25 protein-coding genes and 1 pseudogene are annotated in these 48,206 nt (G+C 64.4%); 7 read left to right on the top strand and 19 right to left on the bottom strand.

The genetic code is table 11. The features are described 5' to 3' along the window. Positions 1–139: 139 nt before the first annotated feature. Complete coding sequence (locus C1J01_RS51205) at positions 140–541, top strand: DDE-type integrase/transposase/recombinase (RefSeq protein WP_220039850.1); 402 nt, start codon at positions 140–142, stop codon at positions 539–541. A 6-nt stretch (positions 542–547) separates the two neighbouring features. After that, complete coding sequence (locus C1J01_RS51200; RefSeq protein ID WP_220039851.1) at positions 548–802, top strand: integrase core domain-containing protein; 255 nt, start codon at positions 548–550, stop codon at positions 800–802. A gap of 1,393 nt (positions 803–2,195) precedes the next feature. Here the strand turns inward: C1J01_RS51200 and C1J01_RS11090 are convergent. The 4 genes from C1J01_RS11090 to C1J01_RS11075 are packed head-to-tail and all read right to left on the bottom strand — an operon-like array spanning position 2,196 to position 8,525. Next, entirely contained in the window at positions 2,196–2,507 is a 312-nt protein-coding gene (locus C1J01_RS11090) for a M48 metallopeptidase family protein (RefSeq protein WP_220039849.1), read from the bottom strand. Next, on the bottom strand, positions 2,507–5,449 hold the full coding sequence (locus tag C1J01_RS11085) for a type I restriction endonuclease subunit R (protein ID WP_111178850.1): 2,943 nt from the start codon (positions 5,447–5,449) through the stop codon (positions 2,507–2,509). Before C1J01_RS11085 ends, C1J01_RS11090 begins: the two co-directional genes overlap by 1 nt. Further along, positions 5,446–6,717 (bottom strand): restriction endonuclease subunit S, encoded by a 1,272-nt coding sequence (locus C1J01_RS11080; protein WP_220039848.1) that lies wholly within the window; start codon positions 6,715–6,717, stop codon positions 5,446–5,448. The genes C1J01_RS11085 and C1J01_RS11080 overlap by 4 nt, the downstream gene beginning before the upstream one ends. Further along, entirely contained in the window at positions 6,714–8,525 is a 1,812-nt protein-coding gene (locus tag C1J01_RS11075) for an N-6 DNA methylase (protein WP_111178849.1), read from the bottom strand. The genes C1J01_RS11080 and C1J01_RS11075 overlap by 4 nt, the downstream gene beginning before the upstream one ends. A 1,146-nt stretch (positions 8,526–9,671) precedes the next feature. Between C1J01_RS11075 and C1J01_RS11070 the strand changes: the two genes are divergently transcribed. Continuing rightward, the gene (locus C1J01_RS11070; protein ID WP_146615552.1) at positions 9,672–11,885 is read left to right on the top strand and encodes a hypothetical protein; all 2,214 of its coding nucleotides are present in this window, start codon (positions 9,672–9,674) and stop codon (positions 11,883–11,885) included. Between the two features lie 553 nt (positions 11,886–12,438). Here the strand turns inward: C1J01_RS11070 and C1J01_RS49060 are convergent. The 8 genes from C1J01_RS49060 to C1J01_RS11035 form a co-directional block, all read right to left on the bottom strand. Further along, positions 12,439–13,191, bottom strand: coding sequence for a hypothetical protein (locus C1J01_RS49060; RefSeq protein ID WP_146615551.1), 753 nt, complete (start codon positions 13,189–13,191; stop codon positions 12,439–12,441). 114 nt (positions 13,192–13,305) lie between these two features. After that, positions 13,306–15,354, bottom strand: coding sequence for a hypothetical protein (locus C1J01_RS49055; protein WP_146615550.1), 2,049 nt, complete (start codon positions 15,352–15,354; stop codon positions 13,306–13,308). Positions 15,355–16,066: 712 nt separating this feature from the next. Beyond that, positions 16,067–16,483 (bottom strand): hypothetical protein, encoded by a 417-nt coding sequence (locus C1J01_RS11060; protein WP_111178846.1) that lies wholly within the window; start codon positions 16,481–16,483, stop codon positions 16,067–16,069. Positions 16,484–17,254: 771 nt separating this feature from the next. Next, on the bottom strand, positions 17,255–18,976 hold the full coding sequence (locus C1J01_RS49050) for a hypothetical protein (RefSeq protein ID WP_146615549.1): 1,722 nt from the start codon (positions 18,974–18,976) through the stop codon (positions 17,255–17,257). 235 nt (positions 18,977–19,211) lie between these two features. Continuing rightward, positions 19,212–24,062: a helicase HerA domain-containing protein gene (locus tag C1J01_RS11050; protein ID WP_111178844.1), complete on the bottom strand. Its 4,851-nt coding sequence runs from the start codon at positions 24,060–24,062 to the stop codon at positions 19,212–19,214. Then, positions 24,059–25,699 (bottom strand): methylation-associated defense system protein MAD7, encoded by a 1,641-nt coding sequence (gene mads7 / locus C1J01_RS11045; protein WP_111178843.1) that lies wholly within the window; start codon positions 25,697–25,699, stop codon positions 24,059–24,061. The genes C1J01_RS11050 and mads7 overlap by 4 nt, the downstream gene beginning before the upstream one ends. Beyond that, positions 25,696–29,499, bottom strand: coding sequence for a protein kinase domain-containing protein (locus C1J01_RS11040; RefSeq protein ID WP_146615548.1), 3,804 nt, complete (start codon positions 29,497–29,499; stop codon positions 25,696–25,698). The genes mads7 and C1J01_RS11040 overlap by 4 nt, the downstream gene beginning before the upstream one ends. 2 nt (positions 29,500–29,501) lie before the next feature. Then, on the bottom strand, positions 29,502–31,118 hold the full coding sequence (locus C1J01_RS11035; protein WP_181448693.1) for a 3'-5' exonuclease: 1,617 nt from the start codon (positions 31,116–31,118) through the stop codon (positions 29,502–29,504). A gap of 467 nt (positions 31,119–31,585) precedes the next feature. Here C1J01_RS11035 and C1J01_RS11030 point away from each other — a divergent pair. Together C1J01_RS11030 and C1J01_RS11025 are read left to right on the top strand one after the other, a co-directional pair. Further along, positions 31,586–32,823 (top strand): annotated as a pseudogene (locus tag C1J01_RS11030) (IS701 family transposase). A 476-nt stretch (positions 32,824–33,299) separates the two neighbouring features. Continuing rightward, positions 33,300–38,690 (top strand): sacsin N-terminal ATP-binding-like domain-containing protein, encoded by a 5,391-nt coding sequence (locus C1J01_RS11025; RefSeq protein ID WP_111178840.1) that lies wholly within the window; start codon positions 33,300–33,302, stop codon positions 38,688–38,690. A 413-nt stretch (positions 38,691–39,103) separates the two neighbouring features. Here the strand turns inward: C1J01_RS11025 and C1J01_RS49045 are convergent, their stop codons facing one another. Both C1J01_RS49045 and C1J01_RS11020 read right to left on the bottom strand, forming a co-directional pair. After that, positions 39,104–39,418, bottom strand: a complete 315-nt coding sequence (locus tag C1J01_RS49045; protein WP_146615547.1) for a hypothetical protein — start codon at positions 39,416–39,418, stop codon at positions 39,104–39,106. Further along, on the bottom strand, positions 39,415–40,296 hold the full coding sequence (locus C1J01_RS11020; RefSeq protein WP_181448692.1) for a sigma-70 family RNA polymerase sigma factor: 882 nt from the start codon (positions 40,294–40,296) through the stop codon (positions 39,415–39,417). Before C1J01_RS11020 ends, C1J01_RS49045 begins: the two co-directional genes overlap by 4 nt. Positions 40,297–40,819: 523 nt before the next feature. Between C1J01_RS11020 and C1J01_RS11015 the strand changes: the two genes are divergently transcribed. Next, on the top strand, positions 40,820–41,092 hold the full coding sequence (locus tag C1J01_RS11015; protein WP_111178838.1) for a tyrosine-type recombinase/integrase: 273 nt from the start codon (positions 40,820–40,822) through the stop codon (positions 41,090–41,092). 1,166 nt (positions 41,093–42,258) lie between these two features. On the opposite strand, the gene C1J01_RS11010 is transcribed toward C1J01_RS11015, so the two are convergent. The 5 genes from C1J01_RS11010 to C1J01_RS10990 form a co-directional block, all read right to left on the bottom strand. After that, positions 42,259–43,419: an alpha/beta fold hydrolase gene (locus C1J01_RS11010; RefSeq protein WP_220039847.1), complete on the bottom strand. Its 1,161-nt coding sequence runs from the start codon at positions 43,417–43,419 to the stop codon at positions 42,259–42,261. Positions 43,420–43,895: 476 nt separating this feature from the next. After that, complete coding sequence (locus C1J01_RS11005) at positions 43,896–44,171, bottom strand: protein kinase family protein (RefSeq protein WP_111178837.1); 276 nt, start codon at positions 44,169–44,171, stop codon at positions 43,896–43,898. Between the two features lie 82 nt (positions 44,172–44,253). Then, the gene (locus tag C1J01_RS11000; protein ID WP_111178836.1) at positions 44,254–44,556 is read right to left on the bottom strand and encodes a hypothetical protein; all 303 of its coding nucleotides are present in this window, start codon (positions 44,554–44,556) and stop codon (positions 44,254–44,256) included. Positions 44,557–44,558: 2 nt separating this feature from the next. Beyond that, a complete protein-coding gene (locus C1J01_RS10995; protein WP_146615546.1) occupies positions 44,559–44,984 on the bottom strand; it encodes a hypothetical protein in 426 nt (141 codons plus the stop codon). Between the two features lie 134 nt (positions 44,985–45,118). Continuing rightward, positions 45,119–46,921, bottom strand: coding sequence for a hypothetical protein (locus C1J01_RS10990; RefSeq protein ID WP_111178834.1), 1,803 nt, complete (start codon positions 46,919–46,921; stop codon positions 45,119–45,121). A 472-nt stretch (positions 46,922–47,393) separates the two neighbouring features. Here C1J01_RS10990 and C1J01_RS10985 point away from each other — a divergent pair, with 472 nt between their 5' ends. Next, on the top strand, positions 47,394–48,083 hold the full coding sequence (locus tag C1J01_RS10985; RefSeq protein ID WP_111178833.1) for a DUF899 domain-containing protein: 690 nt from the start codon (positions 47,394–47,396) through the stop codon (positions 48,081–48,083). Positions 48,084–48,206 lie beyond the last annotated feature (123 nt).

Here is a 48,206-nt window from a genome sequence, read left to right as displayed (position 1 = left end):
CTTCACCCACCCACTCAGCTTCGTCCGACGGGTGATCCGGCCTTGGCACCCGCTATCGAGGCCGCCTAAGATCCACTCACGGCACCTACCTCGTCGAGCCTTTTACACCGCTCCGAGGACGCGACCGGAGAAGATCTCGATGTACCTGAAGCGGTATCACGACGTCACGATCAGCCGCTCAGGCGTCTGGCGGATCCTCAAGCGCCTGGACATGGGCCGGTTGCCGGCCTCCCAGCGCTACAAGCGCCACGACCGCCGCTGGAAACGCTACGAGAAGCAGCTGCCCGGCCACCGCGTCCAGATCGACGTCAAGTTCATCGAGCCCATCGCCGGCGTCACCGGCCGCAAGGGCGGCCGCAACAAGTACTACCAGTTCACCGCGATCGACGACTGCACCCGACTGCGCGTGCTACGCATCTACCCCCAGCTCAACCAGAAGACCGCCATCCAGTTCCTCGACTACGTCCTGCAGCGCCTGCCGTTCCAGGTGGAGGTCATCCAGACCGACAACGGCGCCGAGTTCCAGTCGGCCTTCCACTGACACGTCCTGGACAAGGGCATCAACCACGTCTACATCAAGCCCCGCACACCGCGGCTGAACGGCAAGGTCGAACGCTCACACCGCATCGACGCCGAAGAGTTCTACCGAATGCTCGAGGGCGTCGTCATCGACGACGCCGAGGTGTTCAACGACAAGCTTCGCGAATGGGAGGACTACTACAACTACCATCGACCCCATGGCGGCCTCGGCGGCCAAACCCCCTACGAACGCCTCAAGCAGAAGACCACGGCCCAGGCGTAAACGATCAACGTCGGTTGCACACCACGATCAGCAGCAGGCCGGATGAGAACTTTCTCTACGGTTTCAAGCCGCCGCCCGCTGGGCGGCGGGCGGCCGGGCGGTCCGGGCGGGCGTGCGGCCTCTCCGGGCCGGTCCCGCCCGGCCACCCCGCCGCACCAACGGACGCAGGCAGAAGCGCGTACAGAACGTTCACCGGCACCACGAGGGACGTCGACTTCCGGACTGAGCCGAGAGGTCAAAGCATGCCTCCGGCGGGAGCACTCCGGCACCGAGGTGATCGCCACACGGCCCTGGACGTTGATGGACAGCTCGGGTGATCACCTCGCACACCATCGACTCAGGCAAGCCCAGCAGACCGGCTCCTCCGTATCAAGCCCGGCTCTGACCGCAGGACCACGCATGATCGAGGAACGGCGACCGGCGAACGTACACGTGAAGCCGAGCTTGACACTCCGTCCCCGGTCCGCTATCGCTACGCGGTGAGTCGACGGCGTACGAGGTGATCAGGGGTGAAGCCTTCGGGCCGTAGACGCGAGGACAAATGCATCGCCGTTGCAGAACTGTTATGTTCTATGATTTGCAAGTTGGTTTATGTCTGGCGAGTGCGATGCGCAATTGAGGCTAACGCTCTCTCACCTGCAATTTGAAGTATCGAGGGCCGCGATCTGTTGCCCTACCTGCTAATACTACAGGTCATTTACTCGCCCCGGTTATTTAGATAACCGCATCTGGCTTATCGCGGTACCTGCTTCTCGCGCAGTCTCCCGGCTGTAGCATCGTGCCCGGAAATGGTCCCGCCACAGGTGCCTCCAAGCTTTCCTGTGGCGGGTATGAGCATCCGTCAAGGAGTACTCGATGCAAACACTACAGCTCGGAAGCGGGCCGCTCGTCATAGCTGCCGTAGTTGCAGCGCTCGTAACGGTGCTCATAGTGACTGGTCATGGCGGAGAGGCACCGCTCGTCGTTGGTGCCGTGTCCATGGTGCTCGGACCGTACGCGAACAGGACCAAGCCTGGCGAGAAGAAGGGAGTGACGACGTCGAGTGAGTGACCGAGTGGGTGACAATCGCGGCGGACGCTCTCGGACGTCCGGAGACGGTTGAGGACTCCCTCGCTGGTCAGACGGCGCTTGTCCGGTGTAGCACAACGTAGATCATTCTGTTAGGCGCTCTTTGCTGCAGGATCGTGTCGTCTCCTTGCTGGGAGGGGTCTGCCACCGAAAGCTACTGGGCCTCCCCGTGGTTAGGACCTTCGCCGCAGCTATACATTCGCAGGGCCGTGACGCGAGCCCGGGATCCCCGGGCTCGCGCAGCTGCAGTAGGCGCTCGCCGCCGCCTTGTGAGGACGTCGGCGACAGCTGCCCTCCATACCCTGGCCCGCTGGCGAAAGCGGAGTCACTCAGTCGAGTGGCGGCTCATGTACTCCAGCTTGCGCCAGTTTGGTACGAGCGCCGACATCATGGCATGGAAACGCTTGCCGTGCGTGCGGTAGCGCAAATGCAGCAGCTCATGCACGATGACGTAGTCCTGGAAGGCCTCGTCGGTCTCGGCGAGCTCGTCGGCGAAGGTCACCACTCCGTCACTAGAGCACGAACCCCATTTCTTGGGCATCTCGATGATATCCACCCGTTTCGGGTTGACCTTGATGCGAAGCGCCCATGCCATCACGCGACGCCTGAGCTGCTGGTCCGGATAGAGCGAGGACATCAGTCTCCTGCCGTCTGTTCGAGCACCTGCATGATCTGTTCCACCGCCGTACGACGCTGCTCATCGGGCAGCTTGATCACCGGCTTATAGAGGTTCAGACGGAGGCGGCGCTGCTCGTCAGAGTTCTCTACCCAGTTGGGGAACTTGTCTAGCAGGGTCTCCACTTCCCGAGCCACGGCCAACGTGTCGAGGCGAGTCTCGGTGAGTGCCTCATCACGACTGAGCTGCCAGTGGACGGCGAAGCCGACATCGCTCAGGCCGCTGTCCTGGGCCTCCTTTCGGGCTTCTTCCTTCTCGACGACCAGCGCCGCGATCTCATCCATCGCGGCCATACCAGTCACCTTGCGCTCCTCCAGGTTCTTGATCACCTGGTCGGCGCGCTCCTTGAGGGCACGCAGCACCACGGCCTTAGCAGGGTCCTCGTCCATCTCCTTACGCAGTCCTCGGAGCAGGTTGTAGATCTTCCCCTCCTCGGGCCCGTCCTCATCCTTGAGCGACTCCAGCGTGGCAACGTCGAAGGCGATAACCTTGGCGATGCGGCCCAAGCCCTCTTGCTCGGCGCTGCGCTCAATGAGCCGGCGAGTCTTGTACTCCAGGTCGCCAAGAAAACTGCCGGTCTCGGAGTATGCGTTGCGCACCGCAGCGTAGAGCTGACTGAGACGTTTGTAGGTCGCGATGTGGTCACGCAGCTCGGCCGAGGGCGACAGGATCTCCCAGAGCGCCTCGACATCCTTGTAGTCCTCGAAGAACGTCTTGCGGGCATCGGGATCGATGAACCGGCCGTAGACCACCTTTTCCAGCTGCTGGTCCGGGCTGTCCTTAACGTCGACCTCAAGGTAGTCCTCTGCAGCCCGGGTGATCCGCTGATGGAGGTCCTCCATCATGGTCTCCAGGTCCTCGATCGCCCCACCGATGTCTGCGGAGTCGAAGCGCAGGGCCTTCTGGAGCTCGCGCAGCACACCGACAAAGTCGACGACCAGGCCGACGCGCTTCCGAACACCCTCAGAGTCGACGTAAGGCCGATTGACCCGAGCAATGGCCTGGAGCAGCACGTGGTCGCGCATCGGCTTATCAAGGTACATCGAGTAGAGCACCGGGGCGTCATAGCCGGTGAGCAGCTTGTCAGTAACAATCAGGATCTTGGGCTGCTCGGCGTGCTTCTTGAAGGCCTTGCGCACCTCCTGCTCTCGGGTCTCCGAGAGCTGGAGCTCGGCCACCCTCGGCCTATCGACGGCGTCCGAGGGGTTGCTGCTGTAGACGACCTCCGACCACTCCGGCGGCAGATGCCGGTCAAGCGCCAGTTTGTATTTGGCGCACGTCTCGCGGTCGACTGCGACCAGAAGGGCCTTGTAGTGCAGCGGGTCGACATTTTCCCGGAAATGGTTTGCGACGAACTCGGCCACCTGCTCGACACGGTTGTCAGCGCTGAGGAAGGCACGGATACCGACCGCGCGGTCGAGCACCCGGTTCAGCTCCTCGACGTCGGTGACGTCCTCACTCTCAGCTAGAGCGAAGAACTCCTCATCGAGCTGCTCTGTCGGGATAGTCATATTGGACGGCGCCATCATGTAGCGGATGGGCAGCGTCGTGCCATCCTCGATCGACTCCTTGATGGAGTACTTGTCGAGATAGCCGTCCTCGTCCTGCGTGCCAAAGATCTGGAAGGAACCAGAGCTACCCCTGGCGTTGCCGACCGGCGTTCCGGTGAACCCGATGATCGTCGCCGCAGGGAGCGCCGCCATGAGGTAACTGCCCAGATCCTTGGCGACCGAGCGGTGTGCCTCGTCGATGAAGACGTAAATGTTGTCGCGGGGAGAGCTGTCCTTCTTGATCTCTTCAAACTTGTGGATCATCGAGATGACGAGGCCGCGGAAGTCAGCGTCGAGCAGGTTCTGAAGCTCAGTTTTGGAGTTGGCCCGGCGTACAGCAATGTCGTTGGCCTGCATCTCCCCCAGAAGGCGGTCGACCCACTCGCGCAGCTGACCCTCCAGCTCGGTGCGGTCGACCACCAGGATGACGGTGCCGTTGTTGTAGCGGTCCTTGTTCTCAAGAATCAAACGGGCTGCGGTAAGCAGCGTAAACGTCTTACCAGATCCCTGGGTGTGCCAGATAAGGCCACGAGTCTTCTCGTGATCAGCGCAGCGGGCCACGATCTTGTCGATCGCACGGCGCTGGTGCTCACGCAGCACCGACTTCCGCGTCTCGCCGTCCTCGACGTAGAAGAGGATCCAATGCTGCAAGGTGCGTAGGAAGTCGGTCGGCTCGAAGAAAGCCTGGACAGCGAAGCGGTACTCCTCGTCGGGGGTCTGCTTCCACTTGGAGATGAAGCGCCGGTTGGCGTTCCAGGTAACTCCATACCAGTAGTCGAGCAGATGCGTCACATTGAACAGCTGAGGCGCGGCCAACAGCTCGGGCGTCTCCAGCTCGTAGCGGCGTAGCTGCTTCACCGCCCGATCGAGCGCTCCCCCATCTTTGGGGTTCTTGTGCTCGACAACCGCCACCGGCAGCCCGTTGATCACAAACATGACGTCGGCACGGTTACCCTTGCGCGCCAGCGGCTCGATCTTCCACTCCCACGTCACGACGAAGGAGTTGCTGCCAGGGTTATTGAAGTCCACGACCTGGATGGGACGGTGGCGCTTTTCGACCTCGTCGTACCACTGCCGCTCGCCGCGGATCCAGGCAAGCACATCTCGATTGCCCTCAATGGTAGACGGTAGCGCCTCGATGGTGTCGACGATGGCCCGGGACTGGTCGTCACTCAGCCACGGGTTGAACTCCAGGAGCTTGGCCTCGAGATCATCGCGGAACAACATGTTCGCGCGGCCGTGGCGCTTGGCCTCTGCCTCCTGCTGCGTCAGGGGCGTCCAGCCGATCTCGACGACATGCTTCACCATCGGGAACTGGACGGTGTAGCCCTCAGCGATCTTGAGCGTGGTCATGCCGCGCTCCCTTCCGAGGTCCGAGCCGGAGGCACCAGGTCATCGGCTGAAACCTCACCGGTCATGATGTCCAGCAGCACGCGCTGATAGAGCTCCCGCAGCCGGTCAAGCCGAGCCTGGTGCAGCTCGATCTTCTGATCAATCGACCGGAACAGGGTGGCGATCTCCTGCTGCTGACTGAGGTCACGGGGGTACGCGATCGGAATCTTGCGGACGATGTCGAGGCTCAGATTCTGCTGCTGGCCACCGTGCGCCCGGGCGCGGATGTTCTCGTACTGCCACTCGAGGAAGTAGTAAAGATAGTCAGGGTCAACGATCCCGCCAGGGCACTGGATGGCAGCACAGGCCTGGTTGCAGGTGGCCTTGATCCCAAGCTTGCCGACCTTCCCGCGCGTGACGCCTTGGCCGTACATAGCAAGCAGCAGCGTGCCAGCCGGAAAGAGCTTGACATTCGTTTCTTCCAGGGCGGTAGCCGTGATGTGTTCGGAGGTCTCCGTGATCGTCGAGTACGACACCTCGGCTGTCTTCACCCAGGGAATCGTGCCGCCCTCCCAATACCGCGAGTTCCTGCGGGACGGGGTCCCACCGGTCTGCACTGTGTGCGAGTCGCCGAGTTCCTCTACGACCCAGCCTTCGGGAATGAGGCCGAGCAGCGAGTCGACCTGGTCCTCGCTCAGGAGGCCACGTCGGAAGACCTGCTCCATAGCTGCGCGCTTCAACTCAATGGCGCCCGCCCGCAGCTCACCGTGCAAAACCTCGGCCTCGCGGATCTTGCCGAGGACCCCGACGATCGCCTGCTGCTCAGGGAGCGACGGGTGTGGTACCTCCAGCGCGGCCAGGCGGCTTGAGGAAAGGTTCGGGATAGTGGTCTTGTTGCCGGCTCCCTCGAAGATACCGAGCTGGGTGAATGCCGAGTGCAGGAAGAAGACGTAGAAACGAGGGTCGACATCGTCGGACTTCGGACGCAGACGATGTAGGTGGTTCTGGAAGGCCATCGGTGTGACGCTTCCGTCCCAGATCGCTGCCCGGCCAATCTCGCCGCCCTCACAGACGAGCAGGTCGCCAAGCTCAACGAGCTTCTCCGGAAGCTCGCGTGCTGGGATGGACATCTCGTCGAGACTGCTCAGATCCAGCCGGTCCCACAGCACATTTGAGGTCCTGAGAAACGGTACCTTGTCGTTGCCAGCGCGCGCCGCCGCCGACATGGTCTTCCCCGCGCCGATCTCGAATAGCTCGCCGAGCCGACGCCAGGTCCAGGTGTCACTCACAGCTTCACCAACATCTCTGCGAGGGCGCTATCGATCTCCCGCGCACGACTATCCAGTTCGAGGAGATCCCCCATGATTTCCTTGATGGACCGGTGCTCCTTGTCGTCCGGCTGGGTCACCCACAGCGCCGGGCTGAGGTTGTAGTCAGCGCCCACTGCGTCAGCGGTCTTGATGATCCGTACGATGCCGTCGACGTCGGCCCAGTCATGGTAGTGCTTAGCAAGATCAGAAATATCCGCCGGGGTGAGGTGGTTCTTCGGCTTGCCCTTGGTAAAGCGCCGGCTGGCGTTGAGCAGAAGGATCTTGTTCTTCCTGGTGGCGGGCTTGCGCTTGTTAAGGATCAGGATGACGCCGGCCGCGGTGGTGTTGTAGAAGAGGTTCTCGGGCAGCAGGATGACACCCTCGATAAGATCCTTTTCAACGAACCACTTCCGGATGTTGCGCTCCTTGTCGTCGTTCTTGGAGCCCGACCCACGGGTGACTGCCCCCATGTCGAGGACGACGGCGGCGCGCCCGCCGTCGCTCATCGTGGCGATGGTGTGCTGCAGCCAGGCCCAGTCACCCCTGCCTGAAGTGGCGCCGCCCGACTTCATAAAGCGGTCGAATGGGTCATCGGTGAAGAGGTCGGCGTCAAAGGGCTGATTCCACATCGGGTTTGCGACCACGATGTCGAAGCGCAGCAGGGAGCCAGTGGCATCGCGGAACTTGGGGTTGATCATGGTGTCGCCACGCTGCAAATCGACGTCCATATCGTGGATGATCGTGTTCATCCGAGCGACGGCGTAACTCTCGGCCTGGAGCTCCTGGCCATACATCTTGAGCGGCACCTTGCTGGTTGGGTCGAGTTCCCTGGCGACAAGCTGCAGCTTGATCAGCAGTCCGCCGGAGCCGCAGGCGTAGTCGTGACAAGTCTCGCCCGGCTTCGGCCGGAGGATGTTGGCCATCAGGAAGCCGACCTCGGTCGGGGTGAAGAACTCGCCGGCGCTCTGGCCAGAGCCCTCAGCGAACTTTCGCAGGAGGTACTCGTAGGCCCGCCCGAGGAAGTCGGGCTGCACATCAGCCAGGCCAAGGCGGTAGCGCGGGTCGGAGAAGGTCTCAACGACACCACGCAGCTTGGCCGGGTTGATGTCCCGCTCGCCGTTGCGCTCGGCGGCGAAGTCGACGACATCGATGACACCCGAGAGGTCCGGGTTGTGCCGCACCACGGCGCGCACCGCCTTAGTGAGGTGCTCCCCGATGTCCCGGGGCGCCGTCGACCGGCCACGCTCGTCGACCGGCCAGTCGAACGTCGTGCGCCCGCTGATCACGCTCCAGCGGGCTTCAGGCGGAAGGTAAAAGCGCAGGAGGCTATGGTCGGACTCCGCGATCTCCAAAGCAACCGCAAGGTCGCCGAACTCCTCCGCCAGGCGAGCGATCTCATCGTCGAAGACGTCGGAGAGCCGCTTCAAGAACAGCAGCGGCAAAAGATAGTCCTTGAACTTGGGAGCGTCCTTCTCGCCACGGATGGAGGAAGCGGCGTCCCAGAGCATCTGCTCCATGGACTTGGTACTGGGGACAGCGGCGGCCCGGCCACGCCGGCGAGTGGGTGCCGGAGCTGCAATCGCGTCAACGTCGCTGACGTCGATCCCGGCCTCAGCCGCTACCTGGAGAATGCGCGCCATCGCGGCCTTCTGAGGCCTGCTGCCTCCACCCTCCCAGCGGTTGACTGTCGCGAAGGAGACGCCGAGCTTCTCCGCCAGTTCCGCCTGGGTGAGGTCGAGCTGGGCCCGGATGGCACGGAGAGTCGCAGGCACTTCCAGAGATGTCATGTTTGCTATCTTTGCGATATAGCATCACAAAGTCAAGGGATCTCGTCTAGTTCGGCACGCCGGGGCCAGACGCGCTGAGGCGATGTCGGCATCGATCAGGTGCTGCCTGTACTTTCCTGCCAACATGTCCGAGTTCATGAGTGGGGGGTCCGCTGACCCACAGAGGACGACCGCCAGCTTCCCCGCCCTATCGTCGACTCTGCCGACCTGACCTGTGTGCAATATGGGAGATACGCGGGGTGATCTTTTAAGCAGTATGAGCTGCTCCAGACATTTCCGCAGGTCATCTTCAGACGCTAGCGGTACGACCACCACTCTGCCTAAGGCAGGCGCCTCCCCCGAGCCTCCCGTCAATCCCGGCATGGTTCACGGTCCATGAACCGCTTGCGTCGATTGCTCGACCGCTCGGCTCAGTAGTTCTTTGCTATTGGAGGTTCATGCCAGGGACGCGGAGGAGTCGAGCCCTGCGCCCGCACTGCGCGCCCCATTGCCGCCCGAGCCTTGATGCCTTCCTCAGCAAGTAGCAGCTTCTCTCGTTCACGACGTTTCCGGTGCCGTTCATTCCGCAGCTTCCGTCGCTCAGCCCTAGCCGCACGCTCCGCTGCGGACAGATCCTCAGCCGGGTTATTAGCATCACTCATAATCTATCACTTTAGGTCATTTCATCGACTAATAGACCACCAGGATCACCGATAAGTCCTGCTACTAGTCCTTCGCGACTCGCTGGGCTAGCGTCACCAATAGATCACCTACGGTTATCCTTGAGGGATTAACTGTCAATAACCGGGTGCAGGTAAAGCCAGAGGGCTTCCCCTACCCCTACGAGCAGCTGAGCCCTCGATCTTGCTAACGCTGGTGCTAACAACTGCCTTGGACGACCATGGACGGCTGTGGAATCTCCGAGGCAGGACACCCCCTCTGCGCACGCGGGTAAGTCATTAGTGGACGCCTGCGGACATCCCCGATCTTGCTACGGATCAGAAGGTTGAGGTTCATGCGGGACCGACGCGGCGCGGCGAGTTCGACAACCCCGTCGCAACGGGGCTAAGGCCGTGACGATCGCGGTCGTAGATTGGGTGATCGCCGATGCTCGATCCGGCACCCTGCGGTGACACTCCGATCATGGAGCTGAGCAGGGAGAGGTTGGTGGCCGACGTTGCCGCCAGCGTTGCCGTCCGGATGACCAGTGAGAGCCCCGAGGACGGCGTTGCGAACGATCGTCACCCGGACGCCTGCGCCGAGATGCGGCGCGGCGGCGTGGTCTGGCTGGCCTACGCGTTCGCGGCCCGGCACCTGATCCGGCTGATGGTGCCCGCCCTGCTCGTGTTCCTGCCGATCGGACTGCTCGCCGTGGTGGCGCTGGCTTTGCTCGTGGACGGGTCGGCGGCGGTGGTCAACGGCGACTTCGAGCTGATCGGCACGCCTGGTCCTCCCCTGCTGGCGTGGTCGGTTGCGGTGCTGGTCGTCTCGATGGCCGGGCAGGCGGTGGCACTGCCCGCGACGGTGATGCTCGCCGCCGGGCGGCTGGTCGGAAAGGACGTCTCCACCTCCCGCGCGATGCGGGCCGCAGCCCGGCGCTGGCCCACAACGATGGCGCTCGCCCTGGTCGGCGTGGTGACGCTCGCGGCGGTCCTGACGACCGGGGTCGGCATGCTCCTGTGGACGGGGGAGCAAGCCACGGCTTACACCGTGATGGTGGCCCTGGTCCTGACCGCGATGCCGGCTCTGCTGGCCGTGGCGCCCGTGGTCCTGGAGGGCCGGTCCGCGAGAGGCGCGCTCGCCCGCGCGTACCGGCTGACGGCCGGCGCTTCCTTCGCGACCCCGCTCACGCTGGTCTTCGGCGTCGTGTTCCTCCCCGCCCTGGCGGCGCGGGCGACCGACTGGGCCCTGTCCGAGGTGCCCATGGCGACGGTCGCGGCAGGCTCCGTGCTGGCGCTGCTCATCGTGCCGTTCCAGGCGGCCGTGATCACGCGTCTGTTCCTGCACCGCCTGGCCATCAAGGGGACGACCCCCGAGTTCCAGGAGATCATCACCCGCCTGCCCGAGGGCGAGCCGCGTCCCATCAGGCCCGTGCCGGTGCTCTCGGCGCTGCTGCTGCCGAGCCTGCTGTATGCCGGCGCGGTGCTGATCAACCCGCTCGGCTGGCTGGAGGTCTCTGAGACGGCCGTCACGGAGGACTGGTCACGTGACCCGGGCTCCGAGGTGTCCGCGCAGGACGGGCGTGCCAGGCCGGAGCTCGACCCATCGGACCTGCGAGTCCTCCAGGCGGGGCAGGGCGGGCGCATGGTCATGCTCATGGACGGCTTCGGCCCGGCGAAGCTGCTGACCTGCATGGACAGCAGCTGCACCCAGACCCGTTTCACGTGGGCAGAGCCGCCCGACGTCGCCGGAAGGTACACAGCGGCCGGCGCACGGCTGGCGGACGGCCGTCTCGTCATGTCGACGTGGGCGCAGGAGGGTGTGAACGAAGACGGGCCGGTATGGGACGAGAAGGACTGGCGCGCCCGGTTGGGCCTGCTGATATGCGACGCGATGGCCTGCGTCCCGGCCCCCGGCGGTAAGCCCGTCACGGAGGTGACGTCGTCCGACCATGACCGGACGGTCGCTCTCGCGGCACGGCCCGGCGGCGGCTTGCTGGTCGCCCATCTCTACGAGCTGTCCTTGAGTGAGAGCAACGTCGACAGAGAAGCGCTTCTGATCACTACCTGCGAGGATCCATCCTGCACCCGTCCGCGCACGAAGGAGGTCGCCAAGGTTCCCGCCGCCACCTACCCGTATGACAAGCGCGGCCTCGTCGTGGGCGTGGGGCCAGACGACCGCCCCGTTGTGCTGCGATTCGACCGCGACACCGGCTCGATCTTCGTGATCTCCTGCGCCGATCCGGCCTGCGCCCAGACGCGCATCGGGCGTCCCGTCCGGGCGGATTGGCCCTACTACATCGAAGGCGGCTACGACCCAGCGGGCGCCGCCATGGTGATCCGGCCCGACGGCCTGCCGATGATCGCCTACCGGGATGTGACCGACGGCGCGATCAAGCTGCTCGACTGCCGCACCCGCGAATGCTCGCAGGACGACACGGCCACGGTGTCCGAGTCCGGTCGCAACGCGGGGCCCGCGATGGCGCTGGACCAGGACGGGCGTGCGCTGGTGGCATACCAGGACCTTGATCGCGAACGGATCGTCGTCGCGACCTGCACAGGTACACGCTGCACCCGTACTCCGGTCACCACGATCCGGCGCGGCGGCGAGGGCCTCGCCATGGCGCTGGACGGTCGCGGCCGGCCGACGATCGCCTGGATAGACGTCGGGGGCTGGAACGATTGGGACCTCGTTGTTACCAGGCCCCTCACTCTGAGCTAGTGCGTTAACCGCTCAGGCCCGGCGCCCACGCACCGGCCTTGATCCTGTGTCGGTAGTGGAGCAGCGCGACGCGACGGCTTGACCTTGCTACCCCCATGCCAACGCTTCCGGCGGAGGGGAAGCAGCCGCGAGCTTGCGTGGGACGTACGTTGAAATGCGGATGGCCCCGTCGGGCCATTCCCGCGCTGGCCGGCCTATTCCCTTATCTGCCGCAGCAGTTCGGCTACAACAAGCGGCCGATCAAGCGCGACTATCGCCCGTGGGGTACAAGAACGGCTTGCCCTCGCTCCTGCATGGCGGATAAATATACTTTTCGTACGTAGCAGACATACAAGGTGTACGCGAGTGCGAGGCGCAGATAATGTCCGCAGCCACATTCGCTGCCTCCATGGCCAGCCTGCTGTTGCATGGAGTGAGTCTGCGAGCCAGCACCGTGCCCCACCAACTCCGAGAATGCCGGTTCCGTGAGCCCTCTCCGCCTTGTCGGCGAGGGGGAGACTTCACAGGGAGGGCCGCCGTCCTTCCAAGGTCCAACACAGTGAAAGCGGCTCATTCAGAGCCGACCGTTAGATTGGCTGTTTCTTTCATTGTCTCTTTCTAGCTCGTTGTCGTCATGAGAACTAGTTGATGAACTTGACGCGGTGCTCGCACGTGCGGGGTACTGATTCTCCATCAGTTGCTCAACGCTTGCTGCCATATTTGGTCGCCCCGCCTTCTCAAATCCCAGCGCCATCAGCGTCATCAGCATTCGCTTTTGGTGCTCGTGAGGAAAGCTCGAGACAAAGCTGCGTAGAAGCTCGAGCAGTTGATCCTCAACGGGGACGTCAGTAAGCGGCGTTAAACTGCGGATCGTGCTGGTTGCCTCGGCGAGTGAGGCCAGTACAGTCTTCAACTGATCTGGCGAAGGTGTGACGTTCAGAGCCTTTCTCTGTGGATCAAGCCACCACGGCACAGCGATGCTTGGGTCGCTGAGAATGTGGCGGAGATGCCTGGCGCGTTGTACTTCTACGGTGTCGTCAATACCTTGTGCACGCCGCCGCGCCAGGAGTTGTCTAACCGCTTCTCTGTCTTCTGTCGACAACCCTAAGGTAATCGAACCTGATACAAAGACATCCGGGTACTCGGGAAGTGTCCGCTCATTCTGAAGATGCAGTGTGCAGGCATCGTGTGCGGCAGCTAAGTCGGCAGGATCGCATCGCTGGGTGACATCGGCCGCTGCATGGCGCAAAAGGCTGCGGATGACTGCCGCTCTTTCGTGCGGAGCGCACAGGAGAGCGTTCACGTCGCCAGTGAGCAGGGCGCTCATACGTGCGTTGAACACGATGCCCGGGCAGGATGAGGGCAGACGTGCAGGGAAGTCCGTGATGCTGTGCCGTAGGTGACGCTGCCTACGGCGTCGTGTCCACCAGGTCCCCACCGGCTAGCATTCTGCGCGGGTGGGTGAAGGGCCGGTGGTGTGAACGCGTTGCCAGAGCAAGCGGCGCACGTGAGCGAGCCCGCCGGGATGAGGCTCCGGCTCGAGGACGTTGGTGTCGTACAGCAGCGCGGAGACAGGGCTGGCGGTTAAATGGTGTTGGACGATCTGATGAAGCAGTTCCAGCGTCGTTGATTCGGGCAAGGTTCCAGTGGCGATGCCGTATGCCCAGGCCGTAAGCACCGCTCGGGCCTCCCCATCAACCATCTCGTCGGCCAGCGTGGCCCGCCAAGCATCCAGGAGCATTCCTCTGACTTCAGGTTTGTCATCGGCGACGGCTAGCAACTCCTTTAAATGTGAGTATGAGGGCCTTGGGTCCACCATGGCGAGAAACGCGCGTCGGCCCGACAGCATCCCATCCTTGACGGCCCATCTGGTTACGGCCGGCCAGACGTCCTTGACTAGCGGGGAGGGGCGGGCCGCCATGCGTCTGACGGCCTCCTCCGCCGCCGTCACGGCTTCATCGTCTTGAGGACGCCGAAGAATCCATTGCAGCCGTACCAGCGCCTGCCGAGGGTAGTGTTCGGCGAAGGTCATCTGGCACACCAGAGCCACGGTGGTCGCGAGGTTGAGCGACGATGACTGAGCCCAATTCAGCAACTCGTCCCGTACTACCGGCCCGAGAGTGGGGTCCTGGGCAGCCTCGTTCAAAATCGTGGCCACCAGCGGGCGGCGGTCAGTCGCCGAGCCTTCGGCCTCCACCCATTTCTGAACGAGCCGCAGCAGCCGCACATCTGTGTGAGCGGCGGCGAGACGTACCAGCATCCTGCCGATGTGCTGCAGATGTTCTTCGGCTTCGGCCTTGGGCGCAGTAATCCTGGTGATCCACTCTAGTAAGGGTTGGCGGAGATCGGGGCGCTGCGTCCAGACTCGCTCAATCGTGGCATTGCCGAGCCCCGGCTTGCCCGTTAGAGAGGCGTTCTGCCCCTTCAGGGTTGCGCCGATACCCTCGAATCGGGCTTTCAGCTCTTCCGCTGCCAGAACGCGGCGAACATAGTTGTTGCTGTTGTCGCTGGCCGCCGGCATGCCCACGAGATCGCGAGCCACGGACTGGATGCGCAGCGCCGGCGCGTCACCGAGAAGCGCCGCAGCGATCAATAGGGCACGGTCGTCAACACTCCTGTCGTCCTCGCCTCCGAAGACTTTGGTCAGGTGAGCGTCCCATTGTTGGAATGCGTCGATCGCAGCTTTGATGCCATCTTGGTCGTCCGTAACGCCGGCCAGAAGCGTAGCGAGATAGGCAGCATCGGCCGGTGCAGTGTCCTCGGTGATCAAGTGAGCACACAAGCCAGGCGGCACTCCGTCGTGCGCGAGCCGCAGCCAGGCTACGCGAGCGGGCCGATTGTGGACCGTCTCTAGGTGAGCCGTGGCTATCTCACGGGGGTCCGGCCGTTCCAATGCCGTCACGTACGGTGCCGTCACTGTCCCGGTACCGTGCGGCCAACCAGACTGGTTGGAGATCAGAATGAGACAGGACCCCTCCTCGCGTAGACGCGCGGCTCGCGCTACCAAGGCAGAGGCTGTTTCCAAAGGGTTAGACCATTTGGAGATCTCAGCACTGACGTCAAGGAGGTAGCCGTGATTCGCCTCCGTGGGGAGCCTGCTCACTTGCGGGGTCTCTCTCTCCCAGTCCGGGGTGACCTGCTTCAGCTTCAGAGGCTTTGCCTTGGCAGATGTTCTTTCGTCCGAATACTCGATGAGCGCACGAATGGCAGCGGACCGCTTGCCCATTCTTGGGGCACCACCGATCACTGCCAGGCCGCCCGATCTGAGCCGTTCAATCAGGGGGGACACCGTGCCCACCGGCACCCATGCCCTGCGCAGGGTCGCTTGTTCCTCCTGGGGAATATCTTCCACTGGCACGGTTTCGCCGAAGTAGATGGAGCCAAACGCTTGGAAGATCTTGGCATCGTCGCTCGCTTCGGCGCGCATGTCAACGCGCCGCCCTTCATCATTCTGCGCCAAACCGTCCCCTAGGTGGCTGTTGTCGATCACGTCACTCCCGGTACCGGTCGTCAGACGCCAACGTGGCCGTTATCCAGGTGATCGAGCCGCAGGTGGGTACAGCAGAAGCATATGTACCTAGTCATCTATACACGTGCCTACGCAGCAAGAGGGGCTCCACCGCGTCGCTCATGACACCCAGCAAGACAATACGAGCATGGGAGATGGCGGAACAGTTAGGCCTTACTCCTCAAACGGGGAGGAACCAATATCCGCGTGTCGAAGATTAGCTCCAGATTGCTCAACGAGAATCGGCCCATGGACCGGTTGGTACGCCCGGGTTTCAACCTTCATGGTCATCTAATCTCGCTACTTAGCAAGCGATGCCACCGCGGCCCCCTCTGACGCCGGCACGTCGGCCCTCCTGGCCAGCGCGGTGATCCAGGTGTTGCCGATGATCAGCTACACCGAGTTACCCTCTCTGGCCCGCACGCGAGCCCAGTGTGCGGCCAACGTAGACCAGGCCCCGGCCAGCGCGTGCACCGCAGCCTCATCGCCCCACCCCCGCCTCCACGCCGGGCAGCTCCTAGCGCCTCTCTAGCAACCCATCCGGATTAGGGAGGGTTCACCGTTCCCGGATGGGGAGCATCCACCTGTTCTGCGGTGCCACGTCCCTGGCCACCGTTTTATTGGAGGTCAGTTCGCGCCCGGCCTGATACATAGCCCGTGCTCGGAGGCCGGACCCTTCCTCGACGTGCGGGGATCACCGCTCTTGGATGGTCTGATCACGGCCGGCTTGGTAGACGCGGCCGCGTCCGCTTGCCTTGGCTTTCATCACCAGCGAGCCGATCCGTTCCTGGTCGGCCGGTTGCAGCGCCGGGGTGAGCACCTCATCCAGCACCCGCTGGATCTCACCCGCCAGGGACGGATCGGCACGCAGCAACTGCTGCAGCCGGACCTGCCACACCCCAGCCAGAGCCTGTTCAGTATCGACATCGCCGTCACGGCGGGCCTCGAGCACTTGTTCGCGTGCCTCAATCAGCTCCGCCTCGACGACCTCGGCCTGCTCGGGGCGGACCTTGCGCCACAGCGCAACCGCGCCGTCACGAGCCGACTGCCAGGCATCGGTAGCCATGGCCGTCACCAGCGCGGTGCCCGCTGCCAAAACGATCGGATCCACCCAGACCCCCTCAACACTCGAAGACTGACCCTCACGTTAGGTAGAAGCCCATGAGCCAACGAGCCAACAGCGCAAACCGTAGATAGGGCATCGCTGTACCCACGAACGACGACACGCGCCACCCAGGGCTCAACTAGTACTCACCTGGGACATCGTGGACGATCACGAACGTGTTACCGCAGACGATGGCTCAATACCTTTCGACTATTCAGTCGAAATCGAGAGCGTCTCAAGGCATATGAGGTGGTGGTAGGGCGGGCCGCGAGCCCAACCACCGACCTGGAGACCTCCGAGCGTGACCGGAATCTTGTGATCGACCAGTTAAGCACCACACCGGCGAGGCACTGGCTCTACTGGAGAAGGCTGAGCAGCTTTCCCAATTTTCTAAAAGGGCCGAGGTGTGTGGGCCGGACGCAGTTTTTTAATATTGGCTTCGCCAAGTCCGACCGGCAAGTCCTGGTGGGCCGCTAACCCGGGACCTGCTCTCAATTTAGCCGCGGATGGATCATGAGCTGACTCTGAGTCCTAGATTGCTGCGCGATCAATGAGATCCATCAATCACGCTTGTACACCGCACGCTCTCCTACTGCGGATGTCGACCCGCTGTGGCCGTGACGATTCTTTGATGAGGTTGTCAAGGCGCCTCATAGCATCGCGTGCCCTAAGGGTCGATGATCGCCGGATCCGGCTTGCTCGACGGGATGTCTCCTTCCCGCCTCAGCACAGACTTTCATGCCCGTTTGCTACCTCCATCCATTTTGACAGGGAGGGTTACCCCTTTTCAGCGCCGAGCCACGTGGCCAGCTCTTCAAAGCTATTTGCTGCGCGTAGAGGCTGTCCTTGGGCGTTCGTATCGATTACCTCTGTCGCCGGACCCAGCGAGGTGTACGGAGTGTGTGGGAGACACACCGTCCCCAGAATCCTCCGGTATCGACTGAAGTCGTAGTTGGCCCCGACCGGGCGACCTGTGAGCGTGGCAACGACCTCGGCCCATTTGGTGACGGCATTTTCCACCAGGCTGGCGACGTTTCGAACTGTCTTGTGGTCACCCGCGTCATAACTGGCGGTGTAGGGATGGCTCTTGCACGAGACGATCAGCAATGTGTCGCTTAGCTCGCCCACTGCATCGAAGTCTGTGAGGACCTTCGTGCCCCGGGGACGCGGTTTAAAGCCCCTGATGGGGGCGCTTTGTGAGGGTTTCCAAGGTGTCTGGTCGATGAGGTGCTGCACGGTCTGCTCAAAATGGTCAGCGCGGACCTTGGCCACTTTCGGATCGTGAGTCGTCCCGGCGACGGTGCATAGCCGGTGCAGGTGCCGGCTTGCGGCTTCGAAGTCGATCAAAATGTCTGGTCCAGCCCAGTGGACGACAGGACCGGGTTCCTGTGGCCATAGGCGCAGGGGCATGTGGTCGAGGCGCTCCAGTATTTGCTGGGCTTCCGTGAAGTTATCTAGTGGCAACCAGGCGGCTAATTCCGCCTGGAGCGTCGGAAGGGTCCGGCTGAGGAGTTCCTCCAGAGCCTCCCGGCGCAGGCTCACATATCCGTATCGCACAAGACTTAGCCAGCCCGCGGAGGTGTAGTGAGTCAGGTAGTGGCTGAGGGCCTGCAGCAGCGCGATCATGGCGGGTAGTTCCGGCTCCCACCAGCGAATGCTAAGCGCCGAGGTCTGCGCGAGCACAGCCCGTACCTCGCGTAGGGATACGAGATGCGGTTGGAAGCGGCCACGCGTGGTCATGGGAATCCCCCGATCTAGGGATCCCTGCCAAGTCGGTAGCATGTCCCAGGATGGTAGGGGGCTGACGAGGAAGATCGGCAAAGGATCTCCGTCACGCCATTCAGGGGACAGCATGCGAGTACCTGGGCTGGTCAGGCCGGTCGGATTAGCGCAAACACGCTGGTCGTAGAGTTTGATCGCGTCATGGACAGGCGCGTTGGCCACGTCGACAGGAAGGTCTTCGGGCTGCGGGCTGAAGGCGACACCCTTGCTGGCTCGGCGCAGACGCGAGTGGATGTCACTCAGGGTGATTGTCATTGCGGACAGGCGAAGAACTCGTCGCATGATTCCGTCGGTGACGGGGAAACTGATCTGTCCGTCCTGGAGAGGTAGCTGGGGGCAGGCCTTGTTGCTGGTGGCGGCCATCAGATCCATCAGGGCTCGGTCGTAGGGGCCGGTGGTGGAGAGACTGTCGTCAAAGAGATCGGGCAAACGGCGCAGGTACCACAGCCATTGAACCGACGGATAGGACTGGGTCAGATCGCGGATGGCGGCCTCAGTCGTCCGACGTAGTGCGGTGAAATATTCTCCAGCTGTCTGCGGATCCAACTCCTGTTCCACAGGCGGGTGCGTTGCGAGCGCGGCTTTGAGGCTGTGCTGCCTCCAGGTAGTTCCGGTTCGCGGCCACTCGCGTTCCGCCAGTGCGGCAAACTCCAGGGCTTGGTTGTCCAGAGCCAGCCGAGCCCTGTGCGCCTTCAAAGCACGTCGTCGCTTACTCACGTGATCAGGATGCCACCGAATGTGGCGGCATTCGGGCGGTACTCCCCCACGCAGGGCGCGACTCGGCGTGTGTAAGGAACTAATCAGGTCGAACGCGTAGAGGTCGTGACGGCGGCCGGATGAAGCTGTATTGCGAGCGGCATGTGATGAGCTCGCCGTGGCGAATCCACCACTGACACCGCCTGAAATGTCCGAGTCGAGGTGGGGCGGATGCGGCGGTGGCAGCGGGCCTCTGTCACCGGTGCATGTACACCTTGCGGGCCCGCACATGATCTGGGGTTGACACGTACGCGCTGCCGACTCCGAGCTGCTCGATCTGCTGGCTCAGATCCTGCCCTTCCCGACCTCGCAAGAAGCCGGCTGTGGTCTTGGATTCCGGATAGTTCGTTCGAAAGATGATCTTAGTTCCAGCATTACCGAGAACGTCCCGGTGGAAGTCCGCTGTTCCCTGGCTGGCGACCACCACGGGGACGCCGTATTTGCGCCCTTCCTTCATCAACTTCGGCAGGGTGACATCCTTTGCCAGCCGGTGGGCCTCGTCCAGGATGACGGCCAGTCGCAGAACGTCCGCCTGTCCCCAGCGGAACATCTCCCGGTAGATCTTCCGAAGCAGGAAGGCCCCGGCCGCGAGCTGGACGGTCTCCAGGTTGAGCCGACTCAGGTCGACGACCGCTCCGCTGTTCCAGGAGGCCAGGAAGGTGTCCGAAGGTTCGTCCAAGAACAAGCCGAAGTCAGTCAGGGGCCGGATGCGGTCTCGGGCGTTCCGGCCACGGGCCACCTGTTCCGCTTGTTCCACGGCGGCAGCGAACTGCTGCATGCTGGGGACGCCCCCGGCGATCTCGTAGGCACTCCGTAGCCCGTCGTAGACATGACTGCGCTGGATCTCGCCCAGACCACAGACATAACCGATGATCTCGGCGACCTCCCACGCGGTCTCAGCGCGCGAGCGTGTCTCCACCGACGGCAGTTCAAAGGGGCTGAACGGCAATCCCTCCGCCGCGTCGATGACCTGGGCTCCCGGTGGAGGGGCCGCCGCCATGTCGCCGTGGAAGTCCACGATCAACGAAGGCAGTCCCTGACCGGCAAACTCGCTAATGATCCTTCGGGTGGTCACCGACTTGCCCTGACCTGGTATGCCCAAGACGAAGGCGTGTGGGCTTCCCTTCGTGCTGATGTTCCAGATGACCGGTGCGCCCCCAGCATCCTTGCCCAGCACTACCTCGACCGTGGACGGCCAGGACTCAGCAGGTTCGTCTTGCTCGGCGTCTTCGAAGATGACAGGCGCGCTGTCGCCGTCGGGTGCCTGAGAGAACGCATCGCTCGCTGACTCTTCCGCGACGGCTTCCCCGACGGCCGCCGGTGATGATTCGGTGTTCTGGGACGACTCAGGAGATGTTCGCGGGCTTGGCGGAGTGGCCGCACTACCGACCGTGGTGAAGCCGGCTTTGCCGAGGTCACCCGCAGTCAGAACCTTGATCGACACGTCTCGGTGCTTCGCGGGGAAACCGGCGGCGCCGCCGGGACTGATGACATAGCCGGTCTTGCCGATCTCAGCGGGCTCGGCAGATTCCTCGATCCGGTCGATGTTGCGGTGTAGCTCGGTGAGCCGACCAGCTTCGATGAGGCCATGGCGGGCGGACCGTTCCGCGTAGTAGTGGAGCAGCCCGGCCAGCCGAGAACGTTGCAGGGCGCCGTCCAGCCGCGGCGGGTCGACGGCGAAGAACTGGCGTTGCAGCACCCTTTCGGTGTTCTCAAGCTGGTCGACGATGTCGTCGGCCAAGGCCTCCGGCAGCTGTGCCGCACGCCGTCCCTTCACCTCGATGCACTCGATACGCAACGAACGCTGGGTGATACTGACGAGCAGCAGGTCACATCGCCGAGCCGGTTCGTCCTCATTCCCGGACCGCACGCCGAAAATCTCTGGATGCGCGTCGATCGGCACCACGATTCGGCCGTCGAGCTGCCCGCGTAGCTCGAGATGCGCCATGACAGCGGCCAGACTGACCGCCTCGACGGACAGCGAGGTCTCCCGAAGCAGTCGCAGCGCGAGCCTGCCGGAGACTAGCAGTAGTCGGCTAAGCGCATGCGACACCGACTTCTCATCCTGAACCAGGTCGAGGGCCCGCATGGCCTCACCCAGGATGCGTCGTACTTCACTATGGTGTGCTGTGGTGACGGTGAGCTTCTTGCCGAGCCCTTCTAGAAAGTCCGGCGTGTAGTCGAGAAGGTAACGGCTGTCGTCCGGTTCGTCGGTGGTCACCTCCTCGAACAGCTCTGGGCCAATCCCCCGGTCCAGGGTGACGACCCAATCCGCGCGGTTATGGGCGGCACGGAGTCTGCGCAGGTCCTGTGGATCCAGCTGGATCGCCAGCGCCGGTACGGCTGCCTTCAGACCCAGGTGGGCGGCAACGACGGCCTGGTGGGCGCGGTGCGCCCCCACAATGTCGGCCTCCAGCCGACCGACACCACGCGGTTTCAGCGCCGGCGTCACGAACCACGTGGCGGAGCCATCAGGCGCGCGCTCAGAACGCAGCGGGGTGAGCAGATCCTGGAATGTCGTGGTCCACGGGCCGGCCTCCGCCGCCGGGTCGGTGACTTGGCCACGGGCCATGTCCTGCACCAGGGCGAGGTGGTGTCCCTCTCGGTCCTCGGCCAGGCGGCCCAAATCACGAGCGGACAAGCCCATCGAAGGCACCAGATGCGTGGCGGTGCGCCGGATCTCTCCTGATGCGACGGACCGCTGCAACTCACGCAGATCGGCGACCGGGTCAGTGTAGGAAAGCCGGTCGCTGTAGGCGATGAGTTCAAGGCGCTGCGGATCGTGCGGCGGCGGGCCGTCCTGTTCGGGTGCCTCATCAGGCAGAACGAGCGGTTGCAGGGCCCTGCGCAGTACCGACCCCGAACCTGGGTTGACTGCCATGATCCGCAGTGTCCCGGTGCCGGGATGAGCGTCCCGGTAACTGCGGATGCGGTCACCGAGCGCCTGGGCGGAGACCGACAGATCCACGTTGTCACGGGCGATCTCGATCGCCCCGCAGATGACGTCCGAAGCGGACTGTGGTTCCTTAACGTCGGGAGGCAAGTAGAGGGCCGTTCCGTGGGTCAGTTCCTCGGTGTAGACGAGCGCCTTCCCGTCACGATCGACCATGACGAACGGCATGTTGGAGGGCGACAGTCGGGACACCATCGCCTGATCGACCCGCCCAGCCCGGTGCGACCTACGTTTCCCCTCCTGGGCAACCTCGCCGGCCCATTCGCGCAGCAACTGGTCGTGCGCCGCTGCCCAAGCTAGGCGCAGCGGGTGGGTAGGTAGCAGGACGAGCCCCCGCACCTCGTCAGTCGCGGTGCCAACCCTGACCGCCAGCGTGTCCATCGCCAGGAGCGCACTACGCGTCTGCGGCGCGGCATTGTCCAACATCCGGCGGTAGCTCTGCACATAGCTTCGTACCTGGTCGCGAAGTTCGTCGTCCCAGCTGAGCATCTCGACCACATCTCGGGGTGTACGTGCCTCGAGGGTGGCGAGCAATTTCCGGCGGCGGTCGGCCAGAGTCTGCGGGATTTCCAGCAAACTCTGCTCCGCCTCGGCTGGGTCGATCGGCTCGCCGAGCGGGGAGTGAACGTCGAAAGCGAATACATCGGGGGACTTGAGCATCCGGCGCTGGAGCTCGACGATCACCCGCGAAGCCTTGATCTGAGCGCGACGGCTGCCGACCCGGAGGTCGAACACCTGACGAGCCGCGTCCCATGCCGGAGTGCCCTCGGTCAAGTCTCCACCAGAGTCGATCGCGATGGTGAGCACCGCCTCAGGGAGGGAAGCGGCACCCGCCGCCCGCGGGACGGACGGGGGCATGTGCTCGTGCAGTCTGACCTCGAACTGGTCGCTTTCGGCCGCCGCCTTCTCGTCATGCAGGTCGAGGTCGTTACCATCGGCGTCTTGTGCACGGACACGGATTACGAACAGCGTGCCCGTGGCGAGGTCGTCCTCTCCGAGGTCCACTCGCAGCGTCGCCCGCCGTTTGTCGCCCTTGACCTTCGTGGTAGCCACCGGCGGGGTATCAGCTGTACGGAGGTCGGACGGAGGCAGCATCTCCACCCGCCATGACGCGACCGAGGTCGTCTTGGACGGCTCGGTGGCCCACTTGACGGTCACCTTGCCAGGCTGGTCGGGTGCGACGTCGCAGTACAGCTGACCGTCATCGTCCGACAGCCGAAGCTTGCACTGTGGATCTACCTTACCGTCGTCCCGGCGGAATGGAGTAACCTTGATCTTCTCTAAGCCGGCCTGCTGCACCTCGGTAAGCGGCCACTGCTCAAACGTCAGCCTCCCTGCATGATGTTCCTTAATCTCACGGCCCCACGTGACCGGATTGGCCAGCATTCCGGCTGGCTGCCGTTCGAGAAACGCCAACAGTTCCTGTCGAAACGAGCCGGCCTTCACCTCTCCCTCGGCTAGACGGTCGACGACCCGTGCGGTCGGCCGCGTTGGCCGGGCAATTGCCGCGACAGCCTTTGCGTTGCGCCGCAGTCGTGCCTGGGTTCCGTCGTTCCCCAGATCTGGGACGAGCCCGACCTGCCACAGCTCACGGCCGACCGTGTCGACGTTCGGGTCCGCTGCGACCGCGCCCAGGAAGCGGGCCCAAGTCTCAACCTGGCGAGTGCGCCCAAGAACCCGCTTGACCTCGTTGACCAGCGCGGCCACGGCGGTCGCCGACAGTTCCTTCTCGAGGGTCTCAGTGACCGTCGTGAGCAACGTGATCAGCGGCAGTGGTTCGAAGGAGTTGTCCAGCGAACTGGCCGCATGGCCCGCGCCTGCCGGAACGAGCAGCAGCAGCGGACGGCCCTTGCGATTGCGTAGTTCGATCGCCCGGTCGGCTCCGATCTCCAGCGGGTGCTGCGGCTCGCGATGCGCGAGCACATGAACCTGGCATTCAATGCGATGGCGTTCTACCTCGTCGGCGACCGCATGAGCGTCCACGGTGGACAAGTCGTCGACCCGGACGCAGTGTCCCGGCTGCCGCTGCGCCAGGCGGCTCCCCAGGTGGTCCGCGATGCGGTCAATCAACGTCCGCGGCAGCTCTGCGTTCACTCTGTCTCCAAGGGGTTCCGAACGTACTGGGCAGAGAAGTCGTCACTCAGGCCGTCGAAGCAGCCGAGCAGCCGGAGTCGACGTTTGAACGCTTCGAGATTCGCGGCAGCCGCGGCGCGGTTGTCCACGCTGTCGAAGGCGGCCGGCGGACGATCAATGAGAATGCCGAACCGATCGCGTAGAACCTTCAGTAGTTCCACGATGGGCATCCTGCTACGAAGGCGGACCCCAGGACCCTGAGCTGTGGTGAAGCACACCAGGAGCAGGGCGTACATCAGGTCGTCCGACGGCGCATACCGCCACGATCGACGAGAGTTCGGCGAACCGGTGATCAGCCCGTACGGCTTCTTGATCCCGCCAGTGGACGAGAACCACCCGACCTGGTTCTTTAGAGCTGTGCTGGACAATCCTTCGACCAACAGCGTGGTGAGCTGCTCAATGGAAAGCGCTTCAGAGTCCCTCACCGAGGCGATGAACTCCAGGTCCTCATCGGTGCCGTTCTCCTCCGTTTCCGCCTCGATCTCTTGAATCCTGATATCCGCATAGGTGTTGATCCGAAGGTCCTCCCGCAGGCCGACCATGGCCACCAGGCTGTCCGGCATCGGTAGGTTTCTGATCTCTTCGCCGCGCTTTCGAAGGGTCGACAAGGCGGCTTCGCGCAAAGAACGCAGCAGGAGGCGGTCGGGCATGAAGCCGCTCATGATCTCCAGGTCCCGCAGCACGCACTGACGGGCCAGCTCGTCCGATGCCGACCCGCGTACCCGAGTGAAGTCGCAATACAGTTCCAGAGGGTTGGCGACATCGGCGTCATCCCTCATGTCCTCGGAATGCCTTCCGGTGTTGAGGACATGCCGCGTCGCCCGGGCGACGCGCAGCGGCAACTGAAACAGCCGCAGCGAGACCAGCGCCGCGAACCGGTCGACGAAGGCCGACGGTGTCAGTCGGCCCCCATAGGCGACGAGGTAGTCCAACAGGTCGCCAGCCAGCCCACGGGTGGCCCCGGGTACGACGCTGCTGCGGAATCCATAGCTGGCCTCCCGCGCGCCGAGCGGAGTGAACTCCTCCAGGAAGTACAGCGACAGCAGGGCGTTGATGTCGATGTCGGTCCGGCCGTCGTACTCTGGTACCCACTGGCCGTCGACACCGATTTTTACTCCAGCTCCGACCGCCTTCTCAAGTGCGAGTCGGAGGTTCTTCTCCGGAGCCTCGAAGCCAAACAGCTTCAGCCGCTCGATGAGCAAGTGGTAGATCAAAGTGTGCGCATGCCGATGGCGGCGGGTTTTGGGGAGGCCCGCACGGTAGCTGGCGATGGTCAGCGGCTGGATGTAGTCCATCTGCGTGCCCGACCGAGCCCGCCCCTTGGCGCCGATCCGCACGATGGACGATCGCAACCATCCGTCGAGCACCTTCATGCCATGCTCGTCGTCAAAGCCCTCTAGGCGTTCGTTGGCTGCGAGCGCGCCGAGGTAGCGGCCGTAGTCGTCGGCATCCTTCGGCGCCGACGACATCCGGCCCTGTTTGACCACCAGCTCCCACAGGTTTGGTAGCAGGCGGTCCACATCGATGTCGTTGAGCTCCACCAGCGTCAGCTCGGTGAATTCAAGACTGCGCAGCTGCTTTGGGATGACGATGGTCATGCTCGCTCCAAGACGATGCGCCGGTCGACGATCATCGCACGCCGTGCCGTCCCCGCGGGGTTGACGACGCTGACGGCATTGGCCGGGCTCCGCCGCAGCGCGGCTGCGAACGTCTCGACCTCCTGGCGGACGGAGTCGGCGGCGCTGTCCCCGATCAGCTCCCCGTCGGCGGCCCGTATCACCAGCTCGAAGGTGTCCAAGGTGAGGGTGAGGGAGTGCCTGCTGACGTGATCGAGCCGGAGTGCATCCGGACGCCACTCGACGTATTGGGAAGGATGTTCCACCCGTTCCAGCGAGAACTCCGTTGCTGGGATCTCCTTGAGCACCGCCCACGTACCGCCGGCCCCCTGGTCGGCCACGGCCAGGTCGCCCCCCTGATAACCTGGCGCGCCCAGCAGTCTGCTTAGTCCTAGCAGGACCCGGCCACGGATCTCCTCAAGCCGTTTACCGGAACCGAGCAAGGCCTCCTCGAACTCGCCGAGGTGTCTATACACTCGGACAGTCTTGCGTCCCAATCCAGCAGAGTTCCAGAGGCCGAAGAAAAGCCGCCGCTGGACTCGCTCACGGTCCCGGTCGCCGAAGGCCGTCGGGTCGGCCACTACCGACCGATCGACACGGGCGGCCCGCTCGACATCCGGTGCCGCGGTGTTCGCTGGGTCAAGCTCGGCCCACTCCCGCACCAGGTAGTCGGCCGAGCAAGGGTCGAAGGCCAAGTCCTCGCTAAGGGCGTCACCGGCCCGGCGCAGGTCCATGCCCCGTTCGCGGGCCTGGTGCACGCTGTCGCAGGACCGGTCGCCCGTGATCAGCCAGGCCAAGGCTGAGCGCACGTCTCGGAACGTGGCGCGGCGCTGGCGCCGCAAATGCGAAGTGGCGACGAGCTCCTCGACGGCCTCCCGCGCTCGGCCACGCAGCTCGGCGGCGTTCCGCACCATGGGGCAGATATCTCGGGACAGGCAACTCTCACACTGCTTCCACTGCTCCGGCGCAGTGAAGCTGTCCAGGATGCGACCAGCAAGGCTGGGGGCATCACCGGGCCTGCGGGCCAGGGTGCGCCGCTTCAGGTCCACCAGCGCGATCGTCTCATCGCTGGCCGGCTTCCCCGACATCTGGCCAAGAACCTCACGAGCATCGTCCTCGTACAGGTCTTCATAGTCGGTGAAGAACTGCAGCAGCCGCCCATCGTTGATCGCGAGCAGGACAGTGCGCCGCTGCGGGTCCTCTCCAGGAGCCGGGTCCAGCGCCTCGCGCATCAGATCATCGGAGGACCTTCCATCGTGTGACTCGCTGGCGTCGTAGACAGCCACAAACGTGTGACCATTCAGGCTCATCCGCCATCCAGCAGCATTTTCACTGATGACTTGTGCTCCATCCTGGTGGAGTCTTTCGCTCGTCTTCACCAGGAATGACGTCTTGCCGTCACCGGGATTGCCGGTTAGCAGCACCAAGCGCAGCTCACCCCGGGCGATCGCGGGCAACAGCTCGGTGTCCAACAGGGTCGGCACGTAGGTCCGGTGCGCGAACTCGTCGTCCAGTCCGCGATTACCACTGTTGCCCACGCTGCTGGCCCGGTAGAGACCACGCAGGTTGTCCACCACCGGATTGACCAAACGCTCCCCCTGCGGCGCGACGATCTCATCGAGCAACCGCAGTTCGGCCGCCAGCTCTTCTGCAGACGCAGGACGCATGGCGGGGTCGGCGTGGGCGGCGGTGAAGAGTACGTTCAGCATCGCCTCGCCGAGCGGCCCCCAAGCTTGGCGTTCGTCGTCGGTAGGTGGCAGTAGCCGTTCCCGGTCGTCGTCGCCGCGAGCAGGGTCCCCGGCATAGGCAGGGCGCCCCAACATCGTGTGGATCATCGTGACCGCGAACCCGTAGATGTCACTCTGTACGGTAGCGCCTTGGGCCGCACGCAGTTCCGGGGCCATGAACGGTGGTGTGCCGACCACGGTGGTCGCCCGAGGGCGGCCCGCGACGCCGAAGTCGATGAGCTTGGCGCGACCCTCCGGAGTGATGATTACATTGGTTGGGGTGACATCACGATGCACGAGGTTGCGGTCGTGCAGGTGAGCGAGGGCGGACAGAACGTCCAAGGCGATCGTCCGGTACCGCTCAGGGTTCGGCGAGCCAGCGGCGGCGAAGTCCCTCAGGTTGTCCCCGGGGATGTACTCCAGTACCAGGTAGCCCGGTTTGTCGCGGCTGATGTCGTATACCCGGGCGCAGTGGTCATGCCGGATGCGATCCGCGGCCTTGTACTCCTGCTGAGCATGAGAGGCGGCGGCGTCGTCATGGAACTGCTTGATGACCCGGTCGGCCTCGGCGGAGGTGTCCCATGCCCGCCAAGTGTGCGCGAAGCCACCCTGCCCCAGGCTTTCTTTGATCTGGTATCGGTCGGCGACGACGCCGCCGACCCGAAACTCTTCCGCGGCGCCAGTTTCCCCCACCGCAACGCGCTCCTCGTTCATCGCCTCGACGATCTGCCCAATCCGCGTGACCGCCGTGGCGGCGTCCGGACGTTCGCGGGGGTCGTCAGCAAGGCAGTCCGCTAGGACGGGACCGACGACGGGAGTTCGTGCGATGGCCCCCCGCACCGCCTCTACCTGGGGTTCGGCAGCCAAGTCACCGAGCACCCAGCCACTGAGCGCGAGCGCTAGGGAGTAGACGTCCGAGGCCGGTGTCGCGTTCGCGATGCTGGCGCGGCACTCCGGCGCGCGATACGGCACGCCGGGATCGGCGTCGGCACTCATCTGGGGAGCGATGGTGCGTTCCCCCTCCACTCGGGCCAGGTAGAAGTCACTGAACTTCACTCGCAGACCGCGGCCGAGGAAGATGCGGCGAGGGTAGAGCCCGCGGTGCACCAGCCCCGCTTCGTGTACTTCGGACAGGCCTCGGAGGGCGTCGGTCACCACGTCGATCGCCACCTGCTGCTGCAGCCGACCGTCCTCCCTGACGGGATCACCGATCCGCAGCGAGGTGGCCAGGCTCTTGCCGCGCGCCGGGACGACGGGCACGACGATCCACTGCCGTGCCTCGTACTCGAAGCTGGGGTGGATCTGCCAGGCGCGGTCGCGTTCCTCCAGCCGGTCGAGGGCCAGCCGCTCTCGCTCCGTGATCCCCTGCGGTGATGCATCGGGCCCCCACCCGTGCATCGGGTAGCACCGGAGGATCACTGTGCGATCGCCGTCCTTGGCATGGAAGCAGCGGGCCGTTTCTATGGGCTCGATCTCACCCATCACCTGGTACGGCCCGATGCGCTCAGGCTTCGGCTCACGTCCAGGCAGGCCGAGGAGAAAGGCGATTGTCTCGTCCCGCACCGCCTGCAGTCCGGTTCCGCACGCATCGTCTTGGTCCCGCAGCCACGACGCAGCGACGGCGAGCTTGACGACGGCGTCCCCGTCGGCGTAGGTCGGGCCGACCACCAGCTCGACGGCGTCGTGCGACAGGACGATGCCAGCGATGACAGGACGGCCGCGGACCTTCGATCCGTAGCCAGGCACCCGGGAGCGGAGCTGACCTGCGAGTACTCGTGCCAGGTGGTTGGCCCGATCCAGCGGATTCCGACGTTCCTCCCCCTTGACCCGCCAAAACTGATCTCCGAGTTCGATGCGCGGCCCCCATGCCTTCTCGTCCAGGACGAAGATTGCGTGGCCTCCGACCACCACGAGATCGAGGTCGTCGCGGCGGGGACCGCTCAGCTTGCGACCGGCGATCACATGCCAGGAGCCGGGGAGATCACGGGCAAGGCTTTCGGCGGTCTTGCGCTCACCGGGGCCCTGGTACTCCCCCATCACTGTCAATTCAGCCACGCTCACACCTCATAGTCATCGGGCCAAGTCGATGAATGGACTCCTGCGCATCCATGGAGTCGGCCGAGATACGGGCTGTCTCGGGTGTAGGTCACGAGAAGCTGGTCACGGGCCCGGGTCATCCCGACGAAGCCGACCTTGCCGCGCCGGGCCGCCTGCCGATCGCGTTCAGGGTCGTCGCCGGAAGGGCTGGGCAGGGTCTCCAGACCGAACAACACGACTACGTCGAACTCGTGGCCTTTGGCCGAGTGCACGGTCATGATCTTCACACCCGGGGAGCACGGGTCGAAGGTCGCGGCATTGCTGCGGGTGACGACGAGGTAAGGCACCTCGGCCCCGTCGAGGGCTGCCCGCAGGCGTCCGAGCGATCCTCGCCACTGGGTGATGAGGATGGCGATGTCGTGCGGTTCCCGCTCCCCGTGGTCGAGCATGCGACGAATCTCCCACGCCACGGCGGTGGCCTGCGCGTTCCAGCTCTCCGCCCAGATCAATTCGACCGGCTCACCGTCCAGAACCGCGTCGTCTGCCGCCGGCCCGGCATCCGGTTGCGTGGTGGACGCCGCCTGGAGGATCTGCCGGGTGCTGCGATAGGGACGTCCAAGCCGTAGTTGCGTTACCCGCCGACCGGTGAGCGCCGGAGGGCGGTCCGTGTCTCGGTAGAGGGCCTGTCTCGGGTCACCCGCGAGAACAGCACCGCCGCGGCCTGGCCTCACGGTCGCCAGCGCGAACCTGATCCAAGCTTCGTGGAAGTCCTGGGACTCGTCGATGAGCAGGGCGTCCACGGTGTGGGGGATGCCTTTCGCCAGTGCTGCGGCCACATCTTCCTCAGCCTGCTCCGGGTCGTTGAGCGCGATCCGATGCCTCATGGCATGGGAGAACTTCCCGAACGTCGTAACCTCGACATCCGGGTGGTCCTCGACGAGGCGGCGCAGGTACGGCACCAGCGCGTTGTTGTAGCACAGGAGCACGATGCGCCAGCCAGGATGCTGGGCGGCCAGGTGCCGTGCCCGCCCGGCCAGCACTAGCGTCTTGCCGCTCCCCGGCGGACCGGAGAGCAGGAGCACGTCGTCCACCGGGATCGTGGCGGCAGCGGCCTGCTGGGCGTCCAGCTCGATCCGCCGCCGATGCCGCTCCCCCCGTCCTGGATCGAATGCACCCCGGCGGGAGCGAACGTTGAAGGTCAGGGTGGGTGCCAGTGCGGAACGCAGCGACGTCAGATCGTCCGATTCGAGTGGACGCGGTTCCAGCCGGGCCAGCCATTCTCCATCTTCTACGTCCGCGAAGCCGAGCGCACGTGGCGGCCCGCCCCGCGACGGCGCGACGAGCGGTTCGGAACAGGCACCGAAGAGGATGAGGCGGTGCGGCCGGAAACGCTCCAGGATCGGCGCTTCCAGCCGCAGATCCGAGATCTTTCGGTTCAGCCGGGAGAACGGCTCGCGCGCCGCCGGATCGTGCCCGGTCAGGTCAATGTCGATGGTCACCAACCCATAGGCGCGATCGACCACGATGAGGTCGGGCCGGTCGTCGCCGTCGGCGCACAGCACCAATGCGTCTGGGGCGAGATTCTGCGTCAACCGGCGCAGCATCGTCTCCCGCAGCGGCTCCGTCGCCGCTTTCATGCGCAACTCCCCACACAGGACGGCCACACCCGCCGCGTATTCCATGGACGTGCCAAGACATATACGATCAGTGAACGCTTTGTACAAGGATTCCAAATACTCGTTGAGACAGAGTCCATTCCCACCCAGGCCACCGCCCCTCATCCGCAGGCATCCGAAAGCATGGCGATTCCGGTGGATTCATGCACGATCTGGCACCTATAGGCCATATCAGCCAGATTCCGTCAAAGCCGCATGGAAGTGCACCGGTTGAGGGCCGACGGGAAGCGTTGTAGTGCAGAACCTTGTCGGCCTCGACAACTCGAGATCTAGTACTCCAGTGACACTTCGCGATCTTGGACGTCGAGGTGGCATGAAGACGGCCACCACGTGATCATTCGGAGTTTGTGAAGACATCTGAAGATCGCGTGATGGCCGTGGCCGACACTGTAGACCCTGACGGCTGGATGGTCACCTTCAACGACCTGATGGGCCGCATCGCCGGGCGTTTCGGCCGCATCGAGCCACGTCGCACCGCCACCGCCTACGTCCGAGGGCTACTGTCCGACCTCGATCGCAAGAACTGCTGGAATCTGGCCGAGCACGCCGGGCTGACCGGCCCGCAGGCGATGCAACGCCTGCTCCGCACGGCATGCTGGCACACCGACGCCGTACGCGACGACCTGCGCGACTACGTCATCGAACAGCTTGGCTACGACGGCGTGCTGATCGTGGACGAGACCGGCTTCTTGAAAAAAGGCGCCGGCTCGGCCGGGGTGCAGCGGCAATACACCGGCACCGCGGGGCGGATCGAAAACAGCCAGGTCGGCGTGTTCCTGGCCTACGCCACAGCGCGGGGACGGGCGCTGGTGGACCGGCGGCTCTACCTGCCGCAACACTCCTGGCTGGCCAACCCCATGCGGTGCGCCAAGGCGGGGGTGCCCGAGCAGGCCGCCTTCGCCACCAAGCCCGCCCTGGCAGCCGAGATGATCGACGCTGCGCTGGATACCGGGCTGCCGACGCGGTGGGTGAGCGGTGATGAGGTCTACGGCCAAGACCCGCGCCTGCGTGCCCTGCTGGAGCAACGCGGGGTCGGCTACGTGCTGGCGATCGCGGGCAACCGGCGGGTGAACCTGGACGGGACCGACCGCAGCGCCGCCGGCATCGCCGCCGATGTGGCCGATCGGCACTGGCACCACTACCGCGCTGGTCAGGGCGTCAAGGGCCCGCGCTGGTACGCCTGGGCCTGGGCACGGATCGACGAACCGGCCCACAGGGCGAGGCAGAGGGATACCGGTGGCTGCTGATCCGCCGCAACCTGACCACGGGGGAACTGGCCTTTTACCGCTGCTACGCACCCGTGCCGAGGCCGCTGATGGCCCTGGTGAAGATCGCGGGTATCAGGTGGGCGGTGGAGGAGTCCTTCCAAGCCGCCAAGGGACAGGTCGGGCTGGACCACTACCAGGTGCGCGGCTGGCGGGCCTGGCACCGGCACATCACCCTGGCCATGCTCGCTCTGGCCTTCCTAGCCGCCATCGCCGCCGCCCAACGGCCCTGCGACGAGGAACACATCCCGCTGACCATGCCCGAGATCCGCCGGCTGCTGGCTGTCCTCATCCTGACCCGCTGCTGCACCACCCGGCAGGTTCTGCACTGGTCACAATGGCGCCGCCGTCACCAAGCCACCGCTCGACGCTGCCACTACCAGCGCAGATCCCAACCATGATCGCGAAATGTCACTGGAGTACTAGACCGGTCAGCGGGTCGCCTGTCGAGCCAGCCTCGTCCAGTGCAGGGACATGCGCGGGATGATCTTCCATCTGGTGCGAGCAGCACAAAGTATTTAGGCAGGTCAAAGCACACACGTGAGCAGTGCAGCCACCGCTCTCCTGATGCGGTGCTCTTTGGACCGCCGCGTGGCTTCCGTTCCTCGGGCCCTGGCGGACCTGCGGTACGCGTCCACTTGCCATCGGATGACGTCAGATCGCCGGCCAGGAACGGGCTATCGAGCGTGGTGATCGCGCTCCACTGCGCGTCCGCGTGATCCACGTCCACGATGATGGCAAGCTCCCCCGAGCACATACTTTGGGCACACTGCCTTCATGATCCCAAGATTGGGCATTGCGAGCAGGAATGTCGGAGGTGTGCGTTACGGTTCCGCCAACGCACACGACAGGCGAGGAACCCATGGTTGAAGCAGGGATGGACAGCGACATCCACCCGCCGGAAGGGCGCGCGAGGCAGGGCAGCCACGACCGCGAACTTCGTAGTTATGCGCTGCAGATCCTCAAGGAATGGCAGGACACAAAGACCTGGCGAATCGCGGAACAGCTCAAGGCCGCAACCTGGGCGAATGCTCGGGACTACAGAGGTCGTTCTCTCCTTGAGTTGCTGCAAAACGCGCACGACGCCCACGCCGGTGACAGACACGACGGACGCGTCCACATCGTTCTCGACGAAACCGCGGGCGAGTACGGCACGCTCTACGTCGCCAACGGCGGCACACCCTTCACCTGGGAACGCGTCATGGCCATCTGCAAGTTCGCCATGAGCGAGAAGACGGTCGGCGACGGCATCGGGAACAAGGGTGTCGGCTTCAGGAGCGTACTGGAGCTCACCACGGCACCCGAGATCTTCAGCGCCCAACCAGGCGAGTCGGCTGAAACACCTCTGAGCGGCTACCGCTTCAGGTTCGCAACCCCGGATGACCTGCTCGACCTCCTCGGCGACGAGCAATTGGCCGCCAAGGCCACCGCCGAAATGCCGCCCTTCCAGGTGCCGTTCCCGATCAGTGACCTCCCCGAGGAATGCGCGGCTTTGGCCGTAAACGGGTACGTGACCGTCATCCGTCTGCCTTTGAAGAGCCAGAACGCCCTCGACGACGCGACTCGTCTTTGGACCGAACTTGCCACTGCCGATGTCCCGGTCCTGCTGTTCCTCAACCGGCTCGAACGGCTGGTTCTTGAGCGTCGCACTGACAGCGACGAAGCCCAGCACATCGCCCTCACCAGAAAGGAGCGCGCAGCAGACCATGCTGGGCTGGGGCCAGTAGATGGCGGCGAAGATCTTCCCACCGTCACATTCGCTGAGGTCGACCTGGGAGCCCTGGGCCAGTTCCTGATAGCCCGCGGCCGGATTCCCGACACCAAGCTCCGTGAGACCGTCGATCTGGCCGTCTCACTTAGTGACCTGGACGAGTCCTGGAAGGACTGGACGGAACCCGCCGTCATCGAGATCGCCTTACCACTGCAGGAAGAGAGCCGGGCGCAGCGCGAGGGCCACGGCCGCATTTACACATTCCTCCCGCTCGGCGACGATGTGCGGGCTCCGCTCCGCGGGCATCTCAATGCGCCTTTCTTCACCAAAGTGGACCGCACCGCGTTGGATCGGCAGCATCAGCTGAATGCGATGCTCCTCAGCGCGGCCGCCGAAACCTGCCTCGTAGCCGCTGATCAGCTGAGGCGGGGAGCCGATGCCCAGTTTCGCCGGACAGCGGTCGATCTCATCAACTGGGACCCCACGGAGGACTCCGTACGCCTCCTTTCTGAGGCTGCCCGACGTGTTCATGACCGCGACTTCCCAAACATTCCGCTGATTCCGGTGCTTGGTAAAGAGCCCCCCGGACTCTTCTGGGATACGCCGGCGAGTGCGGTGCAATGGCCTCGTCGTGATACCACGGTGCTCACCATTGACGCTGCCCGCAGAGCCGGAATCCGGGTGGCTGACCCCGAGGTCAGCACGGCGCGACTGGATCGGCTGAACAGACTCTGCGGGCTATTCGGCGCCTCCTTGACACCCACCGACGAGGAGCTCGCCGACCAGGTGGAACGGATGGTGGCAGCGCTCCAGCCGCCCCGCGACCATGAACCCATCGCCCTGTGGAATGACCTCTACATCGACATCTTTCGGCTATTCGAGCGGCGCCGCGCCGAAGTACTGCGGGGTAGGAGGATGTTACTCGCGGAGGGCGGCAAACTGCGGCATTTCAACGGGCAACGCCAGTCGGAGCCTGACAGCTCCGGGCGACGGCATGAGGCATTCTTCCAGCCCACGCCGGCCGAGCAGGCAGGCCTGAACGGCATCCACATACCCCGCGCGCTGAAAAAGCGGCTCTTCTACGTCCACCGGGGCCTACGGTGGAGCAACGAGCCTGGGCAGCCCAACCGGCAAGACGCGTACGCCTTCCTCGTGCGCCTCGGTCTTGTCCGGCAGTTCGATATCCAAGGGCTTCTTCAGCATGTTCAGGACGCGCTCCGGGAGAGTTCCTCCCACGATCTTCATCGCCAGTCGCTAAAGTTCGTTTTCCAACTCTACCGCTCCCGGCAAGGAACTTCCTTGCCGATCAAGGATCTCGGACTTTACGTGCCCACGAGGTCGGGCACTCTGCTGTCCGCCGCCCAGGCCGTCTTCGGGGCAGGCTGGCGCGACACGAACGGCGACGATCTGGCGGCCGTGGTAGAGGAGGGACGTAACGCCTCATCCGACCTCAAAGCCCTGGAAGCACGGCTCGTAGCCTCTCCAGAAGAATTCACGCGACAGGGCGGCAGCCAGGAAGAGTGGCGTGTTTTTCTTTCGGCGCTCGGAGTAGCTGACGGGCTGGTCCCCATTTCCTCCGCCGACGCGAACACCTATATCTACGCGCCTGGAGGCCGCGCTGTCGTTCAAGGTGCAAACGCTCCTGACGACGTGAGGAGACAATGGGAACCCGAAGTCCTACGCCTTGGGATGTACGCGCGGCGCCCGCAGTCGTTCTACTCAGGCGGCCGCGCGTACCGTCTTCCCGGTCAGGGAGTGGTCACCCAATTCAGCGACCAGGGCCGTCTCGCCTACGCCCGGCTGGTGCTTGACGGCCTAGCCAAGTGGACCAACGAGCACTTCATCAGCAGGTGGGTCAGTCGCACCACCCGAGACCATGACACCTGGGAGGTCCCCACACCGCTAAGTGCGTTCCTCCGTAGCGAGCCCTGGCTGCCGGCCCGCAACTCGGACAGGACGGTGGTTTTCGTTCTCCCCGCAGATGTGTGGCACGTCCCGGCGGACAATGAGGACGACCTCATCCCCCTGCGCAGGGTGCACCTCAAGATGCGGCACTTTCTCAAAAACTCCACCACACTAAGTAGGCTGCGAGCCGCGGGAATGCCCACATGGGGAAATTTCGAAGACAGCGTCAGAGGCCTTGTGGCCCTGGGAGAACTCGTGGCGACAGGTACCGTCGGAGTGCATGATCGCGGCTCTGTCGAACGTGCCAATCGAGAAGCCTGGAAACGGTTGGCCGACCGCTCCTCGTCCTATGGATTTTCGGAAACCGAGCTTCAGCCGCTGCTGGAGTCCCCGATCCTCATCGAGCGGGACGACGTGCTGGACGTCGTCAGGCTCCCTGATCTGCGCGAGGGCGAAGGAATCCTGTACGTCAGCGACGAACGTGACAACCTGACCGTACGCTTCATACGGGAGATGGAGAACGCTCTGCTCATCGTTCCCGGGCGGGCTCGGAGAGTGGCTGAACTGTTAACGCGGCTCTGCCCGGGAAGGATCAAGCATGTCGATGCCGCAGCTTTGGACGTTAAGGTCGATGGTCAGGCGCCTGTCCACGGTGAACTCGGGGATCCGCTTCACGCACTCCTCCCATGGCTGCCCAACGTCATCGGAGTGTTGGCCGACCACCACCAGCGCACCATCCGGCCAACCGAGAGTGAACTCACGAATCTGGTCGCATCGGTTCGGACAATCCGTCTGCACGGGTATGAGTCCCTGACCATCAGTCTCGATAGCGCGCCTGTCCAGCTGCCCGAACGCCAATCCGGTGTCCTGCCCCTCCCAGATGATCACGTTCCCGTCATCGCGGCACCGCAGGCCATGACGAACGAACTCAGCTGGGAATCGTTGGAGAAACTCTCCGACGCCATCAGCCACGTGCTGGGCAAACCGGACTTCGCGGTCCGGCTTCGGTTGGCGGCGCGCTGCCTGCGTGACTCCTACGCCGACCTCGTTAACCCCGCGAACGAAGAACTCGCGGACGCACTGGACGTCTCGCTGTCGCAGTACGAGGAGACGACCAGGCGACTTGACGGCTCCCTCGCGGAGATCCTGGTTCGTATCTACCCGGTGCTCGTGCACACCCTGGGTATCGACCAAGCGCAGGAGCTGACGGACCCGCGCCCCGCAGATGCCCACCAGCTCCAGGCACTCCTCGCCGAGCACGAGGCCAGCCTTCCACTCGCCTCCGACCAGCTGGTACGTACCGCCCGCGCGGCTCGTACGGTCGACGAATTGCGCGAAGTCCTGGAGATCGACTTCGCGCAATTCAACCGGACCCTCCTCGAGCTCGCCCCTCGCTACCAGCCGATCAGCCGTGCAGAAGCCCACGAGGCGGCGATGAGAAGGCGGGTGGATCAGCGACGGACCGAACTTGTTGACCGGCTCCGCCAGGCTTTCCTGAGCAAATTCGATTCCCGCGATCCCATCATGAATTGGACTAAGCTCCGCTCACTCCAATGGATCACAATGCCTGAGTCCTGGGCCCTCACGGTGGACACAATGACCATCGAGCGCCTCGACGCCTGCATCGGCTCGGCCCTTACCACCCGTCTGGGTGACGCTCCAGAACCGGAGCAGCCCGTGGAACTGCCTGGCGTGGATCGAGTGCGCATCAACAACCTCAGCCTCGTCCGGGCGACCATTCCCGATCTCCGAACACTGATCAAAGCTGCGGGGCGGTCCCTACCCGCCGCACTGGCAGGTGACGTCACTGACCTGCTGGACCAATGCGGCGCCCTGGACTTCCGGCCCCTCGGCAAGGACGACGTCGTCGCGTGGCTGGCCGCGCTGGGGCACTGGCCTTCAGAGATGCCGCTAACGACGGCCCCGGAAACACATGGGATCACCCGGGAGTCACTTGCCACCCAACAATCGGCGGCCGCACGTGCCCGGGAGGAACAACTCCGGCGGCGCCGCATCATTCACCTCGGCGAACGGGAGTTCGACGCTGGATCCGGAGACTTCACGGACCTAGCCGACGAGTTGCGGCGAATGTTGACCGATAATCCGGGAATCATTACCAGAAACAAGCACTTCGCGCCGCTGGAACCAATTGCTCCACGCCGACACCCACTCTCGCCGACTGGTCAAGGCGGTGGTTTCGGTGGTGGACGCCACGACGAACTCTCCCAGGAGCAGCGCACCGCTATCGGTTTCGCCGGCGAGTTGATCGCCTACGAATGGCTCCGCGCCAGCTACCCAGCCACCACCGAGGAGAGCTGGGTTTCCACCAACCGCAGGAAAGCCTTTCCCGGCTCTCCCGGAGATGACAGCCTCGGCTACGACTTCAAGGTGGGCACCAGCAACCACGCCCGGATGTTCGAGGTGAAGGCAACCCAAGCTGACGGAGGTCAGATAGAGCTCGGGGAAAGTGAGGTACGTGCCGCGCAACGGTACACGGGGAGCAATCGCTGGAGCATCCTCGCCGTGACATGGGTTCTCACGCCCGAGCGGACGATGGTGCACAGGTTGCCCAACCCCTTCAGCACCGAGGGACGCGGACTCTACCGGATGGAAGGTGGCTCGCTCCGCTTCTCCTACCGGCTGGACACCTGATCCTTCTACAAGCCGTAACCACCCAATCTTGTCGATCCGGAAATGTCACTGTTGGTGTGGCCGTGAGGAACGGCATGATCGTGATCGACGGTGCCCGAGCTGGTGACGCGCCCCGCACCTGCCGGGTACTGGTGCATCGCCAATGAGCTCATCATCCGCGGACGGTCCTGCCGTACGAGTCGGCTTGCCTCTGGTGGTCGTCATTGAACTGAACACGGGACGTATACGGGATGAGCTTGCCCGCGCTGCGGGCTATGCCAGGCGTTCGCGCAGCTCGGCCGTGCAACCCGGCTTTCGCTGCACTTACCCCTGGCCGCCCAGAGATCTGCGCTGGCGCAAACCATCTTGGATCGGCCCAGGGACCACCCAACTCGACGCTTACCTTGTGAGAGCACACGACGTTTCCGCTTGAGTCACGGGCCGCGCTTCTTCGAGACGAATCTGGACTGGCGTTGATTCCGAGCTCTGGGCGTGCGCGCAGCGGTCACTGGCCGAGTAATCGTAGCGCGCGCTCGCTGCGGAGAAGGGGCCGGGCGATCCTCTGATCGCAGCGCCTTGATCAGACGTTCAATCCGTGCCGTGGGGTCGTCGCTGCGGTGGAAGATCACCCCAGCCGCGATGGCGAGCATCCCAACCGCGAGAACGGCGAGGGCGATCGACCAGGAAGACGAGAGGGCCGCTGCGGCGAGCGTGCCACCGCCGCCCAGCGCAGCCAGCAGTGCCTTCATGACCGCGCCTTTCTCGTGAGTTGCGATAGCGGCAAGGCAACCGGATCTCCACTTGGCTCGTCCGCCGGAGCCGTCCGGGAGGTCGAACGCAGTTCGACCTGCCCCGGCCGGCGCCTGCGGCGGCGAGCACCTGCCGACGGCGGGCGGGTCGCGTCCGGAGGCGCCTCGATCTCGCCAGCGTCGACCATCGCCCACGCTTTCAGTCCGAGCCGATACATCCTGGTGCTGACTACCCCTTTGCTGACACCCAGTTCGGCGGAGATCTCGGCAAGGGTGTATCCCCGCAGGTAGAACTGGCAGATGAGCTGAGTCTCCCGGGGGGCCTTAGCCACGATGCGCCGCAAGGTGTCGCGCTGCTCAACCTGCGCTTGGGGGTCTTCTGTTGCCGGGATGCTCTCGTCAAGAGACAGGGCGCTAATGAACGCCCGCCGGGCGCGGCGCCAAGCCCTGAACGCGTCGGGGAACCGGTATTTGCAGCCCGTGACGAAGTAGGTCGTCAGCGCAGCTCCTCCGTCCTCGTCCCACTTGGTGATCAGGTCGCCGAGATACCGAGGCCAAGCCAATTCCATAGTGGCGAGCGCGAGATCGTGGCGTTCGTCCCAAGAGGACTGGAGGACTTCGCGTTCGCTGTCAGTGGGAGTGACCGGTGCCTTGCCGAGAAGGTCACGGCACTCAGAGAAGATCGTGCCGTTTCCGATCATCTTGAGGAGAGTGGGCCAGGCATAGGCGAGGGCATGGTGACGCAGGGCCTCTTCCGTAACCGGGCTGCCCATGCCGCCGGCCTCACGGAGCCGTCTGACCCATGTGGCACCGTCGCGGAGTTGCTCGGCCGCCCGGGCCGCCAGCGTCTCAGCCTGACGAGGGTCGCTCTTGATCATGACGAGAGGCTCTAGAAGGAGGTTTGCGATAGAACCCCCAGCCCCCAGTTTTACTGACATGCACAGCTATAGGAGTTGCGGCACGTTTCATCACGGCTTTTTGGAAGATTTCTTATAACGATGGGGATACAGGCCTCCGCCAGATGGTTCGCGATGGCGCACGGGGCGGCACAAGCCGGTCAGCGTGGCGACAGGACACGAGTGAACATGGACGCGTGGCGCGTGATGCCCCAGATATAAGGAGGAGTGCAGGAGCGCCACGTTCTGCCGCTGCGCGGCGGTGACCGCAGCGCCACCGTCGCCGCCTGGCACCGCTCCCTGCTCGCCGACGCCGCCTCGCCCGCCACCGTTAATCGGGCCTGGCCGCCATCGCCCTGCTGTACGGGCACGGGGCGACATGCGCATCACGCACAGGACCGCTCGCGTCTCCACACCGGCAGCCCAAGGCGCTCACCCGCCCGCAGGAGAAAGCGCCGCACCACCGGCCGCCGCGGCGGCCCACAACGCCGCCGTCATCTAAACCGTGCGCGGCACCGGCGTCCGCGCCGAGGAATACGCCCGGCTGCGCGTCGAGGACGTGGCCATCACTCCGCGCACCGGCGTGGTGCGCCTGTTCGGCAAGGGCGACCAGGTCCGCACCGTCCCGATCGCGCCGCCGGCCCACGAATGCCTCACCACGTGGCTGGAAGACCGCGCCGAATTGCCGGCCCTCCCGAAGAAGGCTGTCCTGGCCGAACGGGTGGGCGACGGGCTTGTGGGTCGGCAAGCGGCGGCCCGCTCACCGTCGACGGCATAACCGACGTCGTCCTGGCCACCGCCAACGCTGCCCCGGGCACCGCCAATCTGAAGGGCACCCGGCTGCACTAGGACGGCTTCGACCTGGAGCGGATCTGCGCATTGCTCGGCCACGACTCCCTCGACACCACCCGCCGCTACTTCATGACCTCGTAGGAAGAAGTCGCCGCGCTGGTCGACCGCGCCCTACTGATCACCAGACCAGCAGGTCCCAGCAGCTGACGGCCGCGCGGTCAGCCATAGTCCGCCGATCCCTCGGGTTCCTCGAGTGCCATTCACCGATGGCTCCCACATTGCGTTGATCGGGGCGTTCAGCCGATCCAGCTCGACCCGAGCAGCCTTCATCTGCTGGTGCCGGAAGCGTACTGACCTGCCGAATAGAGGTGTCGCCGCAACTTGTAAGAGCTTCAATTTCTTTAGTCAGTTAGTCAGGAATCTCTGCCATGCGTCTGAAGGCGAGGACGGCACTCTGCGTTGCTTCGTCGTCCACCGCCGTCAAGGCGGGGGATTCTAGCGATCTTCGCAACACGCGGTCATTCGACTGTTGCGACGAGCTTAGCGAAGAGCTCGGCAAGTGTGTGTGCCAGCCGAAAATCTTGTGGGACGGTTGTTGAGCTCGCGGCAACGGTGGCGAGGTCAGCCGCTGCGGCGCAGCAGGTACATCGCCTGGTAGATGGTCTCATGCGCCGGGTGGCGGTCCGGCTCGCCGGGAAGCGTTGTGCCAGCAGTCAGCAGTGACGCGGGACATGCGCGGGATGATCAAGCATGATCTACGAGCCCATCCATAAGTTTCAGCAGGTCAACCCGCCTAGGTTGGCCTCTCCGTCCGCGCTCTCCTAAAGCGGGTACGCAGATTCGAATCCTGCCGGCCGCTCTTTTGACCAGGCATTTCGCCCTCCGACCTGCGCTTTCTCTGCCGTAGCTCTTTGGTTTTCAGACCCTTGGCAGGCCGCCGAGGGCCCGGAAGCGAGTCGGCGCCCGCCTACGCTGGCGCGGGGCTGCGAGGCCGCCATGCGCCAGCGCGTCCTTCGCGATCAGGGTACCGAGTCGGTGCGAGGTTGCCGACGTCGGAGAACGCGCGACGCGCCCTCGGGACCGTCGTGAGCCGAACGGGCCATCGGGCTTCCTAGCGTCCTGTACCGCGTTTACGCAGTTGAGGTCACCGATTCATGAATTCGTGTGCCCATTGACTGCGGAACGTACGTGACGCGCTGATGAGGGGATGCCCGTTGGCTGGCGGGGAACGGCGATCTCTGGGGTGGAGTTCGTGTTGCGCCGTTCCGTCGTGGAGTTCGGGGTGGTGGCCTGCAGGATGACTTGGGAGATCAGTTGGGGGGCGTCGTTCATCGGTACGTGGCTGCATTCGGGGAGCCACACCATTCGCATCATGGGGATCATGGCTGCCGCACGTGCTGCCTGGCGAGCCGGCAGGATGCGGTCGGCTGTGCCCCAGGCGATGGTCACCGGGAGGTCGGGGACGTCGCCGACGAACAAGTCCCCGGCGCGGCCGGCGCGCATGGTGGACTGGAAGGCGACCGCCTGGCGTAGGGCACGCAGCGCTGCTGTCACTGCGTCCGGCGTGGACTGGTCGGCGCGGGTGTACAGGGTGCCGGTCAAGGCCGCATGGCCCAGGATCGTCTGCGAGAGCCAGGCCGTGATCGGCTCTGGCAGGCGGGCGATCTGACGGGCGCCGTTCAGTACGGCGAAGGCGTACCACCGCTCGGCCTGGCTCCAGAATCCGGCCGGGGCCACCGCTGTCACGCTGCGTGCGAGACCTGCCTGGCCCAACCGCAACGCGATCAGTCCGCCCAGGGAATGCCCGACCACGTGCGGCCGCTCCAGCCCGAGCGCGTTGAACACCGCGCCGAGCCCATCCACCACGGTGGGCAGATCGCGCGGCTGACCATCGGGCAGATCAGGCGACTCGCCGAAGCCCGGCAGGTCTATCGTGATCACGTCTCGCTCGCCTGTCAGCAACGGCACCACCGCGTCCCACGCCTGGCGATTCGACCCTAGGCCGTGCAGCAGGACCACCGGCTCACCGGTTCCGCGCCGTTCGTACGCGACGGTCATGGGAGGCAGGCCCGGCAGGCGTGCCTCCACAAAGGACGCCGTAGCGGAGGAGACCGCAGGTGGAATGGTCCTGCCACGGTTGACCAGCGGTGCGGGCATGGCCAGCACCGCGGCCGGCAGCCCGCCCGCCCAGTCGCAGACCTTCCCGACGGCCAGGGTCCCCGCGCGGACCACACCGCCTCCGAGGCGGGTGATGGAGGTGAAAGCTGAGGACAACGACAGGACGTTCAACATCGTGGCCGGGCGCACGCCCATCCCTCCCTACTTCGGTCATAGGTGCACCAAAGTTTCGGCAACGTTAACGGTCTACCCGAGTCATGGCATAGCAACGGACCGAAATTTTTACCCTTGAGACGGAGGTCGTCGGTCAAAGCTGTCGCGAAGTGATCTGCATGTACGGGCGCCGCCCCAGTGCAGGACGATCAGCGTTGACCTCGGCCCGCCAGCCGATGTGGTCGGGCTCAGCAGGTCGAACGGTAGGGCACCTCCGGGATGTGCCTGCCCATTCGTCCGCGGTCAGCCCGCCATTGGCACGGGCGCAGACGGCGGCCGTCACGGCGGTGTCGCCGAGTTCCAGCGTACGGACTGTGCTGTCGGAGCCGACCGTGGTGAGAACGCCGCCGTTTGCCAAGGAGAGTGCGAGCACTTCCGTGCGTCCACCGGCAGTCCAACGGGCCGATGATCGCCAGCATCCCATAGCCGCATGGTGCTGTCGGCGCTGATGGTGGCGATCAGCTACGGCCGCGCAGGCTCGGGCCGTCGACGTACTCGCTGACGATGTACGGGCGCTCGGCGTCGAGATCCACCTCCAGGATCTTGGCGGTGGAGAAGGACGCGACCCTCCGCGCCGCCGCGACCTCCTTCGCCGGCGGGCGACGGATACCGCCTGGACGCAGCACTTTGACCGCGACCCGGACGCCTGCCGGATCGTACGCCTCGTACACAACCCCCTGGCCGCCCGCGCCGATGTGGGACGGGGCATCGTTGGTGAGAGGCGCAAGGCTCATGGCATCCCCCAGGCGAGGTGATCACTTCCTGAGACGCCTTCAGAGCGGGATTGGTTGCGGAGCGCTCCCGGCTGCCCGGGCCTCAGGGCAATCCGTATTCTCTTCTGATCGCCATCGCTTCCTCCTCGGTCACCTGAGCCGGCGTGCGGCCTAGCGCCGTCCGCAACTCGCCGACCATCCCCTCTCCTGATGCCCGTACGCGAGACCGGAACTGTGCGAACTGGTCCGCGAACAATTTCGCAGTGGGCCCGGTCCAAACGGTTCCGCTCTGGAACTGCTGGTAAGGGCGCTCGATGTCGCTGCTTATCTCCTCGATCATCGGACCGACCAGGCGCAAGGCGTTCTGCAGGGCTTCGTGCAGCGGATTGACCACCATCGCCGCCATGGTCAGCCCTTCTTCTTACGGGGAGCGGTGGCATCGGTGATCAGCTTGGGTGCGATCAGCTTCATCAACGCGATCACGTCGGCCGCGTTGTCCCGCCCTTCGAGGCCCCTCGACATCCCGACGAACAACTGGGCCTTCCCTCTCACCAGCACCGCGCCGGCCATCGTCTTGTCCGCCTCTACCGTTCCGCCTTGTGTGTAGAATCCGATCCCACCTGGGACGATCTCGGGCAGCGGCTTGTCGCCGGCCTTGATCTGGGCCCTGACCCACTCCTCTCCGCCTTCCGGGGTCAGGTCGACATCGAGCAGTTTCTTCTTGTCACCTGTCGGCTGATAGATGGCACATCCGCCTATGCCCACCCCCTCTCCGAAGCTCAGGTCGAAATCTCCACGAGCGATCGGTTGGCGTACGCCCGTCATCAACTCCACAGCGCGAAGAGGTATGTGGTCGCAAAGGTAGGGCGGCGCGGCGACGGTCGGCAACGGGGTTCTGTCAACCGGAGGCTTCTGGGGAGTTGTGCAACCGGACAGCACCAGAGCCATGGCCAGAGCGGCGGACATTCTCATTTGTGCTCGCTGAAGGCGCGGCCGTAGGCACTGACCAGCTCCTCTTTCGTCTTCTTCCATACCGTGCCCTTGTGGTCGTCCTCCGCCCACTGCTCGTAGGCGTCGAAGTGCGGATGCTGAACAGCGCCTTCCGGTGTCATCTCCTCCAGCGTCATCAAGGTCCCATCCGCTTTGACGAAGCTCAGGGAGCGGCGAGCGTCCTGTCCGAAGAGCCCGTGGTCGAACATGGCCTGGGCCATGAGCTGGGTCGCCAGGAACTCCGACCTGGCCTTGGCCGTGTTGGCTTCGTACGTCGCCTGGTTCTTGTTGACCTCGGTCTTGGCGCTGTCCTCGATCAGGCTGGTCCAGGCGCCCACCACGGCGGCCGTGATGGGCCAACCGGCTTTCTGCGGAATGGCCAGGCCGGTGTTGACCACCGCCATGACGGCCTTCATCTTCCGCTCCTGGGCGTCATCCAATTTCTGGCCCTCGGCCACACGAGCGAGCCCTGTCGCATCGGTTACCAGGCCGAACCCGGCGCCCGTCTCCTTCGCAGCAGCGGCGAAGGCGTCACGGTCGCCGCCTGCGGCATTGTGACTGAGCACTCGTTCGGACCACACGGTTTGGGCCGCCATCAGCGTCGAGACCGTTTCGGGATCCTTCTCGAACACCTCCGCCATGACCACGCGCACATCCTCGGTGCGAAACTGCGCACCCCACGGTTCGTTCGGCGGCCAGTGCGGGGGGTTGATGGTGCGTACGCGAGCCCCGCTGAGCCCTGACCGCTCCGAGACGTAGGCGACGTCCGGAACATAGGCGGCGAGGATGAGCGCGGTCGTGCCGGCCGGAACGGCCGATTCGCCACCGTTGTTGATCCTCGCCCGCTGCAACTCGATGAACTCCGAGGCCAGTCGGGCGGATATGAAACCGCGGGACTGATTCTGCTCCGTGCCGTCGCGATCCCTGAACACCGTGGTGGCCGCCTCCACGGCCTTGCCCACCGCTTCCTGTCCGTTCACCGTAGGACGCTCGGTGAGGAATCGTTTCAGCGCCGTGGGATCCTGCGCGAAGAAGTCCTGGGCAGTTGCGGGATGGCGGCCCAAGGCCGTCATCATGTCCACTATCGGATCTCGGTGGAAGTCGCGGACGATCGGCCCGCCTTGGGCCGGAAGCTTGCGGTCGTGCGCGTCGATGGCCCGGGCCGCCTCCAGCAGAAAAGCCGAGTCGAACGAGCCGTGTCTGATCGCCTTCGCCAGCGCCTGATGGTCCTGCCCCTTGAGCCCGGAGGTGAACTCCTTGCGCCAACTGACGTCCAGCCGAGGGCTGGCCTTGCCGAGGGCCTTGCTGAGCGCGACCTGGAGCCGGTGGAGCTCCTTGTCACCGTGCACCGTCTTGGCCATGACATTCCGGTACGTGGCGGCGCCCAGCGCGTGCATGAGCATCGTGGCGAACGCGGGGTCGTCGCTGCGTTTCTCCAACTCGGCCAGGGTTCTGTCGTCGACCTTGCCGGTCTTCGCCGTTCCGGCCAGCAGGGTCGCGGCCGCATCGACATCGGGATCACCGGAGGCTCGGGTGTACAGGGCCTCGTCGAAGGGTGCCATGTCAGCGGTGTCGGCGCCCCAGGTCGTGGTCAGCGCCTGGATGGTCTCATTGCGTCGGCGCAGTTCCGGGCGCTTGGAGCTGATCCAATTGCCCATCTCCCGCATGACCGTGAGGGCGGAGGTGTCGAGGTGCATCTGGCTCAGGGCCTGGCGGATACGTGGTTCGTGGGCACGGAGCACGTCTTCGACACTGCCGAGATCGCGCTCGAAGCGGTTCATCTCCGATGGGGTGATGCCGGAGTAGTTCCAGTTCGGAGCCTTGGGGGTCAGCGATGGTCGCGCCGGGTCCAGGTCACCGGTGCCGGCTGGAGGCGTCGTGTGCTGGTCAGGGGGACGGACCGGTGTGGGTAACGGCGTAGGGGTCGGCTGTGTATGGTCACCAGGGGTCTTCAGCGTCGGCCGTGAGGCGGGGCGGGGATCAGGTACTGGGTGACTCATCATGGGTCTCCAGCACAGCGCGGCAACCGAACAACGGGATTATCTCCGGTTCCAGTACGCCTCGACCGGGGCTTATAACGCAAGAGCATGGGCATTCCTGGCTTAGGTACTGCGGAGTCGCCATGATGTACGGAAAAATCCCGCTCTCGGTTCGCTCCAGAACGGCCGTTTTCCGGGCTCCGATGAATTCGGCGGCCGCGCCGGGTCTACCTCTGCACACGGCAAGCGTGCGCACATGATCAGTGAGGGACCCATGAGCACAAACGCACTACCGCCCGTCGTCGACGCCGACACCTGGCAGCGTCAGCTCGAAGCACTGCGTGCCCGGGAGAAGGCCGCGACCCAGGAGCTCGACGCCATCGCCGCCCAGCGCCGCCGCCTGCCCATGGTGCGGATGCCGGACTACACCCTCGAGGGCGAGAACGGACCGGTCCGGCTGGCGGACGTCTTCGAAGGCAAGCGGCAGCTGATCGTCTACAACCACATGTGGTTCGCGGGCAAGGAGTGGCAGTGCCCGGGCTGCACGGGGTTCACCGCGCAGTTTACCCGGCTGGAGTTCCTGGACGACTACGATGCCCGGTTCGTCATCGTCACCCAGGGCCCGATCGACGAGGCACTCGCATACAAGCGGCGGGTCGGGAACAAGATGGCCTGGTATTCCACCGCCAACAGCCCGTTCGGCAGCGACGTCGGCGCCCCGCCCGGCGAAGGCTTCGCCGTCAACGTGTTCCTGCGCGACGGCGACACCGTCTATCGCACCTGGCACACCAACGGCCGGGGCACCGAGCAGCTCACCCACACCTTCGCGCTGATCGACCTGCTGCCGTACGGACGGCAGGAGGAGTGGCAGGACTCCCCCGACGGATGGCCGCAGTCACCCACCTACAGCCGGTGGGCCGGCTCCAAGGACATCGCCGCGCTGTACGGCCCGGATACCGCCTAGTGGGGTGACCACGAACGTTCACCGGGTCGATTGAGGCATCGGTTGAAGATGCGTGAAGGCGGGCTGATCGGTCACCCTCGATAGGCATGTGTCGTCGTCGAGGGTGAGGTGCGTGGATGGCAG

The sequence above is a fragment of the Nonomuraea aridisoli genome, from assembly GCF_003236395.1.
Taxonomy (GTDB): Bacteria; Actinomycetota; Actinomycetes; order Streptosporangiales; family Streptosporangiaceae; genus Nonomuraea; species Nonomuraea aridisoli.
This window is presented reverse-complemented; position numbering and strand designations above follow the sequence as displayed.

Excerpts from the sequence above, each read along its gene's own strand:
- C1J01_RS11010 (WP_220039847.1), bottom strand. The coding sequence starts at position 43,419 with ATGGGCGTGCGCCCGGCCACGATGTTGAACGTCCTGTCGTTGTCCTCA.
- mads7 (WP_111178843.1), bottom strand. The coding sequence starts at position 25,699 with ATGACCATCGTCATCCCAAAGCAGCTGCGCAGTCTTGAATTCACCGAG.
- C1J01_RS11085 (WP_111178850.1), bottom strand. The coding sequence starts at position 5,449 with ATGACCACGCTCAAGATCGCTGAGGGCTACACCGTCCAGTTCCCGATG.
- C1J01_RS10990 (WP_111178834.1), bottom strand. The coding sequence starts at position 46,921 with ATGAACCGCTTCGAGCGCGATCTCGGCAGTGTCGAAGACGTGCTCCGT.
- C1J01_RS11025 (WP_111178840.1), top strand. The coding sequence starts at position 33,300 with ATGGACAGCGACATCCACCCGCCGGAAGGGCGCGCGAGGCAGGGCAGC.
- C1J01_RS11090 (WP_220039849.1), bottom strand. The coding sequence starts at position 2,507 with ATGTCCTCGCTCTATCCGGACCAGCAGCTCAGGCGTCGCGTGATGGCA.
- C1J01_RS51205 (WP_220039850.1), top strand. The coding sequence starts at position 140 with ATGTACCTGAAGCGGTATCACGACGTCACGATCAGCCGCTCAGGCGTC.
- C1J01_RS11035 (WP_181448693.1), bottom strand. The coding sequence starts at position 31,118 with ATGAAAGCGGCGACGGAGCCGCTGCGGGAGACGATGCTGCGCCGGTTG.
- C1J01_RS49060 (WP_146615551.1), bottom strand. The coding sequence starts at position 13,191 with ATGAGCGCCCTGCTCACTGGCGACGTGAACGCTCTCCTGTGCGCTCCG.
- C1J01_RS49045 (WP_146615547.1), bottom strand. The coding sequence starts at position 39,418 with ATGAAGGCACTGCTGGCTGCGCTGGGCGGCGGTGGCACGCTCGCCGCA.
- C1J01_RS10985 (WP_111178833.1), top strand. The coding sequence starts at position 47,394 with ATGAGCACAAACGCACTACCGCCCGTCGTCGACGCCGACACCTGGCAG.
- C1J01_RS11005 (WP_111178837.1), bottom strand. The coding sequence starts at position 44,171 with ATGAGCCTTGCGCCTCTCACCAACGATGCCCCGTCCCACATCGGCGCG.
- C1J01_RS11020 (WP_181448692.1), bottom strand. The coding sequence starts at position 40,296 with ATGATCAAGAGCGACCCTCGTCAGGCTGAGACGCTGGCGGCCCGGGCG.
- C1J01_RS11000 (WP_111178836.1), bottom strand. The coding sequence starts at position 44,556 with ATGGCGGCGATGGTGGTCAATCCGCTGCACGAAGCCCTGCAGAACGCC.
- C1J01_RS11075 (WP_111178849.1), bottom strand. The coding sequence starts at position 8,525 with ATGACATCTCTGGAAGTGCCTGCGACTCTCCGTGCCATCCGGGCCCAG.